We start from the raw sequence: 57,671 nt of genomic DNA on the forward strand, positions 1-57,671 counted from the left end.
CCTCAGAACAAGGCAAACCTTTAGCCGAAGCCAAAGGTGAAATTGCCTATGGTGCATCTTATCTAGAATGGTATGCCGAAGAAGCCAAACGCATTTACGGCGACACCATACCAGCACCATCCAACGACAAACGCATTATGGTACTCAAGCAGCCGATAGGTGTGTGTGCCGCGATTACCCCGTGGAACTTTCCCAATGCCATGATTACGCGCAAAATTGCGCCGGCGCTGGCTGCTGGGTGTACTTTTGTTATCCGCCCTGCATCACAAACCCCGCTCTCTGCACTGGCTATTGCCGAACTAGCTCAACGTGCTGGCATTCCAGCCGGCGTAGTGAATGTTATCACTGGCAGCTCAAGTGAAATCGGCAAAGTACTTACCGAAGACGAACGGGTGAAAAAATTCAGCTTCACCGGTTCCACCGAAGTAGGCCGCAAACTGATTGCGCAATGTGCCGGCACCGTGAAAAAAGTTTCCATGGAGCTGGGCGGCAATGCACCATTTATCGTATTTAACGACGCCGATATTGATGCCGCCGTTGAAGGTGCGATGATTTCCAAATTCCGAAATGCCGGCCAGACTTGTGTCTGTGCCAACCGCTTATACGTACAAAGCGCAGTTTACGATGAGTTTGTCAGCAAACTGGCTCAGGCCATCGCTAAACTGAAAATCGGCAATGGACTAGAACAAGATGTCACTGTCGGCCCCTTGATTGACGCCAGTGCTGTAAACAAGGTTCAAGAACACATTGCTGACGCAGTAAGCAAAGGTGCAGAAATTGTAACCGGAGGTACTGCAGACCATCACGGCGAACTCTTCTTTCAGCCCACCCTGCTGAAAAATGTGACACAGGAAATGAAAGTGGCACGTGAAGAAACTTTCGGCCCGTTGGCACCGGTATTTCGCTTCGACAGCGAAGAAGATGTGGTCAGCTGGGCAAACGATACAGAATTCGGATTGGCCAGCTATTTTTACAGTCGAGACATCGGCCGTATCGTACGTGTCAGCGAAAATCTGGATTATGGCATGGTAGCCATCAATACCGGCCTGTTGTCGAATGAAGCTGCTCCATTTGGTGGCGTCAAACAATCAGGCCTTGGACGTGAAGGATCCAAATACGGCATTGAAGATTACCTAGAAATCAAATACATATTACTGGCCGGTATCGATCAGTAAATTCTGAATCTGCGGCAGCATCCTTTCATGCTGCCGCATTCCCCGCTGCAATTATAAAAAAACCTGAATGCTCTGCATCGATCAGGAAGACTTTTTGCGGGTTGCAATTGACTTAATTAGTCAGTCCAGCACTAATTCTTTTAGAGGAGAAAACATTGAGTACATCATCAACATTAAAAAATGGACTGAAATCCCGCCACTTGACCATGATATCTATAGCCGGCGTAATTGGTGGCGCCCTTTTTATCGGTTCGGGTTCAGTAATTTTTCATACCGGTCCGGCTGCCATATTGGCTTATGCTGCTGGTGGTCTATTGGTGATGCTGATTATGCGAATGCTCGGTGAAATGGCCGTGTCTCATCCCGACAGTGGCTCTTTTTCCACATATGCCGATATTGCTATCGGCCGCTGGGCTGGATTCAGTATTGGCTGGCTTTACTGGTATTTTTGGGCTCTACTAATGGGCTGGGAAGCTTATGTAGCCGGTAAAATTCTTAACAACTGGTTTCCGCTGATACCCATCTGGGGCTACATGCTGGCAATAACCATCGCATTAGTCATCATCAATCTAATGGATGTTAAGAATTACGGCGAATTTGAATTCTGGTTCGCCCTTATCAAAGTAGTCGCCATTGTTCTATTTCTGATTATAGGTAGTCTGGCCATCATGCATTTATGGCCATGGGGACAGGCAGATGCACAAGGATGGTCGCATTTAACCGGTCAGGGCTTTATGCCCAATGGCATCTCATCCGTGGTTACCGCACTGCTTGGGGTTATGTTTGCTTATATAGGAGCTGAAATCGTTACTGTTGCCGCTGCTGAATCCAGCCATCCAGCTACAGAAATCCGCAAAGCAACCAAATCCGTAGTCTGGCGCATTATTCTGTTTTATGTAGGTTCAATTTTTATCACCGTGTGTCTGATTCAATACAACGACCCGCATCTGAAGGATGCCACTTGGGGCACATACAGCGTGGTACTTACTTCTCTCGGTATTCCACAGGCACGCCACATTGTTAACTTCGTTGTACTCACATCCGTACTCAGTTGTTTTAATTCCGCTCTATACACTTGTTCACGCATGCTCTATTCATTAGCCAAACGCGGCGATGCCCATCAAATAATGGCCTATACTTCAAAAAACGGCAGCCCACAAATTGGCGTATTAGTATCCTGTGTCTTTACCTTATTGGCCGTATACCTTACCGCCACAGCTAAAATGAATGTTTACGACGTATTGATGACCGCTACCGGCACCATTGCTCTGTATGTCTATCTGGCCATTAGCTTCTCTCAATTATTTCTACGCAAAAAATTGGAAAAACAGGGAAAAATCATTAGTTTTAAAATGTGGTGCTTTCCTTGGCTCACCTATTTGGTTATCGCTCTAATTATTGCATCCATCATCACCATGATATTTGAAGGCACCTATAAATATGAAGTAATTTACACTAGCATATTGGCTGCCGTTATCCTGCTGATGGGTATGTTGGCTCAGGTATTCAAAATCGGCAGCAACCAAACCCGTATTGAATAAACCAAATCGACATTCCATGCAGAAAATTTAATAATCTGAAAAATATTGATACAGCTTAACCGAACTAAATAAATTGTGAATTTATTTACCATCACCAGCTGCAATTCAGTACACTATTCATTTTCAGATTCAACCTGAGCACAATGATTACACAAGAACAATGTCAGCAATGGGATGCCAGCGACAAACTGGCAGCATTTAAAACCCAGTTTGAATTACCACAAGGGATAATCTATCTGGATGGAAATTCTCTCGGCGCAAAGCCCCGTCAGTCCTCAGAGCGAGCACAGTCTGTAATTAATCAACAATGGGGCACAGACCTCATTAACAGCTGGAACAAAGCCGGCTGGTGGGATTTGCCGCTGCGGCTTGGCAACAAAATCGGCCAGCTCATAGGAGCTAAAGAAAATGAAACCGTCGTTACAGATACCACCAGCCTTAATCTTTTTAAAGTACTGGCAGCCGCGGTCGATATTCAGCAGCAAAAAGACAACCGCCGTAAAATCATCATAGCCGAACGTGATTCCTTCCCCACAGATATCTACATGATTGAAGGATTCATGGCGCTGATTAATCAGGGCTATCAACTCCAGTTAGTCGATACACCAGCAGATCTGGCCGAAAGCATTAATCAGCATACTGCCGTAGTTGTGCTGTCACATGTCAATTATCGTACCGGCTACCTGCACGATATGGCATCCACCAATGAACTTGTGCATAGTCATGGTGCCCTGCTTATTTGGGACTTATGTCATTCCATCGGTGCCGTACCCATTGATTTAAATAGTAGTAATAGCGACTTTGCCATCGGCTGTACCTACAAATACCTTAATGGTGGCCCTGGTGCTCCTGCCATGCTATGGGTGCATCAGCGCTATCAGACCGCATTCAGCCAGCCATTATCAGGCTGGTGGGGACACGAAAAACCGTTTGATATGGCAGTCAGCTATACACCTGCCGACAACATTCGTCGTTACCTCTGCGGTACACAGCCAATTGTCTCTATGAGCCTTATAGAGTGTGGCGTTGATATCTTTCTCCAAACTGATATGCAAGCCGTACGACACAAATCACTGCAACTGACCGATTTACTCATCAACCTCACTGAGCAGGAATGTGCCGGCCTTGGACTTACCTTGATTACCCCGCGCAAACATGAGCATCGCGGCAGTCACGTTAGCCTACGCCATCCACATGGTTATGCCATTGTACAGGCTCTGATTGCCCGCGGGGTAATTGGTGACTATCGCGAACCCGAAGTAATCAGGCTCGGCGTCACACCGCTATACCTGAGCTATACCGATATCTGGCAGGCTGTTCAGCATTTGAAACAGGTACTGATCAATCAGGAATGGGCACAGCCTAAGTTTCATACACGTGGGCAAGTAACCTGATAGACCGTTCTTTCATTCAGTCAGCTAAAAGCCGAGCGTGAATCTTCTGCTCGGCTTGTGCATCTCATCCTGAGGAAAAAAGATGAGCAATTTCGAGCGTATACAGTCGCGGGAAACCGGCCTGCATAAAAAACTATCTGCCAGCCAGATGAGCATGATTGCCATTGGCGGTGCCATTGGTACCGGCTTGTTTTTAGGCAGCAAATTTGCTATCGGCTTTGCCGGCCCTGCAGTAATTATCAGCTATACCCTTGGCGGACTAATTGCATTGGCACTTATGGGTTGTCTGGCAGAAATGACCGTCCAGCACCCCACATCCGGCTCATTTGGCGCTTATGCTGAATTCTATCTGCACCCACTGGCCGGCTTTCTGGTACGCTACAGTTACTGGGCTTGCATCGTATTAGCCGTAGGTACAGAAGTCACCGCCATTGCCGAATATATGAAATTCTGGTTTCCGCAAGTAGATTCATGGGTATGGATAGCCCTGTTTTCCTGCTGTTTGATTGGCGTCAACGCTTACAGTGTTAAAGCATTTGGTTCAGTAGAGTATTGGTTCTCAACCATCAAAATATTTGCCATCATAGTATTCATTTTGCTGGCAGTGGCTGTATTGGTATCACAAGGCAGTATCATCCGCATTGAGCACAATCTGTTTGGCAATGGCTTTGCCCCGCACGGATTTTCGGGTATTTGGACAGGAGTGATTATTTCGATATTCAGCTATCTGGGCATCGAAATGATTGCCATTGCCGCCGGAGAAGCCACTCACCCCGAGCAAGCCGTAAAAACAGCTTTCAAAGGTACACTAGCGCGACTGTTGATTTTCTACTTACTTGCACTCAGTCTGATAGTAATGCTGGTACCATGGCAGGAACTAATCAAAACAGGTAGTACCAGCCCCTTTGTAACTGTCATGCAAAACGTTGGCATCCCGTATGCAGACAGCATCCTTAATTTTATTGTTATAGTGGCCGCACTTTCCGCAATGAATAGCATGCTCTACATCGCCACACGTATGATGTTCAGCCTGTCTCGCGCCAACGAAGCACCACAAATACTCGGTAAAGTAAAAAGTAACGGTGTGCCATTGAATGCGCTGGCTTTATCTTCCGCGGGAATTGCTGTAGCGGCTCTGGTATATATGTTTAAACCGGAAAGCGCTTTTCCAGTAATGATAGCGTTATCTATGTTTGGTGCTTTGTTCAGTTGGGGCGCCGTATTTTTGACCCATCTGTGTTTTCGTATCCGCATGCAGAGACAGCAGCAGACACTAAAATTTCGTGTACCCGGATTTCCTTATATTACGCTGGCCGGTTTAATATCCATCATCAGTATTCTGATAACAACATGGTTTACACCGATTTTCCACGCCACCCTTCTATTTGGTCTTCCTTTTCTAGTGTGCTTAGTACTAGCCTATCTCATTCAGGCATGTCATAAAAAAAACACAGCAAAGTAAACCTTTCCTACTTAAATACAAAGCAGCTTCGAGGCTTTACTCTGAAGCTGCTGTTGTATTTCTTAAATAATGCCATATATTATTACTAATGGATAAAAATATTGTTTTCTGATATGTTCAAAAATGAAAGAGTTTATTTTAAAGCCAATTTAATTAATAACAAATAAATATTTATGTAATAAATTATAATTACCACTTCGGCTTAAATTTATTATTTATTGAATACATAATTTATTAAGTTAAATTTTGAAAATAGAGTCCATAAAACTATAACAAATATATGATTAACAAACTAATGCTGAGTTAGTAACAACTAAAACTTTTCAATCAAGAATACAATATTATTCGCGCAGCTTAAAACATTCCTTCAAATATATTAAAGGATTTAGATTTCTTCACTCGATGTAAATAATATGCCGTATTTGCTATTGACATTGATAATATTACATTGAAACATATTAAAATTCCTCGACTTCCACCACAGACAATAATAATTTCATCCATCAAAAACAGAAATATCCATAATACAATTGCTTTACGCCACATTCCCATACATAAAAAATACAATGGACCAAAACATGCAAAAAAATTACCTGTTACTATTATCCGCTGTTTTAATGGCAATAGTTTGAAATTTTCTTTGAATTTTGCAGTATTTTTGAATTTAGGCCAACCATTTTTTTCATAAAATTCAAATCTGAACTGCCAAGCTTTGCTTAAGCCCCAATTAGAAAAATCAAAATTTTCCTTGCTATTGTTATCCATCAAAACTCCAAAAAATATTGAAAAAAATTTAATCACTACATTCTATAAAAAATAATATCGCAATTTAACTAATTTTTCAATTTATACTCTTTTAATGAACATATATTTAAAATTTTGGTTCAAATAAAGTTGAATTTATAGATTAAAATTAATTATTTTAGACATCAGCCAAAATCTGCTTTAAAACATTTGAATATTCAATTTATAGTCATTATATAAATAGCATTATTCATACAATATAATTAAATCTAAAAAATTATTAAGACATAAAAAAGCTGCCTTAAATAAGGCAGCTTAGACTAAAAAATCCTATTACTGATTCATCGTCAGTAACAAATGATTCATACGTTTCACAAATGCAGCCGGATTTTCCAGCTTACCGCCCTCAGCCAACAGTGCCTGGTCATAAACCAGTTCAGCCAACTCATTACGCTGAGCTTCGTCTTGTTCCACAGCAATTTTCTTAATCAGCGGATGTTCGGGGTTAATTTCCAGCGTAGGTTTCGTATGCGGAATTTGTCCCGCAGCACCCGAAGCCTCAAGCATGCGTGCCAGATGCTGGCTCATATCATGCTCACCTACTACCAAACAGGCTGGACTATCTGTCAGCCGTGCCGTTGCCCGCACAGCTTCCACCTTATCGCCCAGTGCAGTCTTGATCTGTTCTACCAATTCTTTATTGTCTTCTTCGGTTTTTGCCTGTGCCGCTTTTTCTTCCTCATCGGCCAAATTACCCAGATCCAGTGAACCTTTGGCCACACTCACCAGAGCCTTGCCATCAAATTCCGGCAGACTATTTACTACCCATTCATCCACACGGTCAGTCAGTAGTAATACCTCCACACCTTTTTTCAGGAAGATTTCCAAATGTGGACTGTTTTTTGCTGCGGCATAACTATCGGCGGTAATGTAATAAATCTTTTCCTGACCTTCCTTCATGCGGCCAATATAATCAGCTAGTGAAACATTTTGCTCACTACCATCATTATGGGTGGAAGCAAACCGACACAAACCAGCAATCTTTTCCTTATTACTGAAATCTTCAGCAATACCTTCTTTCAGCGTATTCCCGAATACCTGCCAGAATTCAGTATATTTTTCCGGCTGGTTTTTCTTCAAATCTTCAAGTAACGACAAAACTTTTTTCACACTACCTGCACGAATCGCATCCAGATCACGGCTTTCCTGCAGAATTTCACGTGATACATTCAGTGGTAGATCACTGCTGTCTATCACGCCACGGATAAAACGCAAATAAGAAGGCATTAGCTTTTTTGCGTCATCCATAATAAATACACGTTTCACATACAACTGCACCCCATGCTTGGGTTCACGTTCATACAAATCAAATGGTGCATGTTTAGGGATATACAGCAAACCCGTATACTCATGCCGGCCTTCTACCCGAAAATGAGTCCATGCCAACGCATCATCATAATCATGTGAAACATGACGATAAAATGTCTGATATTGCTCATCACTGATTTCATTTTTCGGGCGTTGCCACAGCGCCTGCGCCTGATTCACCACCTCCAGCTCATCAGACGGTTTTACATTACCTTCTTCATCATATTCCGGTGCTTTTTTCATATAAATCGGCACAGAAATGTGGTCACTGTAAGTCGTCACAATGCGACGCAAAGTCCAGTCAGACAGCAAATCCTTCTCATCTTCTTTCAGATGTAAAATCACATCAGTACCACGAGAAGCTTTGCTAATCGGCTCAACAGTAAATTCACCGTCACCGGCACTTACCCAGCGCACCCCTTCATTTTCAGCCACACCAGCTTTACGACTTTCAACAGTTACGCTGTCGGCCACAATGAAAGCAGAATAAAAGCCCACACCAAACTGGCCAATCAAATTGGCATCTTTCTTATCATCACCTGTCAGCTTTTCCAAAAACGCTTTGGTACCCGATTTGGCAATAGTGCCCAGATGCTCGATCACATCTGCTTCACTCATACCAATACCGTTATCAGAAACCGTAATCGTTTTGGCTTCCGCATCCGCAGTTACCGTGATTCTGAATTCAGCATCATCACCGAGCAAAGAAGCATCATTCAATGATTCAAAGCGCAACTTATCACAGGCATCGGCCGCATTGGAAATCAGCTCTCGCAAAAAAATCTCTTTATTACTGTACAAAGAGTGAATCATCAGCTGTAACAACTGCTTAACTTCAGTCTGAAAACTGTGTGTTTGTTTCATAATTGTTCTCGAATTACCCAAAAATAATTGTTGTTTGATAAAAATAAGGGCAGCCCGATTCAGTTTCAAGCCAAACAACTAATCAAATCCGCAGCAATCTAAAGTATAAAATTCCACGGGTCACAAACAGAAAATACCCCTGTACTCGTTTCACACAAAACTAATTGCTACAATATCACCTTTACACAAGTCTACTTAAACAGACACAACATCATGAACACACATCACTGTCTGCCTGATACAAGGGCATTTCCAACTGATCCAGTCAAAAACGACCTGCTCATACATGCAGCCAGCTTGGCCAACCCAACATCCAAAGCACAGACCACCCTTGCCCGCGAAAGTCTGCATGTAGAAATCAGCCGCATGCTGGCCCAAAACCATTACACCAACCTCGCCGTAGCCTTGTCCATGGCAGCCAGCAGCAAGATATACAACATCCTCTGGGAAAGCCTAGAAAACGTCTTACAGGCACACACACCCACAGAAGTACAATGGCTCGCACTGCCTGTCATCGTTGTAGGTGGAGCCAAAGAAAATATTTGTCTTCCCGACACTATCCCAGTAACTGCCATAGCTGAAATCTTTAAAAACCAACCATGGACAGATGCTTGGCAAACCATCCACTGGGCACCACACCTCATCAATGACACCACCCTGACCCACATCAAGGCCAGTCAATGGTTCGCTGCCAAGCAAAATCCACAAAGCGCTGCAGAATTTCTCAGTCAGCTGCCGCACACCCCGCTTATAGTGGAAACGGGCCAGTCAGTACAAGTATTTTACGCACTTGGCTTTGCCGGCTCAGACATCCTACCAGCCCTCGGCCATCAGCTAGCAGATACCGCCCTACCCCTGATGCAGGTTTGGCAAACCCATCTAGCCAGTGCCGGAGCCACATTATTTACTAATCCGCTGCCACCGCAATCACCACTCAATGCCTTACGCAGCGGCAGTGCTATGCGTTTGCGTATGGCGTGTGATGTATTTACCACCAATGCCATCCGTTCTATTCGCTTGCAAAGCCCGCGCGTGGGCGTGGTTATCGCAGCACAAGATGGTGGCAATATCCTGTTTGGATTCAACGCTACCGACAGCGCATTCGAACTTCAGCCGCAGATTTTCCGCTGGCCGCTTACTCAAGCGGATGATATCGATACCATCGTACAAAATTTCATAGATTTACTGGCCGAATGCCATGTTGAAAACATCCACCTACTGCATGAGCCCATCAGTGCGCAAGCACAACTACCCAGCTATGCCCAATCCATCAACATGATCGGGCATAATCCACTATTTCCGCGGAGCCACTGACATGCCGGCCACCAAAGTATTATTTGTCTGTTTAGGTAACATCTGCCGTTCACCCATGGCCGAATATATCCTGCGCAAACTCGTAGCAGAAAAAGGGCTGAGTGAACAAATTGAAATAGCCAGTGCCGGTACATCCGGCTGGCACAACGGCGAAGACATGCATCAAGGCACAAAACAAATTCTCATTGCTCATAATATCAACAGCGATGGATTTCAAAGCAGCGAGGTCAGGCCAGAAGATATCGCCATTTACGATCATATCATCGCCATGGATGACAAAAATCTACATGATTTAGCCCGTATTTTCGGCGATAGCCGTCCAGACAAAGTTTACAAAATTACCGACTTGCTGCCAGAAAGTGAATACGATTATGTCCCCGATCCCTATTTCAGCGGCAATTTTAGCGAAACCTACACCATCATCCATGCCGGCTGCATTGCATGGTTAAATCATTGGCAACGCCAACATATATAAAAACTCTAGCTTGCTTCATCTCAATACAAACCATAGAGCAGCCTACTCAATAAAAAAGCAATATGGTAAAATTAATACCATATTTCAATTATTTGATGGCGTTAAAACCTGCCAAAGCCAAAAGCTTTGGCATTGTTTTGATACATAAAATCATCATAGAAACAAGGATTTTAAAATGGCAGGACACAGCAAGTGGGCCAATATCCAGCATCGTAAAGGGCGTCAGGATGCCAAACGCGGCAAAATCTTCACCCGCCTGATTAAAGAAATTACCATTGCCGCCAGACTAGGTGGCGGTGATCCATCAGCCAATCCGCGCCTGCGTCTGGCAATGGATAAAGCCACCGATGCCAACATGCCTAAAGACAATATTCAGCGTGCCATAGACAAAGGCACTGGCAATCTCGAAGGTGTCGAATATGTAGAACTGCGCTATGAAGGGTATGGTACAGGTGGTGCTGCAGTGATGGTAGACTGCCTCACCGACAACAAAACCCGTACCGTAGCCGATGTACGCCATGCCTTTACCAAGCACGGCGGCAATCTGGGTACAGATGGTTCTGTAGCCTTTCAGTTTGCTCATCAGGGCTATTTACTCTTTAGCCCCGACGTTGATGAAGATAGCCTCATGGAAGCCGCCCTAGAAGCCGGTGCGGATGATGTCATCATACAGGAAGACGGTTCAAAAGAAGTCATTACAGAGCCTTATCAGTACAGCAGCATCAAAGAAGCACTCGAACAAGCAGGATTTCATGCTGCTGACGGCGAAGTCACCATGCGTCCGGTCAACGAAACGGTACTAGAAGGTGAAGAGGCAGAAAAAATGCAACGCTTACTTGACGCTCTCGAAGATCTCGACGACGTTCAGAACGTCTACACCACCGCAGTACTGGAAACCGAATAAAGCCAAACGGACTGCTATCCAGTCCGTTTTTTCTTACTTCCCCTCAACAGGCACAAAACGCTCATATTCATGCAAGCCACTACCCAATTTTTTCAAACCGCTTCTGCCGGAGAATGTGCCGAAGTTCTCGATTTTTGGTTAAATGAATGCAGCATAGATGAAGCACCGGATACAGCAACCATACAGCAATGGCAACAGCTATTTTTACAGCGCGGCAATAAATTCATTCGCCTTGCATCTTTGTGCCAGCAATGGCTCAGCGAAGCAGAATCCCGATGAAAGCTACCCTTTATTTCAACAAATGGCTGCTCATTGCCATCGTGTGGTTTCTAGCTAGCATTTATTTTCTGTTTTTCAAATCCAGCGGCAATCCTGTGCCTATTCCACAGTTCGATAAAATCTGCCACTTCGGCCTGTTTTTTGGCCAATTCTGGTTAATGGCCAAAGCCTGTTTCAGTGCTGGTTTCACCATACCCCAACGTCTGCTTCTCATCAGCGCCATTATCTGGGCAGCCACCAGCGAAATCATTCAAGCACTGTTTACCACCCGCAATGGCGATATAATGGATGCCATTGCCGACCTTAGCGGTGCCATACTCGCACTATGGCTGGCTCAACAAATACAAACTGCTCGCCGCAACGGCAGCAGGGAGAAATACTAATAATGGATACTGACATCAACGTTTACCGGCAGCGACGCCAACATGTACTTAGTCAAATTGGCGAAGATGGAGTGGCTATTATTTTTGCCGCACCCGAACAAAGACGCAGTAACGACACCGAATACCCTTACCGACAGGACAGCTATTTTCATTATCTCACCGGTTTTCCCGAACCTGGTGCAGCCCTGATTCTCAACGGGCGCGAGCACAGTGCTACATTACTGTGCCGCAACAAAGACCCCGAACATGAAATCTGGAATGGTTTCCGCTATGGCTACAGCGCTGCGCGCGAAGTATTTGCGTTTGATTGCGCCGATGACATCGGCCAGTGGCCGGCTTACCTCAAAAAAGCCCTGTCCGGCCATCGCCACCTGTTTGCCCTCTGGGGACTCTATCCCGACAATGATTCTAAAGTGCAGGAATTATGGTATGAAATTGCCCGCATAGCTAATTACCGCAAAACCAACGGCAGCACAATCGCACCTGAGAGCATGGTGAATCTTGCCACCATACTCGACCCAATGCGCCTAATAAAAGATGAGCATGAACAAAAAATCATGCGCATCGCCACCGAAATCAGTGCACAAGCACACATACGAGCCATGCAGACCACACGTCCGGGGCAATTCGAGTATCAGGTAGAAGCAGAAATTCTGCACGAATTCATGCAGCGCGGAGCACGTTTTCCCTCCTACAACAGCATCGTAGCCGGTGGCAAAAACGCCTGCTGTCTTCATTACGTCAGCAATAATTGCCAGCTTAAGCCAAATGAGCTACTCATGATTGACGCCGGTGCTGAGTATCAAATGTACGCCGGAGACATTAGCCGTACCTTTCCCATAAACGGCCGTTTTACAAGTGCTCAAAAAGATGTTTACGACATCGTACTGGCAGTTAATCAAGCCAGCATAGCTTCTACAGTCAAACAAGCATACTGGCAAACCATCAGCACTGCGGCAATCCAAATGCTTACTCAAGGACTAATCGATCTAGGCATACTGCATGGCAGTCTGGAACAAAACATCGAAGCGCAGACTTACCGCCGTTTTTACATGCATGGCCTTGGCCACTGGCTAGGTCTAGATGTTCATGATGTGGGTGGTCGTTTCGATAATCAAGAACAACCCATATTACTACAGCCAGGCATGGTCACCACTATAGAGCCCGGTTTGTACATCAGCGCCGCAGATGATATACCAAAAGCATTTCACAATATAGGCATCCGCATCGAAGACAACATATTGGTTACAGAAAACGGCAACGAAGTACTCACTGCCTCCGTACCCAAAACCATTCCTGAAATAGAAGCTATAATGCAACATTAAGTTAGCATCTCAGATACATCAGCGTATAAAAAAGCAGCCAGTTATTGAACTGGCTGTTTTTTCAGCTTAAAGCATTAATGATTGATTTGTCGCGCTGCCAGCTCCTGCTGAGCTGTGGCAACCACATTACTGCCAAACAAAGCATTGACATCAGCTTCATCAAATACATAACGTTCATGACAAAAATCACAGTTCACCTCTACACTGCCTTGCTCAGCTACAGCTTCACCCACCTCTTGTCCGCCCAGCAATAACAACATATCGCTAACCTTGCCACGCGAACAAGTACAGGCAAACTCCACATTTTGCGGCGAAAACAGCCGTACCTCATGTTCATGAAACAGGCGAAAAAGTAAAGTCTGCACATCCAAATTTAACAATTCATCTGCTGTCAGCGTTTCTGCCAGAGCACACAATTCAGCCCAGCTATCATCATTAATATCTTGTTCAGGCAGCCTCTGCAACAACAACCCGCCAGCCTTTGATTCATCAGCGGCCAGCGTAATATGCGTGGCCAGCTGCTCAGAACGCGCCATATAATTCATCAGCATCTGTGCAATACTGTTTCCGGACAGCTCCACCATACCCTGCCAAGATTCACCCTGAGCTGGCTGTAAAGTCAGCACAAACATACCGCCCTCACCCAGCAAATCCACGAGCGACATATTTTCATCGATTTTTGCAGACTCATCCCAGCGTGCTGTAGCTCGGCAGGTAGCAGCCGATGTAGCTTCAGCAACAAGCATCTTCAGCACACCCTTACCCTGCACCTGTACAATCAGATTACCATCAAACTTCAGATTGCTTGCCAGCAGCACCGCTGCTACAGTCAGCTCACCCAGAGCACGGTGAATCGCCTTAGGATAAGCTTTATTCTCTGCTACATGCTGCCATACTTCTTGCAAATTCACATGCAGACCACGCACCGGACAATCATCAAACACAAATCGTGTCAATTGATCCGACGATATCAACTTAGTTTCTGCCATCATCAAAACCCCGACAAAATGAATAATTAATATGGCTGCTACAGTATAAAAATCAAGTTACATATCCCAATACAAACAATCCGCAATGCTCATTTTTTAAGCAAAACATCAGCTTGCCTCACAACCTTTAAAACCATCACATATACACTTATAAAAAAATCTTCTCCCATTCCTAAATCAAAAACAATAAACTCAAACTTAAAAAAATCAATTTAAAATAATTTCAAATAGATATCAACCTCAAAAACATAAATTCAATTAACACATACTTTAAAATATTTAATTCAGAATTAACCTCAGCACTAACAAACATCCATACCAATAGATAGTAAAAATTCATTAGAAATATTAATAGATACATAATAAAAAAAATATATATTTCAATAATATAATTGATAACTCAACTTGATAGAATATAACATTTGTGTTATTTTGACGATTCATAACATTTATAAACATCTTCATCTATGAAGAATAAATTGGAGAACGTACTTAAATTCTGTCTAAAAATTTTTCCAAGTCTTATTGGGTATAAATAACCAGCACTCACTTGAATATTCAGCAACATAAGAGCTGAAATAATTTCTCCCAAGCAACGCTAATTTCAGGAAATGATTATGTCTAACATACAAAACACAACAGAAATGAACACTATTCTTGTATCTGAAGATATCTATCAAGATGATGAAAAGTGGAAAAGTGATCGTTATATATTTCAGGGCAGCCAAGGTAAAGAAATCTCCATTGAAGACAGAGGTATTGCGGAATTACCATTTTTAAATCAATGTAATGAACTTGTACTTAAAGGTGCTAAGGCTACAGATATAGTATTTACTCGCGATGGAGATGACTTAATCATCCACCCATATCACAATGAAGACAGTATTAGATTACCGTATTATTTTTACGCCCCTTCTTACCGTGCATTCAATTTTATCGCTGATGATAAGATACTAAATGTAGCAGATGTGGCCTTGAACGTGGCACAACAAACTGGACAAAACGTAACTGAAATTATGAATGAACTTAGCCGACAGGAATTATTGTCCGCCACAGTGGAAAACGATACATTAGGTTGTGAAACTCCCTCCACTGTGTATCCTACTCATTTAATTGGAGGCAAAGGTGACGATACATTAATTGGATATGGAGACTATAGTATTCTTGAGGGTGGAGATGGTGATGATTGTATAAAAGCTCAAAGCTTTGACTATGCCTATATAGATGGAGGAAAAGGTAATGACTATATATGGACCAGTGCCCGTAACAACATCTGTGTATTTGAAAAAGGCCATGGTCAGGATGTTGTTAATACAGTTTATAGCAATGGATTCGGATATTCGAATGAATTTGTATTTAAGGATGCATACTCCAATAATGTACAGTTTATCCAACAAGGAGATAATCTTTTAGTTAAAGCTTATGGCAATGACGATATTGTCACTATATTTAATTTCTTTGTTTATAAAGATTCTGATTTTAAATTTACTTTTGATGACCGCTCATTAACTGCTAAAGATATTCCGGCTGATATAACAGTTATTCCAGCCATTAATACCAGCTCTGACTATGTAGAACTTGGTAATAATAAATCAAAACAATATGACAATATGGTTTTAACAGGCACTGCTGAAGATGATTATTTAATTGGGAGAAGAGGAAACGACAATTTGATTGGCGGCAGCGGTAGTGATAAATTAGAAGGTGACGATGGAAATGATATTTTAGATGGTGGCAGCGGCTATGATATTTTAAATGGTGGCGATGGAAATGATATTCTAATTGGTGGTACCGGTAATGATTTTCTTTACGGCGGTACTGGCAACGATACATATATTTTTGGTGCCGGACACGGGATGGATCAAGTTATCGAATATGAATTTTCAGCTAGAGAAATGAATACACTGAATTTTTCCGAATATAGCAGTAATGAGCTTTGGTTAAGTTTAAACAACGGTCAGCTAGTCATCTCTCACATTGGTTCACAAGATCAGGTAATGGTAAACTACTGGGAAGAAAATTCTACCTTTGACCATTACAAAATTGTTACTGCTGATGGCAAACAATTAAGTGGAAGCCAAATCATTAAGCTAATTGATGCGATGGCCGCTTTTGACACAGCTCATGGGATTAATGCGCACGATTATTATGCCGATTCTCAATCACAAGAAAACTTGTTATCACCTGATTTGGTTAGCCAGATGCAACAATTTACCCAACAAACCCAAATTTCTTCTATGTGGGGTTAAGTAGTTACACATATTTTATTCAATCAAACCTGCCAACCCAATGTTGGCAGGTAAATTTATTACTACTAAAATCTCGGTGTAAATAATGGAAATGATAAGATTCCAGTAGGTATTAGTAATAACATCCGGGTAGGTAGCATAAGTAATGATCACTTAGAAAAACATGCAATAGCTTAGCAGGTAGCAGCCAAAGTAGCTTCAGTACCAGGCATTTTTAGCACACCCTTACTGCACCTGCACAATCAGATTTCCATCAAACTTCAGATTGCTCCCCCAGCAGCATCACTGCTACAGTCAGCTCACCCATAGCACGATGAATCGCCATCGGATAAGTTTTACTCTTTGCCACTTACTGCCGTACTTCTTACAAATTCACATACATATAAAACAGCAACCACATCAAAATCAAGTAAGATTCTCAAATCAAACAATCCATGCAGCTTAATTTTTAATCAAAACATAAGTTTGCCTAACACCTCTAAAATCATCACATATAATCTTAATTTAAGATTTCCTTCCATCCCTAAATCAAAAACATTAAACTTAAACTGAAAAATCAACTGAAAATAATTTCAAATCAATATAAACTATAAAACCATAAATTTAATTAACAAAACCACTAAAATTTCAATTCCAAAATTAACTAACTCAAAACTTAACATATATTAAAATGTACAGTTAAAATTCATTAAAAGCCTCAATAAAAATAAACAAAAATATTAAATTTTTCAATAACATAATAGATAATAAAACTTGATTGAATATAACGCATATGTTATTGTATATTTACAAAGTATCTTTATTACTAAAGATCAAAAAATAAATTTAGCGGATATAGCCATGAGAATAAATCAACATAAGTGTGAAAAAGTAGCAGATCTTTTTTTTGCTACAAGTTATCTGTAATTAAAAATTACTTTGTAATTGATAAATAAGTAATTCATCACAAAAGATATTAAATAGCGGAAACATTTGGTCATATTCTTACCACTTCATGGAGGATAAAACATTAGCATTTGAAAAACTAGGAAATAGTATACTATTTTCATTTTAATTCAATTTTTATAGATTTGAATCTTATTTCTTTTTAATGCATTACATATTTCTAAAGGAAAAATATGTCTTCAACAAATGTAAACACAATTATCAGTACTGCTCAAAATGAGACTTTGAAAGGCACCGATTACAAAAAAGACCGTTATATTTTTCAAAAAGGCCATGGCCAAGACATCATCGAAGATAAAGGTATAGCCAGCCAGCCAGACGATACTATATTTACTTACGAAAATAATATTGATCCTAATCAAGCACAAATTTTTGAAAATGAAATTAACGAACTGGTGTTTACCAATGCCAATTCAACCAATGCTATATTTAGCCGTTCGGGTAATGATTTAATAATCAAAGCTTACGATAGTGAGGATTCAGTAACCTTACGCTCTTTTTTCTTAAATAATGGTCAAGCAGAATACAGAAATTACAAATTTATCTTTAATGATAAAATCATCACGATAAACGATCTAGCCAAGATTCCCTTTTCTTCTTCAGAAGTAAACGATACCCATGTTATAGAAGGCTGGTTTGGAAACGATATCTTACATGGAAGCAATGAATCCAATTCGATGAATGGTGGGGATGGTGATGACGTTATTTATGGAAATGGTGGTGATGATCAATTAATGGGTGGATTAGGCAATGACACCATTTACGGCGGCGATGGCGATGATTTTATCTACGGCGGAAGTTATGTTGATTTCGCAAACCTAGATGGAAACGACTATTTAGATGGAGGAAATGGAAACGACCATATTTTCGGAGGCAGTGGACATGATATTCTAATTGGCGGAGCCGGCAATGATTACCTAAAAGGTGGGGACTGGGAAAGTGACGAATATATTTTCCAAAAAGGCCATGGCCAAGATATTATCGAAGATCTGGGCTACGACTTGCTACCCGAATTGAATCAGACCAATACTTTAAAATTTGAAGGTGCCAATGCCTCGGATGCGATATTCATGCGCGATGGTGATGATTTAGTTGTGTATGCTTACAATAGCGATGATAGCGTCAGACTGACAGATTATTTCAAAGATGCATTTCATCGTGCTTTTAACTTCAGCTTCGAAGATGAAATATTGGATATAGGTGGCGTAGCGCAAAAACTGGCACAACAAAGTGGCCAGAGTATGACAGATTATTTAGACCTTTTCTTGTTACAAGGAATGCAGCAGGTAGCATCAAATACAGATGATATTTTATCAGGCTACGATCCAGAAACTTTGGAAACAATGAACCAACTAATTGGCAGCAATGGCAACGACCGATTAGATGGACTAAATGAATATAATTTTCTTGATGGAGGTGACGGTGATGATATTTTGAATGGGGCAGGAAATTATAATATTTTTATTGGCGGTCAAGGTAATGACCGTATGAGAGGTTCTCACAATCATAAAGATATTTACTTATTTGAAGAAGGCCATGGTCAAGATACTATCGATGATGCCGGTGAATCTGCTTACTTGTTAAATTCAGCATTATCAAATGAACTTATCTTTAAAGGCGGTATAAAAAGTAATGTTAAATTTGTCCGTATAAATAATGATTTAGTAGTTCAAGCTTATAACAGCGATGATTCAGTTACATTAGAAAAATTTTTTGATAGTCAATATTATCAGGATTATAAATTTATATTTGATGATGGCGTGATAAATGCACGCGAAGTACCTGATAATCTACCAATTAACGGTACCGATGGAGATGACTACTTATTAGGTACTGAAAAAAATGATGTTATAAATTCAGGTGCGGGAAATGATGTGATTTTTGCTGGCAATGGAGATGACATCATAATAGGTGGTACAGGTAATGATTATCTGGATGGTGGAGCTGGAGCTGATCGCTATATCTTTGCTGCTAACCACGGGCAAGATACCGTAATGGAATGGGACACCAACTCTAACGAAATCAACTCATTGAGTTTTACTGATTACAGTAGCCAAGAGTTGTGGTTCAGGCAAGAAAATGATTCCTTGTTGATCTGCCATATTGGTACCAATGATCAGGTTAGAATTGAGAATTGGTTTGCAGATCAAAGTTTTCAGCATTATAGCGTTAACACAGCCGACAATAAGCAGATAAACGCGGCACAAATCCAACAACTGGTTGAAACCATGGCTACCTTTACCAATAGTTCTGATTTTAATTCCCCAGATATGGCTAGCCAAATGCAACAATTTACCCAACAGGCAAATATTGCAGCGTACTGGGGCTAATTAGATTTGTAGGCTGCATATTTTATATTACCTGCCAGTATTGCTGGCAGGTAATTTTTTATATTAGATAATTTCTCAGACCAAATAATACGCATATTTTAAAAATTAATAATTCTTTAAGAACAAATAAAATACGATTATTTCTAGATTTTACAAAAAAAAATTTGCTTGGACCTTAATTTTTAACATTTCTATAGCATTTCAATTCTTTTCAACGATACAAAGCTAAAAATAATTTGAACCAAGAAACTAACGGTAAAAATTCTTTTATTACGACTTAATCATTAATTTCATAAGTAGAATTATATTTTTTATTAGAATTGTCTTAATTCTATGCTAATTTATCCAGCAATATGACTGGAGACTTCAGTATGAGAAATTCATTAATAACGTATACTAAAGCTAGATGATTATTACATTGCGGAAAATGGTGACGGAATTACAACCATTGATGATCATAATAGCTTGTCTTATATTAAAGTGGACAACTTATAATCGCTTTCTTTTACCGCTTATAAAGATGGGATAATGGTTAAAAACAAAGTGAATGGCGATGCTATTTAACTGGTTGGCTATGATATTAAGAACAAGAAAAAAGATTCAGATTTAGCTAATATCATTTTTACAGAAGATAGTAAGCAAGGTAAGACCTTATTAAATCTGATCACCAAGAAAAAAACGCTTAGCCCTGTCACATAGAACGAAGTAATCAGTAGTGCTATTCAGAGCCGTCAGATAAATGCTATAGACGATTGTTTGCGGCGAGATTCAGATGATTCTTACAGTAATGCTTCAGGGTTAAAACAACAATATTTTAACTGGCCGGATATAAGAACGATGCTTCCAGATGCTGGTATCTTAAGAGACAATGATGCACAGGATATGGTAGCAGAAAACACATTTGCAGCAGCAATCAGCAAACCAGTAAAGGATGTTACAGTAGCGGCAAACGCTGACTATGAGGTTTTTAATCATGCGACGGCGGCTTTACTCAATCAGGCCATCGCCAGCATGGATAGAGGATTTGCTGTTGCTGGTATGGCGTGTTCTTCAGCTCAATATAAAGCTTTTACTTCTTCTGCTGAGATTTTATCGTCCTCATCAGTACTATAAAAGTCAGTGTCTACTCTTGTAGTCTAAAAGTAAGCCTGTAACCACAGTTACAGGCTTTTTATCATGATTTATGCGCTTGAATTATGGATTACTTTAATCAGGTTGTATAATCTTAAAATAGTGCAACATTATTATTACAGTATTTATTGATTGAAGGAGAAATATTAGTATGTGCCAGTTGTTAGGCATGGATTGCAATACCCCTACAGATATCGTGTTTTCTTTTGAAGGATTTCGTTTACGCGGTGGGTTAACTGATAATCATGCGGATGGTTTCGGGATTGCTTTTTTCGAAGGCCATGGGGTACGCCTCCTGCAAGATGATAAACCTTGTGCCAGCTCACCTGTAGCCGATTTAGTGCAGCAATATAAAATCAAATCTGAAAATGTGATCGCACATATCCGCAAAGCTACTCAGGGACAAGTGCATTTGGTAAATACTCATCCTTTTGTACGCGAACTATGGGGAGAATACTGGGTATTTGCACATAATGGTAATCTACGCGGTTTCAAACCAGCCGAAGGAGAATATTTTACTCCGGTTGGCACCACTGATTCGGAAGAGGCATTTTGCTATCTACTGGAACAGCTTCGCCAGCGTTTTCGCCATAAACCTGAGCGTGAAGTATTATTCAAAACAATTGCAGAAATCACAGCTGAGCTGCGCCAGTATGGGCTATTCAATTATATGCTTTCGAATGGCGACTGGTTAATCGCCCATGCCAGTACCCTGCTCTTTTATATTATTCGACAGGCGCCGTTTGGTAAGGCCGTACTATCAGATGAAGATGTGGCGATTGATTTTTCTGCGGTGACTACACCACACGACCGAGTAGCTGTAATCGCCACCCTACCCCTTACCTGTAACGAACAATGGCAACAACTGGCTGTAAATGAATTAGTTATGTTTAGTCAGGGTGCGATTGTATTGCGAGATTGTGTTCAGCCACCGCAATATATGAGTGTGGAAGAAGGCTTAGCAATTGCGCGCAAGGCAGGCGTAACGATGTGAAGGAGCTGATATTAGGTAATTTATTTGCTAATGTGCTGTAGCGAGCTATTGCCACAAAAATGATTTATCCGCTTACTTTTAAAGATTTCGGTATTCGACATATCTGCAGCGCTTTGATGAAACGGAAAAAAATTTAAATATTTATCATCCAAAATTTTGTTTTTTATCATCAGATGCTAATATTTTAATTGCATCCAGTTCAAAATATCGGCACAAAGATGGAGAGCATAAGTATTATCAACTTAGTTAAAAAATAATTTCTGCATAATAGCTTTTCATTACTTAAGCATAAAACGATATCACATTTTCTTCATTTTGCTGCTTAAACCAGATGGAAAAAGAATCCATGGTATTAAATGGTAGAAAAATAGATCATTTAAAAGCGAGCAGCATGACTTATGCAGCACTAATTCACTATACAAAAGAATGATTTAGAAGCTTTTATAAAAGCTAGTTTAAGATTGAACTATATCTAGATAAAATATAAACTATTTTATTTATTTTTATAAAAATCAAATAGTTACAAAACCTACCAATAAAAGCACAGGCCGGCATTTTTCTTTGCCGGCCTGTGCTTTTATTGGTGATAAACCTATATTCTAATAATAATTATACCAACATTACATAAATCCGTAAATCAGAATAGCAATCACTGCCACTGGAATAACGATTCGGCATAAAAATTTCCACCCAGCAAATATGACTGGACTTAAATTCAGTTCTTGCCGGATGGTTTCCTGTTTCATCATCCAGCCAGCAAAAATAATGGTACCCAGACCAGTTAATGGCAACATCAGTTTACTGGTGAGGTAATCCAAGCTGTCAAAAATATTTTTACCGAAAATAGTTACATCCTGCCATTCATTAAAAGACAACAGACAGGCAATACCCAATGCCCAGATAACCACGCTACTTACCAGAGTGGCGGATTTACGGCCTAGGTGCGTTTTTTCTTCCAACAGTTCGACTGTTGGTTCCAGTAATGAAATTGAAGATGTCAGTGCTGCAAAAGTGAGAAAAATAAAGAACAGAATACCGATGATAGTACCGCCAGCCATATTACCGAAAGCAATTGGTAAAGTCACGAAGATAAGGCCAGGGCCTTCACCCGGTTGCAAACCGTTGGCAAATACAAGAGGGAAAATGGCCATGCCGGATAACATGGCAACGATAACGTCCAGAATCACCACAGTACGAGCAGTAGAAATCAGATTAACATCTTTGCCCAGATAGGAGCCGTAGGCCATCATAATTCCCATACCAAGCGATAAACTGAAAAAGGCATGGCCAAGAGCCGCTAACACTGCTTTTCCGGTAATTGCGGACCAATTTGGGGTAAACAGGAAAGTGAATGCTCTACCAAAGGAAGGGCCGCTGACAACCGCCGCATAAATCACCAGACCAATCAACAAAACGCCCAACCCCGGCATCATGATTTTACAAGAACGCTCCAGACCGGCTCCTACACCCATGGCAACAATCAATGCAGTTGCAAACATAAACACTGTATGCCATGTAAGCAGATGACTTACACTACCGAGAAATTGCTGAAATACCTGACTGGTACCATCGCCATGCAGTCCTTTAAAGGTACCACTACCGGCCAGAAAGATATAATCGGTAGCCCAGCCACCAATCACGCTATAGAAAGACAGAATCAAGAATGAGCCTAAAACGCCGATAATCCCTACCCAGCGCCATGATTTAGAACGCCCTTCAGCAGCAGCTACATCTTCCATGGTATGAATCGGATTTTTCTGACCGCGGCGACCAATCAACCATTCCGCAACCAGAATCGGCAGGCCAATGATAAACATACATATCAGATAGGTCAGCACAAAGGCAGAACCACCCATCTGCCCTGCCATGTAAGGAAATTTCCAGATATTGCCCAGACCCACTGCCGAACCTGCTGCGGCAAGCATAAAGCCCATCCGCGAGCTCCATTGCGAATGCGATTTTTTCTTAGTTCCACCACTCATAACTGCCCACTGCTTCCTAAATCAAAATTTGATAGAAAATTCAACATTTAACTTTATATAGTCAAAATTTAATCGATAATCATGCCATGATTCTCTTTTTTGGACAAGTAATGATTGCTGTTGTCCTGTTTAAATGATTACAGATTTGATTATTTAGACAAAACGTCTATCAAACTCGTCAGTTCCAGTGCGAAGGTTGCTATTTTATTGAACCAAATCATTCCTGATTACAATATGCGATGCTGGAGTGCCGGTAATTTACTGCGTACTGATTGCAGAAAATCATTATTCAGCTCCGCGGTAATCACACCCTCACCTTCCGGCAAACAGGCCAGCACTTCGCCCCATGGATTAATGATCATGCTGTGACCAAAGGTACGGCGGCCGTTTTGATGTGTACCACCTTGTGCTGATGCGAGAAGATAGCATTGATTTTCAATTGCACGTGCGGTTATTAGCGTGTGCCAGTGCGCTTTACCGGTGGTATAGGTAAAAGCAGCGGGCAGTACAAGTACATCAAAAGGCAGTTGAGCCCGGAAGAATTCAGGAAAACGTAGATCGTAACAAATGCCTTGAGCTACGGAAACATCATCTACTTTTAACTGCGGCACATCCATGCCTCGCAAAATCGTATCCGCTTCTGCATAACTTTCATTGGCACCCACAAATCCAAACAGGTGCATTTTATGATAAAAGCCAAGCAGCTCACCAGCGCGGCCGTATACCATCATAGTGTTAAGCACTTTGGCTTTATCTGTGCTTTGTAATGGTATGGTACCGCCAAAGAGTACGATACCCAATTCAGCGGCCAGCGATTTTAAAGCGGTTTGCAACGGTCCATCGCCAAAGACTTCAGCCACCTTCACCTTATCAGTATCATTCTGCCCCATAATGGGCCAGTACTCTGGTAACACTACCCACTCAGCCCCAGCAGCCGCAGCTTGCCGCACCAGACGCTGCATAGACTGAATATTTTCCGCCACGTTCGTGCCAGAAACCATCTGCACAATGCCCACTGAGATGTTGTTCATATGTATCTCCTTAAACTGAATGCCGCTGCCAGAACTGTTGAATGAAAATTATTTATAGCCTCAACTTATTTTACATGCAAATTTTTTTAAGATATTTGACTGGCAAATAAATTTTTAAATTAGATTAAACACATGAATAAATGTTTGTCATACCTATTTTAATTAATATATTAATATTATTAGTTAATTTTAAAATCTGTTCAATTTTTTACTTTTAGTTTATTCTGTCACTAGAAATTGTCATTAATACAAAATAATAATTCTTTATTCACTACTATTATCAAAAAAAGGAATTTCTGCTAAAACTCTACTAGATTATCATCTTGTCAATGAAATGCCTTTCGGGCTGCTGAAGAGGTAATTATTCAAACAAACTACAATAAATTTGAGTATTATTGCATTACTAGAAACAGCTTTCTCAAAATTATTTAAAATCCTTATTCAAACGAACAGATTTATATTGAAAGTTTGTTTCAATTACAGCTAAAAATTAATATAAATAAAGCAATACCAAATTTGACAGTGCGCTACTTTCACCATCATTACTATAGACACAGATTCATTATCGAATATAAAAGCATTACCTAAATATATATTCTGGATGGTTTGAATTAACTGAATAACTAACTTAATAAAAATTAAGAGGATAAAAATGTGTTTGAAAGCCAATTACGACCAACAATAAAAAATACATCAGAAAATATTTAGAGCCATTGATAATTTTGATAGTTATATTATTCAAGCTGGTGGGTGTGCTGATAAAACCTACGTACTAATTGAGTCGTTAAAGTATTTTCTCCAGCATAGAATCAATGAATTACGTAAAAACAATTGAGGGCTATACTGATGGCCTGCTGCATGAAGAAATGTTTGGATAGAAGGAAAAACCAAGCCCGATGTAAAACTAACAGATAAACAAATAGATAAAAAATCAACAAGAGAAACTCAGCTATAAAAAAGATTCTGAACAGTGGCTTAGATTTATGACAGCAATGGATGACTTTTCAACAATGAGCACGATAAGCTGCAAACATTTCAATACAAAACGTATGATGGCACCAAGATAAAAATATAACAATGTAGCAATAATCTTGGGATATAACCTTAGGAGAAACAATAAAAATAATTTTAAAATTTTTTTTGCCAGTCTGTCTCTAGAGCCAGAATAAACCGTATACGGAAGAGGAAACCAGAAAATTGGAGAATAGCCGTAATCTGTTTTATACCGCCTGCTCTCGCGCACGGAAAAAACTTTGGATTCTTTATTTGGATGATATTAATGATATCGAAGATAACTTGAAGAAGCTGTTTACATCTATTAAGCCTTTTAAGTATCAGGGATAGCTGCTGGGGTAATGGCAATCTAATCGTTCATTATGGTTTCTAAAGAGTGAAGGCACTTTGGCAAGACTGAATAATGCTTGTTGAAATATGGCGAAAATCCGCACAGCCTGAAGTTTGGAATAGCAGGCAGGCGGAAAACTGATTGAATTCAGGGAGATATTTTAGGCTGGCTTTAGCTGGCAATGCAGGCAGATTCCGGTAAGTACGATGTGTTCATCATTCAATATGAAACCATTGTCGGCTGCACGCCGGCGTAGAGCTGCCCATTCAGAGCTCAGGCTTTGTTCATCCACAGTACCGCACTGGTTGCAAACCAGTACAAAATCGTTGTGGTGGATGTCATCTTCATGACAATCACTATCACATTCATGCTGCACATGGCGACAGAGAATATAACCGTTTACCGCTGGTATTTTATGCAATACACCCTGCTCTGCCCAAAAGTCTAATGCGCGATAGGCAGTTGGCGGAGCGATGGTGCTGCTGCTGTGTTGCTGCATGTGTGTCAGTACTTGATAAGCTTTAATGACACCGCTCATGTTTAATACAATATCCAGAACTTGTTCGCGCAATTGGGTGATGGTGACGCTGTGCTGGACACATTGAGCAATGATGCGGGCTTTTTCTTCAGCTTTGGACTGCCACACGGTCTTACTACTCATTCTAATCAGCCTCAATCCAAATCACGGGTTACACTTAGGCCGGCAAATGTTTGTGCTACAGGCATAATTTCAATGTGGTTTACATTCATATGAGCTGGTGTCTGATAGAGCCATAACACGGTATTGGCGATGTCTGCTGGTTGCAGATAGCTGATGTGTTCGTATACAGCCGCAGCTTGCTGCTCATCGCCGCGAAAACGGACATTAGAAAATTCAGTATCGCCACACAGGCCCGGGGCGATATTGGTGACACGTATGCGGGTACCGGCCAGATCGGTACGTAGATTGAGGCTGAACTGGCGCACAAAAGCTTTGGTGGCACCATAAACATTGCCGCCTTTATACGGCCAAGAACCAGCAGTTGAGCCAAGGTTGATGATATAACCGGCATTTTTGGCTACCATGCGTGGCAGTATCTGACGGGTAACATAGGTTAAACCAAGAATATTGGTATGAATCATGGTTTCCCAGTCGGCATAGTTTGCTTCCTGAGCGGGCTCCATACCCAATGCCAGACCCGCATTATTCACCAATAAATCGATATCTGCCCATGTGCCTTGCAGGGAGGCCAGCGCGTTATCTACACTTTGTTTGTCGGCAACGTCCATGTGCAGGGGTAAAAAGGTGGTACCCAGCTCGGCTTGTAATTGGTGTAGTTTTTCCAACCGCCGCGCCGCACCGATAACTTGATATCCGGCACGAACCATTACCCGACACATTTCGGCACCAAAACCGGCAGAAGCACCTGTAATTAATATAGCCATATCTGTACCTTTTCCTGTTGTCTGTTTCAGAATTGATTCCGGTGTTTACTCTAATGTTAGCACGTTCCGCTGTGTTGTCTAAGTTACTCAGCAGTCAGGTTTATCGGCAAGATAACAAAAACCCCGTTATTGCTAACGGGGTAATCAATGTTAGTACAATAATCAGAGAGACTGCTGCATCGCCCATGAACGTAACGCACGAGCGTCACTAACACGGGTGGTGGAGCTTGGAGAATTAAGCAGCACGATGGTCACGGGTTGATTTTGTACACTGGTAAGCAGCACCATGGAGCGGCCAGCTTCACGGATATAGCCAGTTTTCTGTAGAGCAATCGGCCATACACCTTCACGTACCAGTGCGTTGGAATTATGATACTGCTCTACGCGGCCATTACTGGTATAAACTGAGCCGGAATTATCAGTGGAATATTGTCTGATAAGCGGATATTGGCTGGCGCCACGTACCAACAATGCCAGATCGCGTGCAGTAGCCTGATTACGCGGGTCGAGGCCGGTTGGTTCGTAGAAACGTGCATTATTCATACCCAGCTCGGCTGCTTTGCGATTCATGGCTTCTACAAATGCCGGCATTCCTCCTGGATAAGTGCGTGCCAGCGCATGGATAGCACGATTTTCACTGCTCATCAGTCCGATGTGGAGCAATTCGCGCCGCGTCATCACTGTGCCAACAGATAGACGGCTGGTGGAGTTTTTCAGCCGGTCTATTTCAGCATCGGTGATGGTAATCGGCTCGTTCATATTCTGATTGGCATCCAGCACCACCATGGCGGAGAGAAGCTTGGATATGGAAGCAATGGAACGAACTTGATTAATATTTTTTTGATAAAGGATTTCTCCGGTTTGATTGTTCATAATCAAGGCCGATTGTGAACTTAATAAAGGACCGGCAATTTGTGCGCGAGCTTCCAGATTGGCATCTGGGTGGTTACTGATAAATGAGCTGAGGGTGTCAGACTGGCCACCGGCCTGTTTTTGTTCGATAAATCTGCCGAGAACATCTAGATCACCGGCTACCGTAGGTACGGCAAAAAACAGGCTACTGCTTAACAAGCTTACCCACTGCCAGCGACGCAGACAAGATAAACGTGACATGATAACTTCCTTTTTGACCCTGTGTGAGGGTTATATAATTCTCTATTAGTTGCTTATTCTGAACGTACGAAAGGTGCGGCTAGGCTACACCTATGGTTGAGAGGCGTGTTTAAACGTACAAATTATCAGTACGAAATTTTGTTTCTCTTATTGATTATAAGGCAATTTCAATCACGGCCGGTATTTTCTGAGCCAATTTAATTGTTTAAAAGCTGTTTATAAACGATATTTTAATTAGTTTTGCATTGCTAAACTGATTTCACAAGTGGATAAAACAACATCAGCATTTGGTTTGATATCAAGCTAATAACATTATATACTCGTTTTTTGGCCGGATCTGGGCAATTTGCGCTTTAGACATCTGGATCGGCTTTCGCTATAAGCTCTTTTTTCTGATGAAAACCTGTTTATGAGTAAAGAAATTCGTTATTGTTCGTTTTGCGGGAAACCGGAAAACGAAGTTAAAAATCTGATTGAAGGTGACAACGCATTAATCTGTAATGAATGCGTGGATACATGCAACGACATGCTACATAATGCAGGTGCTTCTTCTGCAGAAAAATTTAAGCCGGCAGGTGGTACTGATACCGACAGCGGCCTAGACAAGCTGCCAACACCGGCGGAAATTGTGGCGAATCTGGATCAATATGTAATTGGACAGGAAACGGCCAAAAAATCACTGGCTGTGGCTGTATACAATCATTATAAACGCCTGCGTTTTGGCAAAGAAGAAGGACAGGTAGAGCTGTCTAAATCCAATATTCTTCTGATTGGACCAACCGGTTCCGGTAAAACGCTGCTAGCACAAACGTTGGCTCGTAAGCTTGATGTGCCGTTTGTGATGGCAGATGCCACAACCCTTACTGAGGCCGGCTATGTGGGTGAGGATGTAGAACAGATTATTACTAAATTGCTAAGCAAATGCGATTTTGATGTACAGAAAGCGCAAAGAGGTATTGTATATATTGATGAAATCGATAAGATTTCTCGCAAAAGTGATAATCCTTCTATTACTCGGGATGTATCTGGGGAAGGCGTACAACAGGCATTGCTTAAATTGGTGGAAGGTACGGTGGCTTCAGTACCGCCACAAGGCGGCCGTAAGCATCCTAATCAGGAATTCATTAATGTTGATACCACGAATATTCTGTTTATTTGTGGTGGTGCATTTGCTGGTCTGGAAAAGGTAATTCGTCAGCGCACAGAAAAAGGTGGTATTGGTTTTGGTGCGGCGGTACACAGTAAAGATGAAAATACCAATGTCAGTGAGTTATTTCAGACTGTGGAACCAGAAGATCTGATTAAATTCGGGTTGATTCCTGAGCTGATTGGCCGTTTGCCGGTGATTGCTACGCTGGCAGAACTGGATGAAGATGCTTTGATTAATATTCTGACCGAACCGAAAAATGCTTTAATCAAGCAGTTTCAGGCATTATTTGCTATGGAAGGTGTGGAATTACAAGTACAGCCTTCCGCCCTGCAAGCAATTGCCAAACTGGCTATGGCGCGTAAAACTGGTGCACGTGGCCTGCGCTCCATTGTGGAAAAGGCATTGCTGAATACAATGTATGCTCTGCCGGATTTAACCGATGTGAAAAAGGTAGTGGTAAATCAAGATGTGATTGATAAAGGTGCAGAGCCTGAATGGTTACTCGCGGATGGTAGTGTTTATAAAAGTCCAAAATAATCTAGATTTATCCAAATATAAAAAACCGTCTGAATTATGCCATTCAGACGGTTTTTTAATGGATTCAGATAGTACATCGGTAGTAGGCTAAATCAGTCTGGCTTATACGCTGTGATGCAATACCTTATGGATCTTTTTTTCAAACCAATAATTTAATATCTGCTTTGCACAATTTTATAGATAGCGGCCAAACCATAAAACTTTGCCAATAATCTGCACATCGTCACTTTCGCTATCCAGCCTGATTTCGAAACTTGGATAGGCTTCGTTTGCAGAAATCACATTTACCACATTTCCCGGCATCAGCTGCAGACGTTTTACCAATAAGTTGTCGTTGATACGCAATACATACAAGCCATCACGGCGGATATGATTCATTTGCTGCACCAATATGGTATCGCCATCATTTAATACGCCTTCCATGGAGTCGCCTTTAACCGATATAACTGATAAGCCGCTCACTTCGGGGCTAATCATTGCGTTTATCCAGTCCTTGCGAAATGCCATGGTAAACATCGGTTTTTCGTTATCCACTAGACTACCGTGTCCGGCAGCAGCTTCAATGGCATAACGCGGCACATAGACAAAGTCATCAGCATTCACTGGATTACCTAGTGTATCGTGTGCCGCCTGTGTAGGCTGCTCGGGAAAAGGCTCTCCTTCTCCGGTGAGCAGCCAGTCGATACTGCATCCCTTCAATTCTTTGATACGTTTCAGGGTTTCTGCTTTAGGTAGACCGCCTTCATGCCAGATTCGGCTGAATCCGGCCATGGTCATGTCTATGTCTGTGGCAATTTTGGATTGACGCTCCCCTGGCCAGAGTGAAGCCAGACGATCCTTAAATGTTTGCATGCACAAACTCCAGCAATTATTAGAAATAACGTTATTAAATTTGTTTTTATTATACAACAATTTTAAAAAAATAAATACTAAATTAATTTTCAAGAAATTTTTAGGTTGTTTATTTATTTTTTTCTAAGTAATATAGCAAAAAATAAATAAATTATTAGATTTATCTAATTTATGGAGTCAATCATGAATGTGTTGAAGACTGTCGGGTTGGTGGCTGTATTGTTATTACTGGGCAATTTTCGCCCTACTCCGGCCGGTGCCATGGCTGCACCAGCTTCATTTACACAAGTGCTGAATTGTCAGTATCTGGCACAACTGGCCTATACCGAGATGAATACAGTACAGATAGAAGCAGCCAAAAGCTGCGATCAGCGCGAAGCTGCCCGTGACTGGCTTAGTACATATGGCAAGATGAACCATACTGAGTTAGCTAAAGCCATGGTAGATGAAGCATCCTGAATGATAAACTTTTTATCGGCAGCAATTGAGTGTCTCACTGTACGCTAACAATTGTGAATTGGTATAAGCTGTTTGAATATTCTGATTAAATAATTAAAGCCGGCTACCCACATGGGAGCAACCGGCTTGACATACTGAGAATAGCTATATCTTTTTGGTTTTGGTTTGTTTTACCAATGATGATTTATCAGCTATTTATTTGATAGTTTTGTTAGTAGCTGTTGATGGATACCACCAAAGCTGCCGTTGCTCATTACCAGAATATGATCGCCCTGCTTAGCTTCTTCTACAATGGCCGCGATTAGTGACGGCATATCCTGAAATACTTCCACTTTGTTTTGCAACGGACTTAATGCTGTTGCTACATCCCAGTCCACACCACCGGCATAGCAGTATACTTTATCGGCCTCGGCCAAACTGGTGGGCAATGCTGATTTCATGGTACCCAGTTTCATAGTATTAGAACGCGGCTCCAATACAGCCAAAATACGGGCATCAGTGACTTTCTGGCGTAAGCCAGCAATGGTGGTCGCAATAGCGGTGGGATGATGAGCAAAATCATCATATACGGTAATATTGTTGACGACGCCCTTGATTTCCATGCGTCGTTTGACATTCTGAAAACGTGACAGTGCGGCGCATGATTGCTCTACGGTCACACCTACATGCCGAGCGGCAGCAATGACAGCCAGCGCATTCATGCGGTTATGCTGTCCAAGCAGTTGCCATTCGATATGGCCGACTTTCTGCTGATGAAAAAGCACATCAAAACCACCTGTTTTAGACACTTCGCCTACCTGCCAGTCTTTACCAGAGCCAAAGCCTTCTACTTGAGACCAGCAGCCTTGTTGTAATACTTCGGATAATGCTTGGGATTCATCGTTGACTACAATTAGTCCTTCGCTGGGGATGGTACGTACTAGATGGTGAAACTGGGTCTGGATGGCAGACAAATCAGGAAATATGTCGGCGTGATCATATTCCAGATTATTGAGAATGGCGGTACGCGGGTGATAATGAACGAATTTACTGCGTTTATCAAAAAATGCGGTATCGTATTCGTCGGCCTCGATTACAAAAAACGGGCTGGTTTCGGCGCGGCTATCAGCCTGTGTAGCCGGCGGAATTTGTGGCAGTCTTGCAGACACAGCAAAATTTTGTGGTACACCGCCTATCAGAAAACCAGGCGCAAGACCGGCTTCTTCTAGTACCCAGGCCAACATGCTGGCAGTGGTGGTTTTCCCATGGGTGCCGGCTACGGCTAATACCCAGTGCTGTTGCAATATGTTTTCAGCCAACCATTGCGGCCCTGAGGTATAAGGCAGATTACGATTAAGAATGGCTTCGACCACCGGCATGCCGCGACGTGCAACATTGCCGATGACGTAGATATCTGCCGGATAGTTATCCAGCTGTGCTGCTTCAAACCCTTCTACCACATCTATACCTAAATCAGCCAGCTGGGTACTCATAGGCGGATACATTTTGGCATCACAACCGGTAACGCGGTAGCCAGCCTGTTTGGCAATGGCAGCAAGGCCTCCCATAAATGTGCCGCCAATTCCGATAATGTGGATATGCTGCATTTTTTATCTCTGCGCGCTAAAAACCAGCATTATAGACCGTTGTTAATATCTGTGACGCGTCTGTTTTGCGTTTTTGCAGCGGATAGCCATAAAAATGATTTTTGGCGTACTGAGATGTTTTTTATGTGTGCTAAGTAAGTATGTACTGATAGCTATGTATCCGAACTCTTCATTCACAACATGAAATTATTAATAGTGAGCTGCATATCTGCTAACGGAATGCTATCAGCTCAGGAAGCGCTGATGATGTAACGTTGCAGTATATTTTTCAGATTATTTTTTTGCCATTTGGCGGCTAATATAAAGTTTGGAATTTTAAAAGTGTATTTTTGCTGCTCATAAATAAACGTTAATTCACCTCTGAAAAAGCCTGTTTTGTAGCTTAGATTGGTAATTTTGGTCATCGGAATAACGGTTATAGATTCAGATAAATTGGCGTTAGCCGTTAGACCAATGAGAATGATTTTTTCTGCATTAAAATAAATCAGAATATGCCTAATAAATAAAGTTGCCAATCCAGATAGTAAAGCATATTGCCAAGCTTTGGCATTAATCATGCCATAGATGATTGAAGACTGATCTAAAGGTGGTAATTGGTGCTGTATGAAATAAGTCTTAATGTTTTCTAGTTTTAAACCGTTTCCCATGATGTTTCCTTATTAAATTGATATTCTTTTGTAATATTATATTCCTATATGCTTTTTATTTAAACTAAAGAGGATGAATGTTGTGCTTTTATTTTTTGGCAGCAGTGGATATTTTTTAGCCTAAACAATCATGTCTGCCATCAACTTATTGGAACTGATTAATCTAGCTATGCTTGCATTGCTATAGTCTAAGAAGATGTTAGCAGGAAAATAAATTTCTGAAATAGCGCATTGGAAAGTCTGATTAGAAATATCCACACGATAGAAATAGCTAATCTGATTGTCTTTATTTTTTAAAAATAGGTTTATCAAAAGCTGTCATGGCGGGGATAAATACACATTATTCCTGTAAATATTGGGATGTTACTGCACATAAACTGTGGATAACTAATTTAGGCAGTTGTTATAATGAAATTTTATTTCGCTGCTTAAAATTTAAGCAACTCCCTGCCATGTGTTTTGATTCCTGCTTGTTTGGCTCTCAATCTGTCAAGGATGATTGCTCTGCAGTAATGAAAAACACTATTTAGCAGATGTATTCTGGCCTATAGTTCTCAACAGGTTGGTATATGAGGTGGATGAATCTGGCTAATCAACAAGCTTTCCACATATAAAAACTGCCTTGCGATGCAAGGCAGTTTGAATGGTAACAACTGAATTTAGTGTTCTTCAGGTTTGGTTTCCTGTGGTGCTTTTTCCAGCAGCGCTTTGATGGACAAACGCACACGGCCGCGATCGTCGATTTCTAAAGCTTTTACTTTTACTTGCTGACCAATTTGTAGGTAGTCACTAACATTTTTTACACGCTCGTGGGAAATCTGGCTGATGTGCACCAGACCATCTTTGCCTGGCATAACAGATACAATAGCACCCACATTGTTATCCAAAATCTTGATTACTGTGCCATCGTACACTTTGCCCACTTCCACTTCAGCCGTAATTTCTTCAATACGACGTTTAGCGGCTTCACCAGCTTCACTGGTAGTAGCTGCAATGGTAATGGTGCCATCTTCAGCAATATTGATTTCGGTACCGGTTTCGGCAGTGAGGGTACGGATGGTTTCGCCGCCTTTACCAATTACATCGCGGATTTTGTCTTGATGGATTTTCATGGTAAATAATCGCGGTGCATGGGCAGATAATTCCTGCGGCCCTTCTACGGCTTCCTGCATCTGGGTCAGAATTTTCAGACGTGCCTCTTTTGCCTGTGCCAGTGCAATCTGCATAATTTCTTTGGTAATACCTTGGATCTTGATATCCATTTGCAAAGCAGTAACGCCGCTGGTGGTACCGGCTACTTTGAAATCCATATCGCCGAGGTGGTCTTCGTCGCCAAGAATGTCGGTCAGAACGGCAAATTTGTTACCATCCAGTATTAAACCCATAGCGATACCAGCTACATGGCTTTTCAGTGGAACACCGGCATTGAGCAAGCTCAGGCAACCAGCGCAAACGCTGGCCATGGAAGATGAACCGTTGGATTCGGTAATTTCAGATACCACGCGCATGGTGTAGCTGAAGTCTTCCACATCTGGCAGCACAGCCAGTAAGGCACGTTTAGCCAGACGGCCATGACCGATTTCACGGCGTTTTGGTGCACCCATGCGCCCCACTTCACCGGTAGAGTATGGCGGGAAGTTGTAATGCAACATGAAGCGGTCGGTATATTCGCCACTCAGTGCATCAATAATCTGTTCGTCACGCTGTGTACCCAGAGTGGCTGTAGCCAAAGATTGGGTTTCGCCGCGGGTGAATAAAGCTGAACCGTGGGTACGGGGTAAAACACCGGTCTGAATATTAATCGGGCGCACGGTACGGGTATCACGGCCGTCAATACGCGGCTGGCCTTCAAGAATCTGTCCACGTACAACTTCTTTTTCTAAATCTTTGAAAATTCCCCGAATCTGATTGGCTAGCAGTGTATCGGTTTCTTCGGTAATCAATGCGCCCTCTACTGCGGCCCAAGCTTCGTCGAGCTTGGCAGTGCGTGCCTGCTTCTGTTTGATTTTAAAAGCAGCATCAATGGTAGCTCCGGCAAGTTCGCGTACACGAGCAATCAGTGTATCGTCGGTGGCCGGTGGCTGCCAGTCCCATATTTCTGGATTAACTTCATCGGCAAATTCGTTAATGGCACGGATAGCCGCCTGCATTTGGTCGTGACCGTAAACTACGGCACCAAGCATGGTTTCTTCAGACAGTACATCGGCTTCAGATTCCACCATTAATACGGCTTTTTCGGTACCCGCCACGACTAGATCTAGCTGAGATTGTGCCAACTGTGCTTTAGTAGGATTGAGTACGTATTCTCCATTTACGTAACCAACGCGGGCTGCACCAATCGGGCCTGCAAATGGTACGCCAGTCAGCAGTAGAGCTGCGGATGCACCTAACATGGCTGGTATATCAGAGTCGATTTCAGGGTCAATGGATACCACCATAGCCACAATCTGAATATCGTTGAAAAAACCTTCAGGAAATAATGGACGTATTGGACGATCTATCAGGCGGCTGGTAAGAATTTCTTTTTCGCTTTGTTTGCCTTCCCGTTTAAAAAAGCCGCCAGGAATTTTACCGGCTGCATAAGTGCGCTCGAGATAATCTACGGTGAGCGGAAAAAAATCTTGTCCGGGTTTAACTTCTTTTGCTGCAGTAACGGCTACCAGTACTACGGTATCACCCATAGAAATTTTGACCGCACCTGCTGCTTGACGGGCAATTTCACCAGTTTCAAGAGTAACGGTCTGATTTCCATACTGAAAGGTTTTTATGTGTTTATTGAACATGCTGAACTTTCTGTTTCAGTTTCTGCAAAAGTCGCACCTGCTAAAAAACCTAACAATGTATACGCTTTGTACATACACATGGGTAGGGTTTCTGGCCGGGCGAGGTTTGCAAATGATGGTTGATTGGGATTAATGGGGTTGTGGTAACCCTCAATACGCTTTGTATTATGGGTAAATTCTAACATATATTTTTTAGCTTATCTCTAACCTGATGTCTACTAGTTAGTAGAACCGGTTTTTGCAGGTATTTTTGGTCTTTTTTGGCGGAAAAGAGCGGATATTTATGCTGATCGTACTTTTTACCAATTTGTGCGCATATTAATTGGATTGGGTTATATGTTAGAATTAATGTGATTGATGTTAATTTTATTGGTTCAACCGGATTGGCTGTACCTGTTTTAATGGGGAATGATAATTATGTCCGAACTTTTGTATAAAAAACCAACTGACAGTGATGTATTGCTTTCGGTGGTCATGCATCCGGAAGATACCAATGCTAATAATACGATTTTCGGCGGCCGTATTCTGGCGCTGATGGATCAGGCGGCCTATGCCTGTGCCTGTAAGCATGCGCGCTGCGTAACAGTAACGGCAGCGATTAATACAGTCAATTTTCGTACGCCTATTTATGTGGGAGATCTGGTATCCATTAAGGCCCGGGTAAATTATGTGGGAAAATCATCGATGATGATTGGTATCCGTGTGGAAGCGGAAAATCTGATTAACGGAGATATTCGCCACAGTAATTCTAGTTATTTCACTATGGTGGCGATTGATTCTGCTACCGGTAAGCCGCAAACTGTACCCGGGCTGATTTTGGAAACACCAAATGAGGTACGCCGTTTTGTGCGTTCGTATACGCGTAAAATAGAACAGCAGGAAAGTTTGAAAGAGTTTCAGGCCAAAGCTTTTCATTTAAGTAAAGACCATCTGGACTGGTGCCAAACTCAGAATGCGCGTTTAAATCCTGATTTATATAATGAAATAGGCTGATTTTTACTGGCCTGTGCTTTTTCGTTTCAGCCAAGGGTAAGCACAGGCCTTGTCTGTTTCAACGATAAGACAGGATGTGCCGTATATATAGTTTTCTGCCTACTGCCTGCATTGATGGCAAAATAAATATAGGGTGGACTTTGGTTGGGGATAATTTTTTACAAGTTACTATAGAATTAAAAAAAGCCGTCTTGTAATCAAGACGGCTTTTTTAGCAATATATCATGCTTATTTACGCAGACCCAGACGGCCAATCAGCTCGCGGTAGGTATCCGGTTTGGTACGACGGATATACGCCAGCAGACGACGACGGGAACTTACCATTTTCAATAGACCACGACGGCTGTGATGATCTTTAGGATTAGCTTTGAAGTGGCCGGTAAGGTCGTTAATACGGAAGGTCAGCAATGCGATTTGTACTTCAGAAGAACCAGTATCGCCTTCGGTACGCTGATAATCTTTTACGATTTGTGCTTTTTGTTCAACAGATAACATGTAATTCACTCTATTAAAAAAGCCTTTCGGCAGACAAGTTGGCCAAGCTAACAATGATGTCTGACAACGGCCAACTCCAACTAGGTATTTAGCTCTCTACATTGGTGCTCATCAGACGCAGTACTTTGAGACGGCTGCTGGCAGCCTGATACTGAACCAACCCGATGAAGCGGCCACTGGCGGCATAAATACGCAAGGGGCACATTGTGCCATAATTTTGTCCGGAATGCACGGCTATCCCGTGCTGCAATTGCAAAATTTCTTTATCGCTAAGTGTGGCTGCCGGTAAATGTTGTACCAGCACATCGCTGGGAAGCAGCCAATTATCACGTGCTGATTCATCCAGACTGCTGATAACGGCAAGGGTATGGGTCTGGTCGATACTAAACCCAGCGGTAGCGGTACGACGTAGTGCTGTCAGATGAGCCACTGTCCCCATATGCTGAGCTATATCTTCAGCTAGAGTGCGGATGTAGGTACCTTTGCTGCAGCGCACGTTGATAATCAGTGTAGGATAGGCAAATTCTACAATATCAATCTGATAAATGGTTACCTGCCTGCTTTTGCGTTCGATGGTAATGCCGGCGCGTGCATATTCATACAATGGTTTGCCCTGATGTTTGATGGCCGAATACATGGGTGGTGTCTGGGTTATTTCACCACTGAAAGCAGCGATGGCAGACTGCACCTGTGCCAGTGTGATGTGGGTATCGGCTGTAGCCACAACTTCGCCTTCTGCATCGCCGGTACTGGTGGCGACGCCAAGTTGTAATGTTGCTGTATAAGCTTTGTCTGCATCAAGCAGATACTGGGCAAATTTAGTGGCTTCTCCAAAACACACCGGCAGTAGACCGGTGGCCAGCGGGTCGAGTACACCAGTGTGTCCTGCTTTGACGGCACCATATAAAAAGCGCGCCCGCTGTAAAGCGCTGTTGCTGCTCATGCCTCTGTCTTTGTCCAGCAGCAGTACACCACTGAGAGCACGTTTGCGTCCGCTGATATGTGTATTCATGATGATTCGGGGGGAATTTGGTTTACTTTGTTCAGGCGCGTGCATCATAACACGGTTTCTGCGGCTGTCTGGTATGTGTATCTATTGCCAACAGGGATAAGTAGCGCTTACGCTTGAAAGGGCTAAGTTTGCAAATTGATGTGTTGTCTTAATTCGTGGTTTGTTGCTGTTAGGCTGGTTTTAAGATGTTCTGGCTGATGCTGAAGCAGGATAAGAATTAGTATTAATCAATTATTTAAAATCTGCTATGAATTCTTAAACATATATTGTATCTGGCATTAATTTATTCTTACGCAAAGGCTTTGTTTAGAGTTACAATTATTTAAGTTTTACTGCTGGTATTGCAAGGGAGCATCTGTCAGAATCTCTGCCAGAGAATTTATACGTTAGTCCTGATTCAGGCGGCAATTAGTCGGTGTGACGGGGGAAATTCACTCTGTTAATTAATTTGATTGTCATTTTCATTCAGGATGATGCTGACGCTGGTATTGATTCTATTTGGTGATTGATTTTTTAGGTTCTACCGGTCTAACTTCTGACAACAGAAACTAACAGGCCAAACACTTCTTCTTTACTGAATGAAAAGGGTTCATTATGAAAGCAGCCGTAGTAACAAAAGACAAAAAAGTGGCCATTCAGGACAAAGCTGTCCGTCCGCTGAAAGCCAATGAAGCATTGCTGAAAATGGAATGTTGCGGGGTTTGTCACACTGATTTGCATGTAAAAAATGCAGATTTTGGTGATGTGACTGGTGTAACGCTGGGACATGAAGGCATTGGTGTGGTTACTGCTGTCGGTGAAGATGTCACTTCGCTGAAAGTAGGCGATCGTGCCAGTGTGGCCTGGTTTTTTGAGGGCTGTGGGCATTGCGAATACTGCAATAGTGGCCGTGAAACATTCTGTCGTGAAGTTAAAAACGCCGGCTATACTGTAGACGGTGGTATGGCGGAAGAATGTATCGTGGTAGCAGACTATGCGGTGAAGGTACCGGATGGTCTGAGTTCTGAAGCAGCCAGCAGTATTACCTGTGCCGGTGTGACCACTTACAAGGCTATTAAAGTATCTCATATTCAACCTGGCCAGTGGATTGCGATTTATGGTTTAGGCGGTCTGGGCAATCTGGCTTTGCAATATGCTAAGAATGTATTTAATGCCAAAGTGATTGCTATTGATGTGAATGAAAAACAACTTGAATTGGCTCGCGAGATGGGTGCGGATATGACCCTGAATCCGGCTAAGGAAAAAGTTGAAGATATCATTCAGGAAAAAGTAGGCGGTGCATATGCTGCGGTGGTGACTGCTGTGGCTAAATCTGCGTTTAATTCAGCCGTTGCTGCTGTACGCGCTGGCGGACGCATTGTGGCAGTAGCTCTGCCTGTAGACACCATGGATTTGAATATTCCGCGTCTTGTTCTTGATGGTATTGAGGTAGTAGGCTCACTGGTGGGTACTCGTGAAGACTTGCGTGAAGCATTCCAGTTTGGTGCTGAAGGCAAAGTAGTACCAAAAGTAACCATGCGTCCGCTGGAAGACATCAATGATATTTTCGATGAAATGGCCGCAGGTAAGTTTACTGGCCGAATGGTGATTGATTTTAAAAATGCCTGATTGAGGCAAAGTTATAAAAAAGCCATAGTTTGACTATGGCTTTTTTTGTTGTCGAATGAGCAAAATTAACAGGCTTCGCCAACTTGTACGCCGTTTAGGATATCTTGCGCGGAAGCGAGACTAGCAACCAGTTGTTGTGCTGCCTGAAATTCCGGTGCCTGCATGATGGCTTTGTAATCCGCCACATTCCCTTTACCGGCAATCATTTGCCAGCGTTGTGCCAGCCGGCTATTTTCTGGCCACTGAAAATCGTTTAACAAAGTATCTACCCAATCTGGTTTGTTGCAGACCAGTGCGATATCACAGCCGGCAGTAAAAGCATGAGCTGCACGCTGGCGAATATCTCCTGCAATGCTGGCACCCTCCATGGTTAAATCATCTGAAAAAATCACACCATCAAAGTGCATTTTGTCTCTTAGCACACCTTGCAACCAAAGTGTGGAAAAACCAGCCGGTTCGGTAGGGTCAACTTTAGGATAAACCACGTGTGCAGGCATCAGTGCCGGCATGCCATGATGAATCAAATCGTTAAACGGCTGAATATCATCAGCCCATAATTCATCCCAATTACGGTTGTCCTGAGGAAGAGTCAAATGACTATCTCCACTGGCGGCACCGTGTCCGGGAAAATGTTTGCCGCAAGTAGCCATGCCGCCACGGGCCAGGCCACGCTGTAAAGCAAGTGCCAGAAAACTGACAACAGCTGGTTGCTGATGAAAGCTGCGGTTACCAATCACTGCACATTCGCCCCAGTCTAGATCCAATACCGGTGTAAATGATAAATCGATACCACAAGCGCGTAATTCTGTGGCCAGTACCCAGCCTACTGTTTCAGCCATTTTATCAGCCATGGCCGCGCCATGCTGTTCCCAGCACTGCCCCAGTGTCCGCATCGCCGGCAAACGAGTAAATTCCGGAATAAAACGCTGTACCCTCCCCCCTTCGTGGTCAACTGCAACGATGAGCTCGGGTGTGCGTAGGGCTTTAATTTCGGCCACAAGTGCAGTGAGCTGTGCACGAGACTGATAATTACGCCGGAATAGAATCACGCCACCAATGGCGGGATGGCTTAAACGTCTGCGTTCTACTTCGCTCAGATGAAAAGCTTCCACATCGGCCATAATCGGGCCGCGTACTGTTACCGGAGTTTGTGCTGACAACATAGAATGATTCCAGAACCTTTAATAATTGAATTAGTAGCTGTGACAAAATTTAAAATGATGGGACAACATGATGAATCCGGTCTGAACACAAAAGTCAGTCGATAGATTAATTTACGCCTGTATACACATTGAATTGACAAGACGGTTTACCCCGCCAAATATTTTTAGTGTACTTTTAGGGCAGTATCAAAGCGATATACAAAGTATTATTGGCTCGCCGGATGAGTAAAGGGACACTTTTTCCGCTTTCCTGTACTGCCTGCTCGAAATCCTTCTCATTGTGTACCAATTTTGAACCAACAGCGACAATGACATCCCCGCGACGTAAATCAACCTGTGCAGCTAATTTGCTAACATCTTCAATCACCAGCCCTTTACTGCTTGCACGCAGCTCCAGACCAAGGTGTTGTTCTAAAAAATTATCACCGTCAGTAGGCATAATGTCGCTGGCTGCACTAGATGGAACACTGGTGGCTGGTGACATATTATCCAGTGTTACCTTAATATCCTGTTTTCGGCCTTTACGCCATATCCCGAGAATAATTTGTTTCCCAGGCGGCAGCAGTCCGACTCTGACCGGTAAATCACTGGAGGTTTCTAGTTCTTCTCCATTAACACTTTCAACAATGTCACCGGGTTGCAGACCTGATCTGGCTGCTGGTCCGCCGGCTACTACCTGTGTAATCAGCGCGCCATTAGCCTTGTTGAGCCCAAAAGATTTGGCCAGATTGTAGTTCACTTCCTGAATAACCACACCCAGACGTCCGCGCTGTACTTTACCGGTGGTTTTTAGCTGTTCAGCCACATTCATGGCTACATCTATCGGAATGGCAAAAGAGATGCCCATAAAGCCGCCACTACGACTGTATATCTGGGAATTGATGCCAACTACCTGACCTTTTAGGTTAAATAGGGGACCACCTGAATTGCCCGGATTAATGGCTACATCTGTTTGAATAAATGGGGTGTAGTTCTCTTCTGGCAGGCTACGCCCTTTGGCAGAAACGATACCGGCAGTTACACTGTTGTCAAAACCGAATGGTGCACCAATAGCCGCTACCCACTCTCCAACTTTCAATTCTTTCGGATTGCCAGGCTGCACAACTGGCAAATTATCCGCATTGATTTTCAATAAAGCCACGTCAGACTGAGGATCTGCACCAATCAATTTTGCCTGAAATTCCCGTTTATCGTTTAGCAAAACTTTAATGTTGTTCATGCCATTGACAACATGTGTATTGGTGAGAATATAGCCATCCTTACTAATGAAAAAACCTGAGCCGAAATTGTATTCATCATCATTTGTCTGTGGCGTCTGAGGCACATTAGGTAACAGATGTTTGAAATATTCGTAAAACGGGTCATTATCGGGCAGCGTATCGGAGCTGCTTTCAATGTCGCCGTCAAGGCTGCGGTTATCTCGGGTGGCCTGTATGTTTACCACGGCGGGACCCTGCTGGTCTACCAGCCGAGTAAAATCAGGCAACAGCATGGCTACCTGATTGCTGTTACCATCAGTGCCGGCAGGTATTTCTTTTACAAAACCCTGATTGGCTGTTTTGCCAAACCAGTGCTCCAGCCGGTCACACCCAGCTGCCGCCAACAACGCTGACAAAATTGCCGTCAACATATATTTGCGATTTATCCGCATCAACTTCCCTATCTTGTTTGTTTTCTTACACAAGCGGTGATCAATAATATTGTAACGAAAAGAGGCGTAAAGTTACTTAATCAGACAGTTAAAGTTGCCTTCGCCGGATATTCGCATAAATCATTTATCAAACAGCGTTCGCAGTCAGGTTTACGTGCTTTACATATGTAACGTCCATGTAAAATAAGCCAGTGGTGGGCATTCAAACGATACTGTTTCGGCACCACTTTCATTAATTTATCTTCTACTTCGCGTACGGTTTTGCCTGGAGCCAAACCGGTCCGGTTACACACACGGAAAATATGCGTGTCCACAGCAATGGTAGGCTGGCCAAATGCGGTATTCAGCACCACATTGGCTGTTTTACGACCTACACCAGGTAAAGCTTCTAGCTGTTCTCGTGTCTGCGGTACTTCGCCGTCATATTGCTCAACCAGAATTGTGCAGGTTTCCATCACATGTTTGGCTTTGGTTTTATATAAGCCTATGGTGCGAATACAGTCCATTAGTTTACTTTGCCCCAACGCCAGCATGCTCTGTGCTGTGGGTGCCAGCTTAAAAAGCTGCACGGTACATTTGTTAACGGATACATCGGTGGCCTGTGCCGACAGCATGACAGCAATTAATAATTCAAACGGGGTATGATATTGCAGCTCAGTGGTCGGATGCGGACAGGCGGCCTGCAAACGACTAAATATTTCATCGCGTTTATGTGCATTCATGAGGTTGTTCTATTAGCGGTTTTCTGTTGCTGGCGAAACTGCCAAGGAGCAATAGCACGTGCATTGTGCCACAGACCAAGCCGTTTTTGGCGTGCCTGAAGCTGGGCTTGCTGATAGCGGCTAAAACTCAGCCGATCCTGCTGTTTTTTTGCAATAGAATCGTAATGCCATGCATAGCCTTGCTGTACCATCCATAAATTTATGTCTTCATTGCTCAGCATTATCTGCCCTACTTCGCGCTGATATTGGTCGATAGCCACAACATTCACTGCGACTGATTTACCTTCAATTCGCGTTTTTAATGCATCTCTACTGGCAATGCCATAGGCCTGTTTGATTTCAGGCGCATCAATACTGGCCAGTCGAATTTTGTGCATATAGCCATTATTATCTTTAACATGAATGGTGTCCCCATCATGTACGCTGTCAACCTGTCCTGTGTAACGTCCTTTGCTCGCCGGTGCATACTTTCTGCCTTTGGCAACGTGCGGCCTACCATTGAAAATATCTTGTACGGAACGCAGAATACTATCTGCTTTCTGTATCTGGTTTTGCAATGGCGCAATTATACTGTCTGGCAACCAAACTTTAGCCAGCGTCAGTACCATCGCCAGCCAGATTAAAATTTTACGCCATTTGCTTACTGCTTTTTGTCTGTTCTGCATTTACCTCTAAAATTACCCCTCAAAAAACCCTACTGTAAGTATCTCAGACTGACAGACATAAAAATCGCCATTAAAACAATGGCAGCCAGCTGCTGGTATTGATAATAGCTGGCTGCACAAAAACAAGTGCAAATATGTTTGTTCACCTCTGCCGCAGCTGATTCAGACTTTGGCTGTTAACACCTGAACGCCACTCTGGCAACCCAGCAGCAGCAAATCAGCAGGATGGTGGGTAAACAAACCGTTTTCAACCACACCAGGTATGCCGTTAATAGCATCTTCCAGTTTTATTGGTTCACTGATATTCAAATTGGCAACGTCAAGAATTTGGTTGCCGTTATCAGTTGTAAAGCCTAGACGTAATTCCGGTTCACCGCCGAATTTCAGTAGCCGACGCGCCACCAGTGAACGGGCATTTGGCATCACTTCCACTGGTACAGGCACATGGCCAAGGCGACTAGTATATTTACTTTCGTCGGCAATACAAATAAATTTTTCTGCTGCACTGGCGACAATCTTCTCATTCAACAAAGCACCACCGCCACCTTTAATCATTTGTAATAAATGATTGATTTCATCGGCTCCATCGATGTATAACGGCAGGCCGTTCACTTCATTCAATGTGACTTCAGGAATACCAAAGCTCTTCAGAGCCGCACTAGTCTGGGCAGATGTGGACACCGCACCTTTGATTCTTTTTCTGCTTTGCGCCAATGCCTCAATAAAAAAACGTACAGTTGATCCGGTACCGATGCCCAGATACTCGTTTTCCTGCACATATTCAACCGCTTTTTCTGCGGCCTGACGCTTGAGTTCATCTTGTGCTGCCATACTACTGCTCCTTGTTTATCCTAAATAGATGACAAATTAGTTTGTCTGTATCAAAAAATTATAGCTCAAGCCTGCATTAGATTAAACCGCTGTAAGCAGAACAACTGCCTGCGCCTCAATTGCTTCTTGCCGCCCTAAATAACCAAGTTTTTCATTGGTTTTGCCTTTAATATTAACGGAATCAACCGGCAAATTCAGTGCAGCGGCTATATTTTGCCGCATTTGGTCAATGTAAGGGCGCAGTTTAGGCTGCTGGGCAATCACAGTACTGTCTACATTGACTACTTTCCAGCCTGCCGCCTGCACTTGTGCATAAGCCCCGCGTAACAACTCGCGGCTGTCTGCATCTTTATTCACAGCAGCAGTATCTGGATAAAGTTTGCCAATATCACCCAACGCAGCAGCACCTAACAAAGCATCGGTAATCGCATGCAGCAGGACATCGGCATCTGAATGTCCAAGCAATCCTTTATCAAAAGGGATGCAAACTCCGCCTAATATCAGCGGCCGGCCGGCTACCAACTGATGCACGTCATAGCCCTGCCCGATTCTGATAGATTTCATTCAATGTTATCCCGCTGTAAGAAATAAGTAGCCAGTAAAGCATCTTGTGCACTGGTTAATTTTAGGTTCCGGATATCTCCTGCCACCAGCAGCGGTGCAAGCCCCATGGCCTCTACAGCGGAAGATTCATCAGTTATTACGTCTAAATCTGCCTGATCCAGTGCTGCAGCCAGCATACCTGCACGAAACATCTGCGGCGTCTGAGCCTGCCATAAACCTGCTCTGTTGACCGTCCTGCTGACCTGCTGTGCCGGGTCTGCCTGCTTCAATGTATCAGCCACCGGCAATGCTAATAATCCGCCCACCGGATGATGCTGTACTGCCTTTATTAGGCGTTCAACTGATTCTGTACTAACACAACAGCGGGCGGCATCATGTACCAGCAGCCAGTCTGTATCCAGAACGGCATAGTGCTGCTGGGCCAGTCTGATGCCATTGCGCACTGTTTGCGCTCGCGTGTCTCCACCACAACGCAGAATAGCGATATTGGGAGGTAAAGCAGCCGATGGATATATGGTATCGATGTACTCATCTTGTGACGACACGACAATGAACACTAAATCAATTGCTGGTATTCCGGCTAATCGTGTGACAGTATGTTCGAGCACCGTTCGCCCTACTAAACGGACATACTGTTTTGGGCACTCTGCACCAAAGCGTGCGCCGACACCTGCAGCCGGAATCAGCGCAATACGCCGGCTCATGCAGATTTATCCTCTTGTTGCTGCTGCCACTGCCGCCACGCACATGGTGCACCGACAATTTTATCCAGCGTTTGTAAATATGCTTCGTGTTCCGCCATATCTTCTGCATTGGGTTTGACGACAGGAAGAGCTGTATGTTGTATCTGATATTGGCCACCACCCGCAATACTGGTATCGGTGTTACCTGCCATCAGCTCATCCACCAAGCTAAACTGGCTGCGGGTCATGGCCAAATAAACTTCACCAAGCAGCTCGCAGTCTATCAGCGCACCGTGCAGTACGCGCTTGCTGCGATCCACTTCCAGACGGGTACACAGAGCATCGAGTGAATTTTTCTGTCCTGGGTATCTTTCGCGCGCCATTTGCAGAGTATCGGTGATTTTCTCAGTAATGGTTCTGGTAGCGGGCATATTAAGTTTTTTAAATTCCATATCCAGAAAGCTTTCGTCAAAGCCCGCATTATGGATAATGAGTTCTGCTCCGCTGATATAATCAGCTATTTGCTGGGCAACTTCGGCAAAGACTGGAGCTTTCATCTCATGCAGTTTTTCCAATGTGATGCCATGAACTGCCACTGCTTCTTCGGGTATATCACGCTCAGGATTAATATAAAGATGCAGATTATTGCCGGTAAGCCGCCGGTCTATCATTTCTACTCCGGCAAATTCAATCAATCTATCGCCATTACTGGCAGACAGGCCGGTAGTTTCAGTATCGAGAATAATTTGACGCATGCTAATGCTTTAAGCGGCAGAATACCGCAGATTTAAAATAACAATAATACTAAAAAATCCCATTACACGCACAATGCAATTGGCAACCAAGGTATGTTTTCTATTGAGTACAGCGATTGATTTTAATTTCTGAGCGATTCCTAGACAGAAAGGTCTCTAACCTGTTGCCAAGACCTTAAAATCAGATTTCAACCAGCTTTTTGCCCTTTTAGACAATAGACCACAAAGAAATGACTATTTTTATTTTAAATAAAAACAAATATTTAATAAAATATACTAATTATTTTTAGAAATAAAAATAATTATCATTTGCAATTGTAAAACAATTTGTTTATGATGCCCCTATGTTCACGCAACAAAACAAATTTTTCCAAATAAAGTACTGATTTATTTGAATATCCAAACTGATTTACATATAAATTGCTGCTTGCGCAACGATTTATATTGGTAGTTAACTATTGGTAGTGGTTTGTGTTCCTTTTTGCGCCCCTTTTTTAGGGGCGATTTTTTTGCCAGTATCAGGTTCTTCTGAGCAAATTAAGCCAGATCAGCTAAGAATAATCTGCCGCAACATCGTCAAATTATTCACATTATCGCGGCTGATAACGTCCGGCCATGGCTTGATATATCAGATTTTCATTTTGTAAAACGTTGTAGCGGCTGTTTAGGACATTCTGTGCAGAAGAATATTGCGTATTCAGCGCATCCAACCAGTCACTGAGCGGATTGGTACCATACTGATAGCGTGCATGGTAGTACCGGCTGTTTTTTATATCATACTGATATTTTTGCTCGGAATTGGCTAAGGTATGACGACTAAGGGTGTATTGCTGATAATAACGTTTTACCTCATTTAGCGCCGTTGTCAGTGACTGCTCAAATGTCAGTCTAGCGCTGTCAAAATCAGCTTTGGCTTGCTTATTTTGCCAATATAAGGTCTGCCAGTCGAGAAATGGCAGGTTGACGTTAACACTGGCCGTACCAACAGGAAAACGCAAGGCAGAGTTTGCCGAATCCGAACGAGAATTTACTGCCGTACTGAGGCTGATGCTTGGATACCAGCTACGGCGAGTGCCTTGCTGGGTAGCATAGGCAGACTGTAGGCGATATTCCGCCGCGCGTAGATCTGGACGATTGGCGAGAACGGATAAAGGTACATCCAGATTCACTTCACTGAATTTAATCTGATTCAAAGGTGTTGGCTGGATATCCGTTGTTTCATTTGGTCGTTGATTAAGTAAATTGTGCAGCGTCTGCACTACGTCGGCACGATTTTGTTGCAGAGAAGTCAGGCTGTTTTCTGCATTCAGTAGAGATTGTTTGGCATTAGTAGCATTAATACTGCTCACTTTACCCACCGCATACTGTGCCTGCGAGATACGAGCAATCTGACGGTATTGCTCGATGCTGTCCTTAGTCAGACTGATGGCGCCATCGATATAGGCCAAATGAAAATAATTATCCACTACACTGTTTATTAGTGCTAAACGGCTGGCGGCCATATCCTGCTCGCTGGCCTGATAGCGCCAGATAGCAGCATTGGTATTAGCACGGATTTTTTGCCACACATCCAGCTCATAGCTCAGTCCCAGCTGGCCGCTAAAGCTACGGTTGGATGCTCCGCCCTCTTTCAGGTCTTTACTGCTATTGGCACCAAGGGAACCATTGGCTTTTGGAAATAAATCCGTGCCCGTCAGCCGTGCAGTGTAGCGCGCTTTTTCAGCGGTTATAGCAGCCTGCCGTAAATCAATATTATTTGCCAGTGCTGTAGTAACCAGCTGATTCAATGTAGCATCTTGATAAATTTCCCACCAGTTGCCGTTTACCTGATACTGTGCGGCAATTTCAGCACTGCTGAGCATACCGGCCCGATGTAGGCTCTGCTGCGGATAAGGTGTCTGAATAGCGCAGGCATTCAGCAACACACTTAAACCTACAATTAAAGCTGCGGTGCTTTTTTTCACAGAAATATTTTTCATCATGATTAATTTTATCTTCTTGGCAGCAGCCATCAATGCATTTATTTAATTACTGCTGCCTACCTCTTTCCGCTACAGAATACTGGACTGGTAATAGGCTTAATCTCGCGACAGGGCATCTATCGGATTTAGCTGTGAAGCACGTTTTGCCGGCATAAACCCGAATAACACACCGATGACGCTGGAACACAAAACCGCCATCACAATCGAAATGGTTGAGAATGACATGGCAAAATCGGTGGCCAGCATGTTAAACAACATACTGATGGCAAAAGAAAACAACACCCCTACCAGCCCACCAATCAGACAAATCAGTACAGCCTCTATCAGAAACTGCTCCAGAATATTGTGCTGACGTGCGCCGATGGCCATACGGATACCAATTTCCTTCACCCGTTCTGTTACCGATACCAGCATGATATTCATCACGCCGATACCACCCACCACCAGTGAAATCAAAGCAATACTGGATATCAGCATTGTCATGGTACCGGTAGTACTTTCAATAGTCTGCTTGATGGTGTCGCTATTGCGGGTAAAAAAATCTTCAGTACCGTGGCGGGTTTTAAGTAATTCAATAATGCCCTTTTCCGCAGTCTGGGAATTTACATTGTCTTTGATTTTTACGGTAACAGATGTAATGTATTTAGAACCAGAAATGCGGTTCATCAAGGTGGTATACGGTGTATAAAGCTGTAAACTGTCGGTATCAGCAAATCCATTATTATTAGGTGCAGCTACGCCAATGATGCGCAAAGGGCGCTTATTAAACAAAATTACCTGACCCAACGGATTACTGCCGTCTGCGAAGAGTTTATTTTTGGTGTTGTCATCAATCACCACTACCTGACTGTTTTGACTAACATCATCCTCATTAAACAGGCGGCCAAAAGCAAGTTTGATACCGCGTACATCAAAGTACTGATCTCCCACCCCATAGAGCTGGGCGGAAAGAGACTGATTTTCATAGGTGAGTGTGCCACTGGTGTTGGCACCAGGGGTAACACTGTCAACATAGTCCTGCTGTTTCAATGCTTCGGCATCGCCTACGGTCAACGTTTTAATCCGCGAAGAACGGCGATCGCCATAGCCATAACCTGGATAAACAGACACAGTATTGGTGCCCATGGCATTAATGTTTTCAAGAATTTTTTCCTGCGAACCACGTCCCAGTGCCACAACTGATACTACTGATGCAATACCGATAATAATACCAAGCATAGTAAGAAATGAGCGCATCTTATGCGCCATTATCGCCTGAATTGACATGCGAAACGATTCAAATAGTTGGTCGCGATAAAAAAGCCACGAGTTGCGCTCTTCGATACTTTCGATGCGGCTTGGGGGAATATTCGGATTTTTGCTGTGGTCGGCAATAATGCGTCCGTCGCGGATTTCTATTACGCGGTTGGCATTGGCTGCTATGTTTGGATCGTGGGTCACCATCACAATGGTATGGCCAGCGTCGTGGAGTTTATGCAGGATTTCCATGACATTCTGTCCGCTGCCGGTATCCAGTGCACCGGTGGGCTCATCCGCCAGAATAATTTCCCCGCCGTTCATCAGAGCGCGTGCGATACTCACGCGCTGCTGCTGGCCACCAGATAGCTCATTAGGACGGTTGGCTTCTTTACCTGACAGGCCGAGCTGCGCCAGTAATTCATCTGCCCGTTGCAGCCGTTCATCGTGTTCCATGCCCGCATATACGGCCGGTAGAGCCACATTTTCACGCGCAGTTAAGGTGCCTAGCAAGTTATAACGCTGAAAAATAAAGCCAAAACTGCGGCGGCGCAGTGCAGCCTGCTCGTCTGCACTCATAGTGGCCGTTTCCACACCGTCAATTTTGTAGGAACCACTGGAAGGCACATCCAGACAACCGATGATGTTCATCAGTGTGGATTTACCAGAACCGGACTGGCCGATAATGGCAACAAAATCACCTTTTTCGATACTCAGGCTAATATCCTTAAGTACCTGCACGCGGTTTTCACCCTGACCAAACCAGCGGTTGATACCTTTGATTTCCAATAGACTCATGGCTTACATTCTCGGGCCGCGCTTTTTCGGTTCGATGCTGACACCATCTTTAGCTTCAGCTTTGCTCAAAGAAGATAATACGACCTTTTCACCTTCTTTCAGCCCCGATTTCACTTCGGTCCGCATACCATCAGTGATGCCGGTGTTAATCTGTCTTTCCTGTACCTGCTGGTTATCATCGAGTACCTGAACAACTTTTTTGCCGCGACGATGCTTGATGGCCTGATTGGAAACGGTGAGTACATTTCTCACGGCTTTTACAAAAATATTGTTCTGTGTAGTCATGCCAATATGCAGAGCACCATCATCATTCGGTACCAGTGCACGGGCATAGTAATAGATGGCAGTATCGGTGGTATCGGTACTGGTGTTGTAGCTACCCTGTGACATAGTAGTCAGACCAGGGTCTACGGCATCCAATTTCGCCTGACGCATTTTGCTGTTATCGGCCAGCGTGGTGAATGTCAGATTCATTCCTGCCTTCACCTTGCTCATGTCACCTTCGGCAATCTGCATTTTATTCAGCATTTTGCTTAAATCAGCTAACTGGACGATAGTTGGTGTGTTCTGGCTAGAGTTGACGGTCTGTCCTTCTTCCACCGGAATGGAAACCACGGTGCCGGCCATCGGCGCGGTAATGCGGGTATAGCCCAAATCTGCTTCTGAGGTATTGATAGCAATCTGAGTTTGGCGAATCTGAGATTTCAGCTCTGCCACATTGGCTCGGGCAGCGGCCAGATTATCCTGTGCATTATCATAATCCGCTTTGGAAGTTGCATCTTGTCCGATTAAGGCTTGCTCACGGGCAAATGCACGCTGCTTCATTTTTAATGCGATTTCCGCCGATACCAGCTGAGCACGATAAGTATCCAGCTTGGCTTTATTGGTATTCAGGGTATTCATCTGGGTGGTGGAATCAATATCGGCAATCAGGTCGCCTTTTTTTACCTGCTGTCCCAGTTTGACATACAACTTTTTAATCTGTCCTGAAGCTTGTGCACCCACATCCACCAGTTGAGCCGCGGCAATTTCACCGGTCGCATTCACTGTCTGGGTAATATCACTGCGACGTACTTCATCAGTCACAAAATTCATCTGATTTTTGGGTTTGAAAAATAGGTTCCACAGGATTGCCGCTAGCAGCAACAAAACCAATAGCCATACTACCCTTTTCACCCATTTTTTTTTCATTTGCTTCATTATCCGTATCACACTTAAGTGTTTTTGCCCTTTTTAATATACCAGCGGCAAAAGATTAAGATTGTAAAGGATGAAAACCATTCTCATCAATATATCTGATGATTAAATATATAAGTTTGCGCCCAAACCTGAACCTGCATGCACTCATTAACCATTATTTACGCTTTTAAGTGTGACGGTGCTGCAGTTACCTTGGAAAGGTGCAGGCTTTGACAAGACACACATAACTGATTAAGCTGCGCAGCTTTGTTTTTGCCGGCATTGAAAAAAAACACCATCGGTTTACAATTAAATTATGAATATCCAGCAATCTGTCGCATTTAATTCAATGAAATAACCCAGAAAGCTGCTTGGAACACACACTAATGACTAATTCGAATGTCCGCCGTGCTGTATATGCCGGCAGTTTTGATCCGCCGACAAATGGCCATTTATGGATGATTCGCGAAGCCCAGCCGTTGTTTGATGAGCTAGTAGTTGCGATTGGCGTGAATCCTGAAAAAGCAACTACTTACACCATAGAAGAGCGTAAGAATATGTTGCGTGCCATTACCGCCAATTTTCCTAATGTGAAAATTTCTAGTTTTCAGAATCAGTATTTGGTTAATTATGCCCGTAGTATCGGCGCCGATTTCATCGTACGCGGTATCCGTACTGCTTCGGATTATGAATATGAACGTTCGATGCGCCATATCAATCATGATTTACAACCGGATATTTCTACAGTTTTTCTGATGCCACCGCGAGAGTATGCCGAAGTCTCGTCAACCATGGTAAAAGGTATGGTGGGTCCGCAGAACTGGCAGGCGATGATACGTCGCTATGTACCAGATGCGGTGTATGAAAAAATTATGCAGGATCATTTGTATCAGGAACACTAAACAGTACAGCACATTTAGATTCCGGCTCTGAAACCAGTAAACCAGCCAAGGTTTACTGGTTTTAATGTAATTGTCGGTTTAGTCTATCCACTCGGATTTCTTTAATTTTTGCTATTCGATTGGCTTAATACCGAGCCGGCTAAGGATTTGGTTTCTTCACTATATTTTGAACTTTTTAAAGCCTTCGATGCAATGGTTTCTATTTTCTTTCCGGTTTGTTTATTGGTACTGGATTGAGCCAAGGCAGAAGCGGCAAGCTCCTTTTGAATTTTGGAAGCATCAGGTTTTTTTAAAGTCTTAGCTGCATTGGATGCTATTGCTGAAGACGTTTTTTTATTTGCAGACATATCATTTTATCTCCATAAGTAATTTAAATATTATTTTCTGAGGTTTTAATAATTTATACCTCAAATTTATTTTAAACTTAATATTTATATTCTGAAATATATTTATATTAAATTTGCACTTAAGTTTTAATTAAAAACTTAAAAATCAATCTATCTGTTTTTTCGAAGCAGAAACGTACACAATACGATACATACCCTAATAGGATACATGTATTCAGTAGATGAAGGTGTTAAAGATTTGATTTTGACCGCCTGCTCTGTGCATGGCCATATAAAAGTGGCCATTCCTACTCTTCCAGCATTTCTTACACTGATTGCATTTAGAATAGCTACTATTATTTCGGCTTCATCTTTTAAATCATAGCATGATACGCACACTGCTCTTACCGCTACTGCTTCTGGTAGTAAATATTCAGCTCAGTGCAAAACTTTTAGCCTTATATGTAACTCAGGTTTTCACTTATCTGTATGGCTGCGTACAGTATATATTTCTTTTACTGGCTTTTTACTAATGCGCTATTTATGCTCAAGACGAGAGGAAGCTGTCTAGAGTGCATGTCTATCTGTAACGTTTTCTTATCAGACTAATATTAATAAACATTAATTGTAGAAATTGTTATTGTGCGAATTCTTGTCGCACCACATTTAGCCACGCTTTAAGTGCCGGCGTCAGCTTTTTATGGCGCGGCCACGCCATAGATAAACGCCAGTTGATTGTAGGATCTATGAGAGGGACGGCTGCAAACACTTTGCTATCAAAATCATCAGTATAATAGCGTGGCAGTAAAGCAATACCTATTTCTTTCTCTACCATATCTCGCAATAGCTCCCACTGGCTGGTACAGCAAACAACATTCGGTTCAAAGCCCTGATCGCGGCAGGCATTGACAATGCGCTCATATAGAGCAAAACCTCGGCTAAACAGAATAAAAGATTCATCACGCAAGCTGCGCAGCGATATCGATTCGGGAATATTAGCCAGCCTTTTTCGTGGAAACAATACCATCAGCGGGTAATCGCACAAGGGAATGTGGTTAAATTCATCGCTTACCGGTAGCAGCAGCTGACCGGCATCCAGCCGGTTATCCAGCAAAGCAGCTTCGATATCGCGGGTGCCGGATTCGATAAACGCCAGCTCAATATCTGGACATTGCTGATGAAAACGGAAGAAAACCGGCGTAAGTAAACGGCTCCCAAGCAGGGACATACCAATGCGCAAGGTACCGGATTTTAATTTGCGGTAATCCGCAACTTCCTGTTGCAAGAGATTGACCTGATTCAGTATCTGCTGCGAACGATCATAGACACGCTGACCAATTTCGGTAGGCTGTACCAGTCGTTTGCGGCCGTTTTCACCTTTATAAAGTAATGCTACATTTAGTTCATTTTCTAATGTATGTATTATTTTGCTTACGCTGGGCTGCGATAAAGCCAGTTTTTCTGCGGTGGCGGAAAAGCTATGATTCTGAACCAAAGCCACCCAGCACTGAAGTGCTTTTATATCAATCATAATTATTCAGAAAAAGAATAATAAAAAACTTATAATTCATATTACGCCTAATAAGGCTTACTATAATTTAGCGCCTGAATTAATGGCATCAGGAAAGCCAATATGAATATCTTACACCTTTGTCCGGCTAACTGCTTGCGTATCTGCAGTCAGATCGGCGTGATTATATTGTTCTGGATAGCTGGACTCGGTATTGAAAAAGTTACGCATATTCCTCTATCCGCTGGTGTAATCGGTTTGTTTCTGCTGTTAGTGCTTTTACAACTGAAAATAATCAAGCTGTCGTGGGTATCCAGTGGAGCACAGGCGCTACTCGGAGAGCTGATGCTGTACTTCATGCCTATTCTGATTGCGGTGGTGCAATATAAAGCACTTTTTATGGCTGAAGGCTGGCAATTGATTGTAAGTATCGTCAGCGGCACCTTTCTGGTGATGAGCAGTACAGCTCTGACGCTGAAATACTGTTACCGCTTGCGACGTGCCTGGATTAAGCGCCGCCATATCTAAAAAACCAATAATCATTTTTCCTGCTTAGAAAACCTATATGAATATCATTGCTGCCGGCTGCTTTATCTGGACCATCGTGCTGTATGCATTGGCCAAAAAATGTTATCGCGCCAAACCCATTATGCTGTTATCCCCTGCTATTACATTTAGTGTCATCACCATTGCGGTGATGCAGTGGCTCAACATTAGCTACGCCGATTACAATCAATACACACGTTATATATCTGGCCTGCTCGGACCGGCCACAGTGGCTTTTGCCATCCCCATTTACCAATATCGCGAGGTGATGAAGCGGCAGCTACCAATACTCTTGGCGGCCATTATTGTTGGCATGTCTGTTGGTGTCGGCAGTGCCTATCTTATGGCTCGTTTGTTTCATTTTAATCATGAAGTTACTTATAGCCTGATGGCACGGTCTGTTTCCACGCCGTTTGCGATTGAGCTGGCGGATAAAATCCATGGCTCGGCCGCACTGGTATCGGTGTTTACCATCATCACTGGATTAGCCGGCATGCTGTTTGGTGACATCACACTGGCTTTCAGCCGCAGCCGCCTGCATCTTGCTAATGGTGCCGCTTTTGGTAACGCTGCTCATGGTTTCGGTACCTCACGCGCCATTCAGCGCAATGCCGATGAAGGGGTGGTTGCCAGTCTGACCATGATATTAGCTGGTTTATTTATGGTGCTGATCGGCCCGATGCTGGTACGGTTTATTGTGTGGCTGTAAAGACTAAACCTCACTTTACAAAATATTTACCGCTGCCGTACAATGATTCTCGGCATCTTATTTCTATTCCTTATCACATTAAAGCCGCACTGGTAATTACCAGACGGCACGTTTCTCTTGTCTTATATATTTACAGACAAAACATTCTTAATAGCATATCTATAGGGAGTAGCTACACATGGCATATCAATCTCTCAATCCGTTCACCAACGAACTGACTAAAACTTTCAACAATCACACAGACGCTGAAGTAGAAAACATCCTCACTAAGGCCTATGCGCTGTATCAGTCTGCGTGGTCGCAGCCACAAAACATGAGTGACAGACAGGCTCTATTACGCCGTCTAGCAGATGTGATGACGCTGCATCAAGAAAAAATTGCTCGAATCATTACTCAGGATATGGGTAAACGTCTGGCCGAAAGTCGAAATGAAGTGGTTAACTGCATTGAAATCGTGCAGTATTATGCCGAACAGGCGGCAGAATTACTCAAACCAGTAGCTTATCCAAGCAAGCTAGGTAAAGGCTGGGTAGAACATCATCCCATCGGAATTATTCTGGCGATT

General features: G+C 42.9%; 49 protein-coding genes (2 of these 49 cut by a window edge). 22 read left to right on the forward strand and 27 right to left on the reverse strand.

Going from position 1 to position 57,671, the window contains the following annotated elements; translation table 11 throughout:
• From ACQP6D_RS02710 to ACQP6D_RS02725, 4 genes are all read left to right on the forward strand, one after another.
• On the forward strand, positions 1-1,175 hold the 3' portion of the coding sequence (locus tag ACQP6D_RS02710; protein WP_427857360.1) for an NAD-dependent succinate-semialdehyde dehydrogenase. Its footprint begins 313 nt before the window's first position; the window shows 1,175 of its 1,488 coding nt (coding positions 314-1,488); its start codon lies beyond the left edge, outside the window; its stop codon occupies positions 1,173-1,175.
• Between the two features lie 155 nt (positions 1,176-1,330).
• Positions 1,331-2,716 (forward strand): amino acid permease, encoded by a 1,386-nt coding sequence (locus tag ACQP6D_RS02715; RefSeq protein WP_427857361.1) that lies wholly within the window; start codon positions 1,331-1,333, stop codon positions 2,714-2,716.
• A gap of 143 nt (positions 2,717-2,859) precedes the next feature.
• Positions 2,860-4,110: a kynureninase gene (gene kynU / locus ACQP6D_RS02720; RefSeq protein WP_427857362.1), complete on the forward strand. Its 1,251-nt coding sequence runs from the start codon at positions 2,860-2,862 to the stop codon at positions 4,108-4,110.
• A gap of 82 nt (positions 4,111-4,192) precedes the next feature.
• Positions 4,193-5,572 (forward strand): amino acid permease, encoded by a 1,380-nt coding sequence (locus ACQP6D_RS02725; protein ID WP_427857363.1) that lies wholly within the window; start codon positions 4,193-4,195, stop codon positions 5,570-5,572.
• Positions 5,573-5,926: 354 nt separating this feature from the next.
• On the opposite strand, the gene ACQP6D_RS02730 is transcribed toward ACQP6D_RS02725, so the two are convergent.
• Complete coding sequence (locus tag ACQP6D_RS02730) at positions 5,927-6,337, reverse strand: DUF2628 domain-containing protein (protein WP_427857364.1); 411 nt, start codon at positions 6,335-6,337, stop codon at positions 5,927-5,929.
• A 312-nt stretch (positions 6,338-6,649) separates the two neighbouring features.
• Positions 6,650-8,548, reverse strand: coding sequence for a molecular chaperone HtpG (htpG, locus tag ACQP6D_RS02735; RefSeq protein WP_369608947.1), 1,899 nt, complete (start codon positions 8,546-8,548; stop codon positions 6,650-6,652).
• A 213-nt stretch (positions 8,549-8,761) separates the two neighbouring features.
• Between htpG and ACQP6D_RS02740 the strand changes: the two genes are divergently transcribed.
• The 6 genes from ACQP6D_RS02740 to ACQP6D_RS02765 all read left to right on the forward strand — a co-directional run bounded on the left by ACQP6D_RS02740 (position 8,762) and on the right by ACQP6D_RS02765 (position 13,228).
• The gene (locus ACQP6D_RS02740; RefSeq protein ID WP_427857365.1) at positions 8,762-9,862 is read left to right on the forward strand and encodes a conjugal transfer protein; all 1,101 of its coding nucleotides are present in this window, start codon (positions 8,762-8,764) and stop codon (positions 9,860-9,862) included.
• A 1-nt stretch (position 9,863) separates the two neighbouring features.
• Positions 9,864-10,337 carry a low molecular weight protein-tyrosine-phosphatase gene (locus ACQP6D_RS02745; protein WP_427857366.1) on the forward strand — a complete coding sequence of 158 codons (474 nt, stop codon included), beginning with the start codon at positions 9,864-9,866 and terminating at the stop codon, positions 10,335-10,337.
• Positions 10,338-10,512: 175 nt separating this feature from the next.
• Positions 10,513-11,241, forward strand: a complete 729-nt coding sequence (locus ACQP6D_RS02750; RefSeq protein WP_100139871.1) for a YebC/PmpR family DNA-binding transcriptional regulator — start codon at positions 10,513-10,515, stop codon at positions 11,239-11,241.
• 69 nt (positions 11,242-11,310) lie between these two features.
• Complete coding sequence (locus tag ACQP6D_RS02755) at positions 11,311-11,520, forward strand: dioxygenase (protein ID WP_100139870.1); 210 nt, start codon at positions 11,311-11,313, stop codon at positions 11,518-11,520.
• Positions 11,517-11,903, forward strand: coding sequence for a VanZ family protein (locus ACQP6D_RS02760; RefSeq protein ID WP_367440365.1), 387 nt, complete (start codon positions 11,517-11,519; stop codon positions 11,901-11,903). Before ACQP6D_RS02755 ends, ACQP6D_RS02760 begins: the two co-directional genes overlap by 4 nt.
• A 2-nt stretch (positions 11,904-11,905) precedes the next feature.
• Positions 11,906-13,228, forward strand: coding sequence for an aminopeptidase P N-terminal domain-containing protein (locus tag ACQP6D_RS02765; RefSeq protein ID WP_427857367.1), 1,323 nt, complete (start codon positions 11,906-11,908; stop codon positions 13,226-13,228).
• Positions 13,229-13,302: 74 nt separating this feature from the next.
• Here ACQP6D_RS02765 and hslO read toward each other — a convergent pair whose 3' ends face one another.
• A complete protein-coding gene (hslO, locus tag ACQP6D_RS02770; RefSeq protein WP_427857469.1) occupies positions 13,303-14,217 on the reverse strand; it encodes an Hsp33 family molecular chaperone HslO in 915 nt (304 codons plus the stop codon).
• Positions 14,218-14,834: 617 nt separating this feature from the next.
• Between hslO and ACQP6D_RS02775 the strand changes: the two genes are divergently transcribed.
• The 4 genes from ACQP6D_RS02775 (at position 14,835) to ACQP6D_RS02790 (ending at position 21,866) form a co-directional block, all read left to right on the forward strand.
• The gene (locus ACQP6D_RS02775; protein ID WP_427857368.1) at positions 14,835-16,466 is read left to right on the forward strand and encodes a calcium-binding protein; all 1,632 of its coding nucleotides are present in this window, start codon (positions 14,835-14,837) and stop codon (positions 16,464-16,466) included.
• A gap of 1,118 nt (positions 16,467-17,584) precedes the next feature.
• A complete protein-coding gene (locus ACQP6D_RS02780; protein WP_427857369.1) occupies positions 17,585-19,741 on the forward strand; it encodes a calcium-binding protein in 2,157 nt (718 codons plus the stop codon).
• A gap of 837 nt (positions 19,742-20,578) precedes the next feature.
• Positions 20,579-20,854, forward strand: a complete 276-nt coding sequence (locus ACQP6D_RS02785) for a hypothetical protein (protein ID WP_427857370.1) — start codon at positions 20,579-20,581, stop codon at positions 20,852-20,854.
• Positions 20,855-21,023: 169 nt separating this feature from the next.
• A complete protein-coding gene (locus ACQP6D_RS02790) occupies positions 21,024-21,866 on the forward strand; it encodes a class II glutamine amidotransferase (RefSeq protein WP_100152327.1) in 843 nt (280 codons plus the stop codon).
• A 620-nt stretch (positions 21,867-22,486) separates the two neighbouring features.
• Here the strand turns inward: ACQP6D_RS02790 and ACQP6D_RS02795 are convergent.
• From ACQP6D_RS02795 to ACQP6D_RS02815, 5 genes are all read right to left on the reverse strand, one after another.
• Positions 22,487-23,848, reverse strand: a complete 1,362-nt coding sequence (locus tag ACQP6D_RS02795; RefSeq protein WP_427857371.1) for a sodium-dependent transporter — start codon at positions 23,846-23,848, stop codon at positions 22,487-22,489.
• 227 nt (positions 23,849-24,075) lie between these two features.
• Positions 24,076-24,879, reverse strand: a complete 804-nt coding sequence (locus ACQP6D_RS02800; RefSeq protein WP_427857372.1) for a carbon-nitrogen hydrolase family protein — start codon at positions 24,877-24,879, stop codon at positions 24,076-24,078.
• Between the two features lie 1,505 nt (positions 24,880-26,384).
• A complete protein-coding gene (locus tag ACQP6D_RS02805; RefSeq protein ID WP_267408176.1) occupies positions 26,385-26,885 on the reverse strand; it encodes a Fur family transcriptional regulator in 501 nt (166 codons plus the stop codon).
• Between the two features lie 11 nt (positions 26,886-26,896).
• The gene (locus ACQP6D_RS02810; RefSeq protein WP_100152321.1) at positions 26,897-27,649 is read right to left on the reverse strand and encodes an SDR family oxidoreductase; all 753 of its coding nucleotides are present in this window, start codon (positions 27,647-27,649) and stop codon (positions 26,897-26,899) included.
• Positions 27,650-27,811: 162 nt separating this feature from the next.
• On the reverse strand, positions 27,812-28,762 hold the full coding sequence (locus tag ACQP6D_RS02815; protein WP_100139853.1) for a D-alanyl-D-alanine carboxypeptidase family protein: 951 nt from the start codon (positions 28,760-28,762) through the stop codon (positions 27,812-27,814).
• A gap of 409 nt (positions 28,763-29,171) precedes the next feature.
• On the opposite strand from ACQP6D_RS02815, the gene clpX reads away from it, so the two are divergent.
• On the forward strand, positions 29,172-30,449 hold the full coding sequence (gene clpX / locus ACQP6D_RS02820; RefSeq protein ID WP_267408178.1) for an ATP-dependent Clp protease ATP-binding subunit ClpX: 1,278 nt from the start codon (positions 29,172-29,174) through the stop codon (positions 30,447-30,449).
• Between the two features lie 174 nt (positions 30,450-30,623).
• Here the strand turns inward: clpX and ACQP6D_RS02825 are convergent, their stop codons facing one another.
• Complete coding sequence (locus tag ACQP6D_RS02825; RefSeq protein ID WP_100139851.1) at positions 30,624-31,301, reverse strand: S24 family peptidase; 678 nt, start codon at positions 31,299-31,301, stop codon at positions 30,624-30,626.
• Positions 31,302-31,484: 183 nt separating this feature from the next.
• Here ACQP6D_RS02825 and ACQP6D_RS02830 point away from each other — a divergent pair, with 183 nt between their 5' ends.
• Entirely contained in the window at positions 31,485-31,760 is a 276-nt protein-coding gene (locus tag ACQP6D_RS02830; RefSeq protein ID WP_427857373.1) for a hypothetical protein, read from the forward strand.
• A 191-nt stretch (positions 31,761-31,951) separates the two neighbouring features.
• On the opposite strand, the gene mpl is transcribed toward ACQP6D_RS02830, so the two are convergent.
• The 3 genes from mpl to pnp form a co-directional block, all read right to left on the reverse strand.
• Entirely contained in the window at positions 31,952-33,346 is a 1,395-nt protein-coding gene (gene mpl / locus ACQP6D_RS02835) for a UDP-N-acetylmuramate:L-alanyl-gamma-D-glutamyl-meso-diaminopimelate ligase (RefSeq protein WP_427857374.1), read from the reverse strand.
• Between the two features lie 230 nt (positions 33,347-33,576).
• Positions 33,577-33,903 carry a hypothetical protein gene (locus ACQP6D_RS02840; protein WP_427857375.1) on the reverse strand — a complete coding sequence of 109 codons (327 nt, stop codon included), beginning with the start codon at positions 33,901-33,903 and terminating at the stop codon, positions 33,577-33,579.
• 749 nt (positions 33,904-34,652) lie between these two features.
• Positions 34,653-36,776 (reverse strand): polyribonucleotide nucleotidyltransferase, encoded by a 2,124-nt coding sequence (gene pnp / locus ACQP6D_RS02845; protein ID WP_427857376.1) that lies wholly within the window; start codon positions 36,774-36,776, stop codon positions 34,653-34,655.
• Between the two features lie 417 nt (positions 36,777-37,193).
• Here pnp and ACQP6D_RS02850 point away from each other — a divergent pair, with 417 nt between their 5' ends.
• Positions 37,194-37,769, forward strand: coding sequence for an acyl-CoA thioesterase (locus ACQP6D_RS02850; RefSeq protein ID WP_180295869.1), 576 nt, complete (start codon positions 37,194-37,196; stop codon positions 37,767-37,769).
• 228 nt (positions 37,770-37,997) lie between these two features.
• Here ACQP6D_RS02850 and rpsO read toward each other — a convergent pair whose 3' ends face one another.
• Entirely contained in the window at positions 37,998-38,264 is a 267-nt protein-coding gene (gene rpsO, locus ACQP6D_RS02855) for a 30S ribosomal protein S15 (protein WP_100139845.1), read from the reverse strand.
• 88 nt (positions 38,265-38,352) lie between these two features.
• Complete coding sequence (gene truB / locus ACQP6D_RS02860) at positions 38,353-39,276, reverse strand: tRNA pseudouridine(55) synthase TruB (protein ID WP_427857470.1); 924 nt, start codon at positions 39,274-39,276, stop codon at positions 38,353-38,355.
• Positions 39,277-39,870: 594 nt separating this feature from the next.
• Between truB and adhP the strand changes: the two genes are divergently transcribed.
• The gene (gene adhP / locus ACQP6D_RS02865; RefSeq protein ID WP_100139844.1) at positions 39,871-40,884 is read left to right on the forward strand and encodes an alcohol dehydrogenase AdhP; all 1,014 of its coding nucleotides are present in this window, start codon (positions 39,871-39,873) and stop codon (positions 40,882-40,884) included.
• Between the two features lie 65 nt (positions 40,885-40,949).
• On the opposite strand, the gene nagZ is transcribed toward adhP, so the two are convergent.
• The 11 genes from nagZ to ACQP6D_RS02920 form a co-directional block, all read right to left on the reverse strand.
• Complete coding sequence (nagZ, locus tag ACQP6D_RS02870) at positions 40,950-42,047, reverse strand: beta-N-acetylhexosaminidase (RefSeq protein ID WP_427857377.1); 1,098 nt, start codon at positions 42,045-42,047, stop codon at positions 40,950-40,952.
• A gap of 175 nt (positions 42,048-42,222) precedes the next feature.
• Positions 42,223-43,698, reverse strand: coding sequence for a DegQ family serine endoprotease (locus ACQP6D_RS02875; RefSeq protein WP_427857378.1), 1,476 nt, complete (start codon positions 43,696-43,698; stop codon positions 42,223-42,225).
• 80 nt (positions 43,699-43,778) lie between these two features.
• Complete coding sequence (nth, locus tag ACQP6D_RS02880; protein ID WP_427857379.1) at positions 43,779-44,420, reverse strand: endonuclease III; 642 nt, start codon at positions 44,418-44,420, stop codon at positions 43,779-43,781.
• A complete protein-coding gene (locus tag ACQP6D_RS02885; protein WP_427857380.1) occupies positions 44,417-45,085 on the reverse strand; it encodes a thermonuclease family protein in 669 nt (222 codons plus the stop codon). Before ACQP6D_RS02885 ends, nth begins: the two co-directional genes overlap by 4 nt.
• A 162-nt stretch (positions 45,086-45,247) precedes the next feature.
• Entirely contained in the window at positions 45,248-45,916 is a 669-nt protein-coding gene (gene rpiA / locus ACQP6D_RS02890) for a ribose-5-phosphate isomerase RpiA (protein WP_100139840.1), read from the reverse strand.
• Positions 45,917-45,997: 81 nt separating this feature from the next.
• Entirely contained in the window at positions 45,998-46,480 is a 483-nt protein-coding gene (gene ispF / locus ACQP6D_RS02895; RefSeq protein WP_427857382.1) for a 2-C-methyl-D-erythritol 2,4-cyclodiphosphate synthase, read from the reverse strand.
• Positions 46,477-47,184 (reverse strand): 2-C-methyl-D-erythritol 4-phosphate cytidylyltransferase, encoded by a 708-nt coding sequence (ispD, locus tag ACQP6D_RS02900; protein ID WP_427857383.1) that lies wholly within the window; start codon positions 47,182-47,184, stop codon positions 46,477-46,479. The genes ispF and ispD overlap by 4 nt, the downstream gene beginning before the upstream one ends.
• The gene (gene dnaQ / locus ACQP6D_RS02905; protein WP_267391217.1) at positions 47,181-47,918 is read right to left on the reverse strand and encodes a DNA polymerase III subunit epsilon; all 738 of its coding nucleotides are present in this window, start codon (positions 47,916-47,918) and stop codon (positions 47,181-47,183) included. Before dnaQ ends, ispD begins: the two co-directional genes overlap by 4 nt.
• A gap of 590 nt (positions 47,919-48,508) precedes the next feature.
• A complete protein-coding gene (locus tag ACQP6D_RS02910; RefSeq protein WP_427857384.1) occupies positions 48,509-49,900 on the reverse strand; it encodes a TolC family protein in 1,392 nt (463 codons plus the stop codon).
• A gap of 96 nt (positions 49,901-49,996) precedes the next feature.
• A complete protein-coding gene (locus ACQP6D_RS02915; RefSeq protein WP_267404516.1) occupies positions 49,997-51,934 on the reverse strand; it encodes a MacB family efflux pump subunit in 1,938 nt (645 codons plus the stop codon).
• Between the two features lie 3 nt (positions 51,935-51,937).
• Complete coding sequence (locus ACQP6D_RS02920; RefSeq protein ID WP_370659349.1) at positions 51,938-53,134, reverse strand: efflux RND transporter periplasmic adaptor subunit; 1,197 nt, start codon at positions 53,132-53,134, stop codon at positions 51,938-51,940.
• Between the two features lie 365 nt (positions 53,135-53,499).
• Here ACQP6D_RS02920 and coaD point away from each other — a divergent pair, with 365 nt between their 5' ends.
• Positions 53,500-54,015: a pantetheine-phosphate adenylyltransferase gene (gene coaD / locus ACQP6D_RS02925; protein WP_367440326.1), complete on the forward strand. Its 516-nt coding sequence runs from the start codon at positions 53,500-53,502 to the stop codon at positions 54,013-54,015.
• Between the two features lie 101 nt (positions 54,016-54,116).
• Here the strand turns inward: coaD and ACQP6D_RS02930 are convergent, their stop codons facing one another.
• Together ACQP6D_RS02930 and ACQP6D_RS02935 are read right to left on the reverse strand one after the other, a co-directional pair.
• Positions 54,117-54,362: a hypothetical protein gene (locus tag ACQP6D_RS02930; protein WP_369608924.1), complete on the reverse strand. Its 246-nt coding sequence runs from the start codon at positions 54,360-54,362 to the stop codon at positions 54,117-54,119.
• Between the two features lie 616 nt (positions 54,363-54,978).
• Positions 54,979-55,872 carry a LysR substrate-binding domain-containing protein gene (locus tag ACQP6D_RS02935; protein ID WP_427857385.1) on the reverse strand — a complete coding sequence of 298 codons (894 nt, stop codon included), beginning with the start codon at positions 55,870-55,872 and terminating at the stop codon, positions 54,979-54,981.
• A gap of 102 nt (positions 55,873-55,974) precedes the next feature.
• Here ACQP6D_RS02935 and ACQP6D_RS02940 point away from each other — a divergent pair, with 102 nt between their 5' ends.
• The 3 genes from ACQP6D_RS02940 to ACQP6D_RS02950 form a co-directional block, all read left to right on the forward strand.
• Entirely contained in the window at positions 55,975-56,379 is a 405-nt protein-coding gene (locus ACQP6D_RS02940; RefSeq protein WP_367413061.1) for a CidA/LrgA family protein, read from the forward strand.
• Positions 56,380-56,416: 37 nt separating this feature from the next.
• Positions 56,417-57,106, forward strand: a complete 690-nt coding sequence (locus ACQP6D_RS02945; protein ID WP_427857386.1) for an LrgB family protein — start codon at positions 56,417-56,419, stop codon at positions 57,104-57,106.
• 178 nt (positions 57,107-57,284) lie between these two features.
• On the forward strand, positions 57,285-57,671 hold the 5' end (the start) of the coding sequence (locus tag ACQP6D_RS02950) for an NAD-dependent succinate-semialdehyde dehydrogenase (RefSeq protein ID WP_427857388.1). 984 nt of this gene lie beyond the right edge of the window; only the first 387 of its 1,371 coding nucleotides appear in the window; the start codon lies at positions 57,285-57,287; its stop codon lies beyond the right edge, outside the window.

This window comes from Snodgrassella sp. CS2, from assembly GCF_050310315.1.
GTDB classification, from domain to species: Bacteria; Pseudomonadota; Gammaproteobacteria; order Burkholderiales; family Neisseriaceae; genus Snodgrassella; species Snodgrassella alvi_E.

Excerpts from the sequence above, each read along its gene's own strand:
- kynU (WP_427857362.1), top strand. The coding sequence starts at position 2,860 with ATGATTACACAAGAACAATGTCAGCAATGGGATGCCAGCGACAAACTG.
- ACQP6D_RS02725 (WP_427857363.1), top strand. The coding sequence starts at position 4,193 with ATGAGCAATTTCGAGCGTATACAGTCGCGGGAAACCGGCCTGCATAAA.
- ACQP6D_RS02730 (WP_427857364.1), bottom strand. The coding sequence starts at position 6,337 with ATGGATAACAATAGCAAGGAAAATTTTGATTTTTCTAATTGGGGCTTA.
- htpG (WP_369608947.1), bottom strand. The coding sequence starts at position 8,548 with ATGAAACAAACACACAGTTTTCAGACTGAAGTTAAGCAGTTGTTACAG.
- ACQP6D_RS02740 (WP_427857365.1), top strand. The coding sequence starts at position 8,762 with ATGAACACACATCACTGTCTGCCTGATACAAGGGCATTTCCAACTGAT.
- ACQP6D_RS02745 (WP_427857366.1), top strand. The coding sequence starts at position 9,864 with ATGCCGGCCACCAAAGTATTATTTGTCTGTTTAGGTAACATCTGCCGT.
- ACQP6D_RS02750 (WP_100139871.1), top strand. The coding sequence starts at position 10,513 with ATGGCAGGACACAGCAAGTGGGCCAATATCCAGCATCGTAAAGGGCGT.
- ACQP6D_RS02755 (WP_100139870.1), top strand. The coding sequence starts at position 11,311 with ATGCAAGCCACTACCCAATTTTTTCAAACCGCTTCTGCCGGAGAATGT.
- ACQP6D_RS02760 (WP_367440365.1), top strand. The coding sequence starts at position 11,517 with ATGAAAGCTACCCTTTATTTCAACAAATGGCTGCTCATTGCCATCGTG.
- ACQP6D_RS02765 (WP_427857367.1), top strand. The coding sequence starts at position 11,906 with ATGGATACTGACATCAACGTTTACCGGCAGCGACGCCAACATGTACTT.
- hslO (WP_427857469.1), bottom strand. The coding sequence starts at position 14,217 with ATGGCAGAAACTAAGTTGATATCGTCGGATCAATTGACACGATTTGTG.
- ACQP6D_RS02775 (WP_427857368.1), top strand. The coding sequence starts at position 14,835 with ATGTCTAACATACAAAACACAACAGAAATGAACACTATTCTTGTATCT.
- ACQP6D_RS02780 (WP_427857369.1), top strand. The coding sequence starts at position 17,585 with ATGTCTTCAACAAATGTAAACACAATTATCAGTACTGCTCAAAATGAG.
- ACQP6D_RS02785 (WP_427857370.1), top strand. The coding sequence starts at position 20,579 with ATGCTTCCAGATGCTGGTATCTTAAGAGACAATGATGCACAGGATATG.
- ACQP6D_RS02790 (WP_100152327.1), top strand. The coding sequence starts at position 21,024 with ATGTGCCAGTTGTTAGGCATGGATTGCAATACCCCTACAGATATCGTG.
- ACQP6D_RS02795 (WP_427857371.1), bottom strand. The coding sequence starts at position 23,848 with ATGAGTGGTGGAACTAAGAAAAAATCGCATTCGCAATGGAGCTCGCGG.
- ACQP6D_RS02800 (WP_427857372.1), bottom strand. The coding sequence starts at position 24,879 with ATGAACAACATCTCAGTGGGCATTGTGCAGATGGTTTCTGGCACGAAC.
- ACQP6D_RS02805 (WP_267408176.1), bottom strand. The coding sequence starts at position 26,885 with ATGAGTAGTAAGACCGTGTGGCAGTCCAAAGCTGAAGAAAAAGCCCGC.
- ACQP6D_RS02810 (WP_100152321.1), bottom strand. The coding sequence starts at position 27,649 with ATGGCTATATTAATTACAGGTGCTTCTGCCGGTTTTGGTGCCGAAATG.
- ACQP6D_RS02815 (WP_100139853.1), bottom strand. The coding sequence starts at position 28,762 with ATGTCACGTTTATCTTGTCTGCGTCGCTGGCAGTGGGTAAGCTTGTTA.
- clpX (WP_267408178.1), top strand. The coding sequence starts at position 29,172 with ATGAGTAAAGAAATTCGTTATTGTTCGTTTTGCGGGAAACCGGAAAAC.
- ACQP6D_RS02825 (WP_100139851.1), bottom strand. The coding sequence starts at position 31,301 with ATGCAAACATTTAAGGATCGTCTGGCTTCACTCTGGCCAGGGGAGCGT.
- ACQP6D_RS02830 (WP_427857373.1), top strand. The coding sequence starts at position 31,485 with ATGAATGTGTTGAAGACTGTCGGGTTGGTGGCTGTATTGTTATTACTG.
- mpl (WP_427857374.1), bottom strand. The coding sequence starts at position 33,346 with ATGCAGCATATCCACATTATCGGAATTGGCGGCACATTTATGGGAGGC.
- ACQP6D_RS02840 (WP_427857375.1), bottom strand. The coding sequence starts at position 33,903 with ATGATTAATGCCAAAGCTTGGCAATATGCTTTACTATCTGGATTGGCA.
- pnp (WP_427857376.1), bottom strand. The coding sequence starts at position 36,776 with ATGTTCAATAAACACATAAAAACCTTTCAGTATGGAAATCAGACCGTT.
- ACQP6D_RS02850 (WP_180295869.1), top strand. The coding sequence starts at position 37,194 with ATGTCCGAACTTTTGTATAAAAAACCAACTGACAGTGATGTATTGCTT.
- rpsO (WP_100139845.1), bottom strand. The coding sequence starts at position 38,264 with ATGTTATCTGTTGAACAAAAAGCACAAATCGTAAAAGATTATCAGCGT.
- truB (WP_427857470.1), bottom strand. The coding sequence starts at position 39,276 with ATGAATACACATATCAGCGGACGCAAACGTGCTCTCAGTGGTGTACTG.
- adhP (WP_100139844.1), top strand. The coding sequence starts at position 39,871 with ATGAAAGCAGCCGTAGTAACAAAAGACAAAAAAGTGGCCATTCAGGAC.
- nagZ (WP_427857377.1), bottom strand. The coding sequence starts at position 42,047 with ATGTTGTCAGCACAAACTCCGGTAACAGTACGCGGCCCGATTATGGCC.
- ACQP6D_RS02875 (WP_427857378.1), bottom strand. The coding sequence starts at position 43,698 with ATGCGGATAAATCGCAAATATATGTTGACGGCAATTTTGTCAGCGTTG.
- nth (WP_427857379.1), bottom strand. The coding sequence starts at position 44,420 with ATGAATGCACATAAACGCGATGAAATATTTAGTCGTTTGCAGGCCGCC.
- ACQP6D_RS02885 (WP_427857380.1), bottom strand. The coding sequence starts at position 45,085 with ATGCAGAACAGACAAAAAGCAGTAAGCAAATGGCGTAAAATTTTAATC.
- rpiA (WP_100139840.1), bottom strand. The coding sequence starts at position 45,916 with ATGGCAGCACAAGATGAACTCAAGCGTCAGGCCGCAGAAAAAGCGGTT.
- ispF (WP_427857382.1), bottom strand. The coding sequence starts at position 46,480 with ATGAAATCTATCAGAATCGGGCAGGGCTATGACGTGCATCAGTTGGTA.
- ispD (WP_427857383.1), bottom strand. The coding sequence starts at position 47,184 with ATGAGCCGGCGTATTGCGCTGATTCCGGCTGCAGGTGTCGGCGCACGC.
- dnaQ (WP_267391217.1), bottom strand. The coding sequence starts at position 47,918 with ATGCGTCAAATTATTCTCGATACTGAAACTACCGGCCTGTCTGCCAGT.
- ACQP6D_RS02910 (WP_427857384.1), bottom strand. The coding sequence starts at position 49,900 with ATGATGAAAAATATTTCTGTGAAAAAAAGCACCGCAGCTTTAATTGTA.
- ACQP6D_RS02915 (WP_267404516.1), bottom strand. The coding sequence starts at position 51,934 with ATGAGTCTATTGGAAATCAAAGGTATCAACCGCTGGTTTGGTCAGGGT.
- ACQP6D_RS02920 (WP_370659349.1), bottom strand. The coding sequence starts at position 53,134 with ATGAAGCAAATGAAAAAAAAATGGGTGAAAAGGGTAGTATGGCTATTG.
- coaD (WP_367440326.1), top strand. The coding sequence starts at position 53,500 with ATGACTAATTCGAATGTCCGCCGTGCTGTATATGCCGGCAGTTTTGAT.
- ACQP6D_RS02930 (WP_369608924.1), bottom strand. The coding sequence starts at position 54,362 with ATGTCTGCAAATAAAAAAACGTCTTCAGCAATAGCATCCAATGCAGCT.
- ACQP6D_RS02935 (WP_427857385.1), bottom strand. The coding sequence starts at position 55,872 with ATGATTGATATAAAAGCACTTCAGTGCTGGGTGGCTTTGGTTCAGAAT.
- ACQP6D_RS02940 (WP_367413061.1), top strand. The coding sequence starts at position 55,975 with ATGAATATCTTACACCTTTGTCCGGCTAACTGCTTGCGTATCTGCAGT.
- ACQP6D_RS02945 (WP_427857386.1), top strand. The coding sequence starts at position 56,417 with ATGAATATCATTGCTGCCGGCTGCTTTATCTGGACCATCGTGCTGTAT.